This is a genomic window from Dapis purpurea BLCC-M126 (genome assembly GCF_050015975.1).
Taxonomy (GTDB): domain Bacteria; phylum Cyanobacteriota; class Cyanobacteriia; order Cyanobacteriales; family Microcoleaceae; genus Trichodesmium.
In genome coordinates this window covers 1-57,671 of record NZ_JBNHER010000163.1, presented here as the reverse complement: position 1 = coordinate 57,671, position 57,671 = coordinate 1, and the positions used below count along the sequence as shown (strand labels likewise).

32 protein-coding genes and 2 pseudogenes (1 of these 34 running past the window's edge) are annotated in these 57,671 nt (G+C 36.2%); 16 read left to right on the top strand and 18 right to left on the bottom strand.

The window, feature by feature from the left end:
* The 3 genes from ACP6PL_RS14790 to ACP6PL_RS14780 all read right to left on the bottom strand — a co-directional run.
* Positions 1-3,113, bottom strand: the 5' portion of a protein-coding gene (locus ACP6PL_RS14790; RefSeq protein ID WP_426546026.1) for a two-partner secretion domain-containing protein. Its footprint begins 1,162 nt before the window's first position; 3,113 of the gene's 4,275 nt are visible here — the first part of the coding sequence; its start codon is at positions 3,111-3,113; the stop codon falls past the left edge of the window.
* A 133-nt stretch (positions 3,114-3,246) separates the two neighbouring features.
* Complete coding sequence (locus tag ACP6PL_RS14785) at positions 3,247-7,509, bottom strand: two-partner secretion domain-containing protein (RefSeq protein WP_426546025.1); 4,263 nt, start codon at positions 7,507-7,509, stop codon at positions 3,247-3,249.
* 186 nt (positions 7,510-7,695) lie between these two features.
* The gene (locus tag ACP6PL_RS14780; protein ID WP_426546024.1) at positions 7,696-10,740 is read right to left on the bottom strand and encodes a two-partner secretion domain-containing protein; all 3,045 of its coding nucleotides are present in this window, start codon (positions 10,738-10,740) and stop codon (positions 7,696-7,698) included.
* A gap of 1,125 nt (positions 10,741-11,865) precedes the next feature.
* On the opposite strand from ACP6PL_RS14780, the gene ACP6PL_RS14775 reads away from it, so the two are divergent.
* On the top strand, positions 11,866-12,042 hold the full coding sequence (locus ACP6PL_RS14775) for a hypothetical protein (protein WP_426546023.1): 177 nt from the start codon (positions 11,866-11,868) through the stop codon (positions 12,040-12,042).
* A gap of 224 nt (positions 12,043-12,266) precedes the next feature.
* On the opposite strand, the gene ACP6PL_RS14770 is transcribed toward ACP6PL_RS14775, so the two are convergent.
* The 4 genes from ACP6PL_RS14770 to ACP6PL_RS14755 all read right to left on the bottom strand — a co-directional run bounded on the left by ACP6PL_RS14770 (position 12,267) and on the right by ACP6PL_RS14755 (position 22,199).
* Entirely contained in the window at positions 12,267-14,540 is a 2,274-nt protein-coding gene (locus ACP6PL_RS14770; RefSeq protein WP_426546022.1) for a CHASE2 domain-containing protein, read from the bottom strand.
* Positions 14,541-14,922: 382 nt separating this feature from the next.
* Positions 14,923-15,600, bottom strand: coding sequence for a DUF928 domain-containing protein (locus tag ACP6PL_RS14765; RefSeq protein WP_426546021.1), 678 nt, complete (start codon positions 15,598-15,600; stop codon positions 14,923-14,925).
* A 663-nt stretch (positions 15,601-16,263) separates the two neighbouring features.
* Entirely contained in the window at positions 16,264-17,133 is an 870-nt protein-coding gene (locus tag ACP6PL_RS14760) for an SWIM zinc finger family protein (protein WP_426546020.1), read from the bottom strand.
* Between the two features lie 446 nt (positions 17,134-17,579).
* Positions 17,580-22,199 carry an SNF2-related protein gene (locus ACP6PL_RS14755; protein WP_426546019.1) on the bottom strand — a complete coding sequence of 1,540 codons (4,620 nt, stop codon included), beginning with the start codon at positions 22,197-22,199 and terminating at the stop codon, positions 17,580-17,582.
* 930 nt (positions 22,200-23,129) lie between these two features.
* Here ACP6PL_RS14755 and ACP6PL_RS14750 point away from each other — a divergent pair.
* The 10 genes from ACP6PL_RS14750 (at position 23,130) to ACP6PL_RS14705 (ending at position 38,224) form a co-directional block, all read left to right on the top strand.
* A complete protein-coding gene (locus ACP6PL_RS14750; protein ID WP_426546045.1) occupies positions 23,130-25,283 on the top strand; it encodes a polyribonucleotide nucleotidyltransferase in 2,154 nt (717 codons plus the stop codon).
* 708 nt (positions 25,284-25,991) lie between these two features.
* On the top strand, positions 25,992-27,512 hold the full coding sequence (locus ACP6PL_RS14745) for a TAXI family TRAP transporter solute-binding subunit (RefSeq protein WP_426546018.1): 1,521 nt from the start codon (positions 25,992-25,994) through the stop codon (positions 27,510-27,512).
* A gap of 1,270 nt (positions 27,513-28,782) precedes the next feature.
* Entirely contained in the window at positions 28,783-31,845 is a 3,063-nt protein-coding gene (locus tag ACP6PL_RS14740) for an ABC transporter transmembrane domain-containing protein (protein ID WP_426546017.1), read from the top strand.
* 531 nt (positions 31,846-32,376) lie between these two features.
* Complete coding sequence (locus tag ACP6PL_RS14735; protein ID WP_426546016.1) at positions 32,377-34,371, top strand: beta-barrel domain-containing protein; 1,995 nt, start codon at positions 32,377-32,379, stop codon at positions 34,369-34,371.
* 52 nt (positions 34,372-34,423) lie between these two features.
* Entirely contained in the window at positions 34,424-34,789 is a 366-nt protein-coding gene (locus ACP6PL_RS14730; protein WP_426546015.1) for a HetP family heterocyst commitment protein, read from the top strand.
* A gap of 328 nt (positions 34,790-35,117) precedes the next feature.
* Entirely contained in the window at positions 35,118-35,327 is a 210-nt protein-coding gene (locus ACP6PL_RS14725) for a hypothetical protein (protein WP_426546014.1), read from the top strand.
* A 307-nt stretch (positions 35,328-35,634) separates the two neighbouring features.
* A complete protein-coding gene (locus tag ACP6PL_RS14720; protein WP_426546013.1) occupies positions 35,635-35,910 on the top strand; it encodes a hypothetical protein in 276 nt (91 codons plus the stop codon).
* A gap of 163 nt (positions 35,911-36,073) precedes the next feature.
* Positions 36,074-36,844, top strand: a complete 771-nt coding sequence (locus ACP6PL_RS14715) for a peptidylprolyl isomerase (protein ID WP_426546012.1) — start codon at positions 36,074-36,076, stop codon at positions 36,842-36,844.
* Between the two features lie 355 nt (positions 36,845-37,199).
* The gene (locus ACP6PL_RS14710; protein WP_426546011.1) at positions 37,200-37,460 is read left to right on the top strand and encodes a hypothetical protein; all 261 of its coding nucleotides are present in this window, start codon (positions 37,200-37,202) and stop codon (positions 37,458-37,460) included.
* A gap of 470 nt (positions 37,461-37,930) precedes the next feature.
* Positions 37,931-38,224: a hypothetical protein gene (locus tag ACP6PL_RS14705; protein ID WP_426546010.1), complete on the top strand. Its 294-nt coding sequence runs from the start codon at positions 37,931-37,933 to the stop codon at positions 38,222-38,224.
* Between the two features lie 284 nt (positions 38,225-38,508).
* Here the strand turns inward: ACP6PL_RS14705 and ACP6PL_RS14700 are convergent, their stop codons facing one another.
* Together ACP6PL_RS14700 and ACP6PL_RS14695 are read right to left on the bottom strand one after the other, a co-directional pair.
* On the bottom strand, positions 38,509-39,363 hold the full coding sequence (locus tag ACP6PL_RS14700; protein WP_426546009.1) for a hypothetical protein: 855 nt from the start codon (positions 39,361-39,363) through the stop codon (positions 38,509-38,511).
* A 1,007-nt stretch (positions 39,364-40,370) separates the two neighbouring features.
* A pseudogene (locus ACP6PL_RS14695) lies at positions 40,371-40,481 on the bottom strand (IS1 family transposase); the annotation flags it as partial.
* 1,031 nt (positions 40,482-41,512) lie between these two features.
* Here ACP6PL_RS14695 and ACP6PL_RS14690 point away from each other — a divergent pair.
* Positions 41,513-42,514, top strand: a complete 1,002-nt coding sequence (locus ACP6PL_RS14690) for a cyclic di-GMP-binding domain-containing protein, MshE-related (RefSeq protein WP_426546008.1) — start codon at positions 41,513-41,515, stop codon at positions 42,512-42,514.
* Positions 42,515-42,583: 69 nt separating this feature from the next.
* Here the strand turns inward: ACP6PL_RS14690 and ACP6PL_RS14685 are convergent, their stop codons facing one another.
* The 3 genes from ACP6PL_RS14685 to ACP6PL_RS14675 all read right to left on the bottom strand — a co-directional run bounded on the left by ACP6PL_RS14685 (position 42,584) and on the right by ACP6PL_RS14675 (position 46,000).
* Complete coding sequence (locus ACP6PL_RS14685; RefSeq protein WP_426546007.1) at positions 42,584-42,844, bottom strand: hypothetical protein; 261 nt, start codon at positions 42,842-42,844, stop codon at positions 42,584-42,586.
* 85 nt (positions 42,845-42,929) lie between these two features.
* A complete protein-coding gene (locus tag ACP6PL_RS14680) occupies positions 42,930-43,661 on the bottom strand; it encodes a PEP-CTERM sorting domain-containing protein (protein WP_426546006.1) in 732 nt (243 codons plus the stop codon).
* Positions 43,662-44,365: 704 nt separating this feature from the next.
* On the bottom strand, positions 44,366-46,000 hold the full coding sequence (locus ACP6PL_RS14675) for a Ppx/GppA phosphatase family protein (protein ID WP_426546005.1): 1,635 nt from the start codon (positions 45,998-46,000) through the stop codon (positions 44,366-44,368).
* 255 nt (positions 46,001-46,255) lie between these two features.
* Between ACP6PL_RS14675 and ACP6PL_RS14670 the strand changes: the two genes are divergently transcribed.
* Positions 46,256-47,479: an AAA family ATPase gene (locus ACP6PL_RS14670; RefSeq protein ID WP_426546004.1), complete on the top strand. Its 1,224-nt coding sequence runs from the start codon at positions 46,256-46,258 to the stop codon at positions 47,477-47,479.
* A gap of 23 nt (positions 47,480-47,502) precedes the next feature.
* Complete coding sequence (locus tag ACP6PL_RS14665) at positions 47,503-47,838, top strand: hypothetical protein (RefSeq protein WP_426546003.1); 336 nt, start codon at positions 47,503-47,505, stop codon at positions 47,836-47,838.
* A 423-nt stretch (positions 47,839-48,261) separates the two neighbouring features.
* Here ACP6PL_RS14665 and ACP6PL_RS14660 read toward each other — a convergent pair whose 3' ends face one another.
* Complete coding sequence (locus ACP6PL_RS14660) at positions 48,262-48,972, bottom strand: DUF4336 domain-containing protein (RefSeq protein WP_426546002.1); 711 nt, start codon at positions 48,970-48,972, stop codon at positions 48,262-48,264.
* Between the two features lie 290 nt (positions 48,973-49,262).
* Here ACP6PL_RS14660 and ACP6PL_RS14655 point away from each other — a divergent pair, with 290 nt between their 5' ends.
* Positions 49,263-50,144, top strand: coding sequence for a 4-hydroxybenzoate solanesyltransferase (locus tag ACP6PL_RS14655; protein ID WP_426546001.1), 882 nt, complete (start codon positions 49,263-49,265; stop codon positions 50,142-50,144).
* A 392-nt stretch (positions 50,145-50,536) separates the two neighbouring features.
* Here ACP6PL_RS14655 and ACP6PL_RS14650 read toward each other — a convergent pair whose 3' ends face one another.
* From ACP6PL_RS14650 to ACP6PL_RS14635, 4 genes are all read right to left on the bottom strand, one after another.
* Positions 50,537-51,127 (bottom strand): hypothetical protein, encoded by a 591-nt coding sequence (locus ACP6PL_RS14650; protein WP_426546000.1) that lies wholly within the window; start codon positions 51,125-51,127, stop codon positions 50,537-50,539.
* 678 nt (positions 51,128-51,805) lie between these two features.
* On the bottom strand, positions 51,806-52,522 hold the full coding sequence (locus tag ACP6PL_RS14645) for a PHP domain-containing protein (protein ID WP_426545999.1): 717 nt from the start codon (positions 52,520-52,522) through the stop codon (positions 51,806-51,808).
* 734 nt (positions 52,523-53,256) lie between these two features.
* Complete coding sequence (locus ACP6PL_RS14640; RefSeq protein ID WP_426545998.1) at positions 53,257-54,498, bottom strand: HetZ-related protein; 1,242 nt, start codon at positions 54,496-54,498, stop codon at positions 53,257-53,259.
* A gap of 468 nt (positions 54,499-54,966) precedes the next feature.
* Complete coding sequence (locus tag ACP6PL_RS14635) at positions 54,967-55,623, bottom strand: L-threonylcarbamoyladenylate synthase (protein WP_426545997.1); 657 nt, start codon at positions 55,621-55,623, stop codon at positions 54,967-54,969.
* Between the two features lie 455 nt (positions 55,624-56,078).
* On the opposite strand from ACP6PL_RS14635, the gene larC reads away from it, so the two are divergent.
* Positions 56,079-57,386 (top strand): nickel pincer cofactor biosynthesis protein LarC, encoded by a 1,308-nt coding sequence (larC, locus tag ACP6PL_RS14630; RefSeq protein ID WP_426545996.1) that lies wholly within the window; start codon positions 56,079-56,081, stop codon positions 57,384-57,386.
* 29 nt (positions 57,387-57,415) lie between these two features.
* On the opposite strand, the pseudogene ACP6PL_RS14625 reads toward larC, so the two are convergent.
* Positions 57,416-57,611, bottom strand: a pseudogene (locus ACP6PL_RS14625) (hypothetical protein); the annotation flags it as partial.
* Positions 57,612-57,671 lie beyond the last annotated feature (60 nt).

Below are 57,671 nucleotides of genomic sequence, written 5' to 3'. Positions count from 1 at the left end.
TTGAGAGTGGGGGTAGTAATATTAAGATTTCCCCCTGGTTGTGTTGCGCCTGACTCGCTGCCAGCCGTGATAGCGCTAGAGTTACCAGTAATGGAACTGACTCCAGAGAGGGTAATATTGTCAGTAGCATTAATGGTGAGGTTTCCTGCTTGACCATCACCTTCTGTGATGACACTAACTTCAGCTCCGTCTAAAATTGTTAAGCGTTCTGTTTGAATAAATGCGTTCCCCCCATCTCCTTTACCTTGACCTAAAGAGAATTGTGTGAAATCTTCTACACTAGCAAGTATACTACTAGGAAATATACCATTCTCAGTACGACCAGTGAGTTCAATATCTTTGGCTCGTATAGTCAAATCTCCACTTTGACCATTACCCGCTGTACCCGCTCTGACTTGGGCGCCGTTTCTGAGGGTAAGACGGTCAGTTTCAATGGTTAAGTTGCCACCATTCCCTGCCGCTCCCAAGAAAACTGAAGTAAACAAACTACTAGGAACTTGATTATTAGGAGTGAAGCCACTCATTTCAATTTCTCTTGCTCTTACTGTTAAATTTCCACTCTGACCAGCACCAAATGTTCCTGTACCTAATATTGCTCCATCTTTAATTTGTAGACTTTGGGTATTGACTGTCAAGTTTCCAGCATTTCCTGTGGCACCAGGCAAAATAGTTGTTAACAAACCAGTGGGAATTTCACCGTTTATGCTTTGAACCAGGGGTGATACTTCAGGAAATACATTCTCACTTGTACCATTACCAGATAATTCAATCTCTGTAGCATTGACTGTAATGTTACCTCCTTCGCCAGAGCTGAAAACTGCCGCTTGAATTGTTGCTCCATCCCTTTGTATTAGACGTTGGGTATTTATGGTTAAGTTTCCACCGTTTCCTGTGGAGCCTGATGTGACTTGAGTGCTGATACCACTGGGAAATACACTATCTGATGCAATACCCACTGCTTCTATTTCTGTAGCATTGACTGTAATATTTCCTCCTTGACCTGCACTAGATGTAGATGCTAAGATTAAGCCTCCATTTTTCAAATTGAGACGTTGAGTATTAACTGTTAAATTTCCTCCATTTCCAGTCGTAATTCTAGCAATAGTATTATTATCATTAGTACCATTGGTCTCAACAGTAATAAAACTGTTATTAACCTCAACATCAACAGCATTAATTTCAATACTTCCACCTTGTCCTTCCCCAAAAGTGCTAGCACTAACTTCGGCTCCGTTTTCCATAGATAGGCGATCGGTTTCTATCAATACTTTACCTCCATCTCCACTACCCAATGCTCCAGGAACTAGGTCTGATAAATCTTCCACTGATGCTTGAATTGTACTGGCAAACCGACTATTGCCAGAACGACCTCGTAAGTTAATTTCTTTGGCTATTATACTCACATCTCCACTGTTTCCTACTCCAGATGTCCCCGCTCTTACTTGTCCCCCATCTTCTAGAGTTAGAGTTTGTGTCTCAATATTGATATTTCCACCTTTACCTGTTGCTCCAAATAAGACGGAGGTAAAAAAGCTAGTTGGCAATAACCCATCTGCTGAGTTTCCTACTGCTTCTATCTCTTTGGCTTTAATTGCTAGTTCTCCACTATTCCCTGAACCAAATGTTCCTGTTCCTATTTGGGCTCCATTTTCTAACAGGATGCGATCGCTATTTATGGTTAGTTTTCCACTATTTCCTTCTGCTTGTGGTTTCACTATCGCTAAAATTCCACTGGGAAATTGTCCATTAAGCGCTTGCAGTAGTACTTGTTGTTGTGGTAGGGGTGAGTCTACTGGTATTGTGCCTCTTGCTTCTATTTCTTTGGCATTTACTGTTAAGTTTCCTCCAACTCCTTCTCCAAATACGTTCGCTCCTAGCTCCCCTCCATTAAATAGTTGCAGCTTTTGAGTGTTGATTGTGAGGTCTCCACCTCTGCCTGTTGCTCCTGGTAATACCTCTGTAAATAAACCACTTAGGTTTTCTCCGTCTGATGATACTCCTATTGCTACTATCTCTTCAGCATTTACTTTTAGTTCTCCACTTTCTCCTGCTCCAAATGTTGCTGTACTTATCTGTCCCCCACTTGTGAGTATTAAACCTGGACTATTCGTTGTGATACTTGCTCCTTTCCCTGTTGCACCTTGTCCTACATCGGCATCTACTAGACTGTCATTTACTTCTATTGATTCACTCGCCCTTAATGATATGCTCCCTCCTGCTTCAGTTCCTAATGTGTTGGCTACAATTCTTGATTTTTCTTTTATTTCTATCTTTTTTCCTTGTATTTGTATTTCTCCACTTCCTTCTCCACTTACCTCTACTACTCCTTGATTTTTTACTTCTATGTTGTTGAAGTTTTCTACTTGTGAATAATTTAATACATAATTATTTTCTCTGTTTTCTATTTCAATTACACTCTGCTCTCCAACACTGCCTATTTCTACTCTTCCTTGTTCTGTTGTTAGTTTTCCACCGTCAATTATCACATTGTTTCCTATTAATCCTAGGGTTTCTCCTCTGGGGACTTGTAATCCTATTTCTCCTGCTGTTGAAGTGTTGATAATGTTTCCTGTACTCGTTGCTATTTGATTGAAAAATAGGGCTGATGGTGCTACGGATAATAGATTACTATTTTGGGAGTTTGTGGCACTGAATCTTCCATTTTCTCCTAGTCTGATTTCATCGGCTGTTGTGGCGATAAATGAACCGCGAATGTCTAGGCTGGAATTGGGTCCGAAAAATATACCGTTGGGATTGATTAAAAATAGGTTGGCTGCTCCTTCTACTCCTAGTTTTCCTAAGATATTACTTGCATTTTTACCTGTGATTCTGGTTAATATATTTTCGATTCCGGTTGGGTTGGTGAAGTAGACGCTTTGATTTTCTCCAACGTTAAATTCTTGCAGACTATGGAATAAGTTTGACCCTCTAATTGCCCCTCCTTCTATGTGTTTTTTCAGTTGGTCTATACTTCTGATGCTTGTGCTTTCTTTTCCTAATGTTTGGTCTGGTATGATTTGACCATTGACTGCATTTTGCTCACATAAGGTAGCTAAAATTAGGATAATAACAGAGGTAATATTTATCCGTTCCAGAAAATATTTTAAGTTCATCTTAATTATTGAATCATATATGTAGGACTTACGCGCTACAAGCACGAAACGGGGTTTTTGATCCTGATTATTAGCTTCTCATACAGGAACTTTCATCAAGAAACCGAATTTCTACGTAAGCCCTGATATGACATTATTCATCAGAAGAAGTTTCCAACACTGATGGTGTAAATACGTAACAACTAGGATGAATTAACTGTAAACCACCCGTATTAGTACTGGATGTAGCAGTCGTAAGTATTATTTTACCAGATTCAGTCATAGCCCAACCCATTGCTTGACGAATTTCTGGCAAATTCTGAATTTCTGGCCGACGATAAACGACTACTGGTTGTTGAGACTCAGACATCACAACTTTTGTGTTCTCTTGTCTATTACTTTCCCATCCCACAGTTCCCCTCAATACTGTTAATGGTTGAGTGGGGTCTGGGGGTAGGCCACCTTTGCCTGTAATCACAAAAGAACTTCCTTGTTTTTCCTCACTTGTTGCTGCACATAAATTTTGTGCTACTAATGACTCAGCACCTATGAACGTAGCAGATACTTTCACCACCCCTTGAGTCGGATCTACCTGAGTATTCAGTTCTACCGAACCATCAATACCTAAAGCTGAAGTGGCAGTAATTTGACTACTATTGTCGAGAAACACTCCTTCTGCAGTAATCGCAATATTACCTCCCTGACCTTCCACAGCATTAGCAGTAATATTGCTTTTGTCTGAACCAATTAAAAATTTAGTTTCAATATTAATATCTCCACCTGTAGCTGAATTGGTAGCATTTGTAGTAATTTGACTCTGATTTTGTAGGTTAATTTCTGAAGCTTGTATGGTAATATTGCCTTGGTCTCCAGCAGCAGTTTCTGCACTGAGAGTTCCATTATTGAGTTGAAGAGATGGAGCATTAATAAAAAGGGAACCTGCTACCCCACTACCAGAACTACCCACAGTAATAATACTCTGGTTTTCTACTTTCAAATTCGGTGTATTAATTGTAACAGAGCCAGCATTACCATTACCACGGGAACGAGAAGTAATGGCTGTTTCTGCTCCATCAGTATCAATGTTTTCTTCTCCAAAGTTAGCCAACCGCTGATTAAAATTCACATCGCTACCAGAAAGAGTAATAGCACTATCAGAATTAATACTAATAGTTCCCGCATTACCGTCATTGAAACTGGAGGTGAGAATTTGAGCGCCACTGGTAAGGTTGAGATTATTAACATTTAACATGATATTACCACCATCAGAATTACTGCGACTTCTGGCAGTAACAACAGCACCATTACTGAGGTTGAGAGTGGGGGTAGTAATATTAAGATTTCCCCCTGGTTGTGTTGCGCCTGACTCGCTGCCAGCCGTGATAGCGCTAGAGTTACCAGTAATGGAACTGACTCCAGAGAGGGTAATATTGTCAGTAGCATTAATGGTGAGGTTTCCTGCTTGACCATCACCTTCTGTGATGACACTAACTTCAGCTCCGTCTAAAATTGTTAAGCCTTCTGTTTGAATGAATGCGTTACCTCCATCTCCTTTACCTTGTCCCAGAGACAAGTTTCTTAAGTCTTCCACACTCGCAAGTATACTACTAGGAAGTATGCCATCGTCAGCACGACCGGTGAGTTCAATATCTTTGGCTCGTATCGTCAAATCTCCACTTTGACCATTACCAGATGTACCCGCTCTGATTTGGCCACCGTTTCTGAGGATAAGGCTGTCAGTTTCAATAGTTAAGTTGCCACCATTCCCTGTCGCCCCAGACAAAACTGTAGTAAACAAACTACTAGGAAGTTGATCGGTAGGGTTAGTACCTATTAAGTTAATGTCTGTTGCTCTTATTGTTAAATCTCCACTTTCACCTGAACTGAATGTTCCAGTACCAATTAATGCTCCATCTCGCAATGTCAGACTTTGGGTATTGACTGTTAAGTTACCACCTTTTCCTGTTGCGCCAGGTAAAACAGTTGTCAATAAAGAACTGGGAACTTCGCCCCTCACGCTTTGGATCAGAGGTGATATTTCTGGAAATAAGTTTGTACTTGTACTATTACCAGATAATTCAATCTCTTTAGCATTGACTGTAATGTTGCCTCCTTGACCGGAACTAAAAACCCCTGCTTGAATTACTGCTCCCTCCCTTTGTATTAGACGTTGGGTATTTATCGTTAAGTTGCCGCCGTTTCCTGTGGATCCAAATTGAACTCGAGTATCTATACCACTGGGAAACACACCATCTGGTGAAATACCCACTGCTTCTATTTCCGTGGCATTGATAGTAATATTTCCCCCTTGACCTTCAGTGGACGTAGCTGCTAACAGTCTGCCACCATTTTTCAAGCTTAGGTTTTGAGTATTAACTGTTAAATTTCCTCCATTTCCAGTCGTAATTCTATCGACACTATTATTATTGTTGCTGTCAGCACTAATAAAACTGTTATTAACCTCAACATCAGCAGCATTGATTTCAATACTTCCACCTTGTCCTTCCCCAAATGTGCTAGCACTCACTGTGGCTCCATTTTCCAGACTCAACCGTTCACTTTCAATAAATACTTTACCTCCATCTCCACTACCCAATGCCCCAGGAACTAGGTCTGATAAATCTTCCACTGATGCTTGAATCGTACTGGCAAACCGACCATTACCAGAACTACCTTGTAAGTTAATTTCTCTGGCTATTACACTCACATCCCCACTGTTTCCTACTCCAGATGTTCCCGCTCTTACTTGTCCCCCATCTTCTAGAGTTAGAGTTTGCGTCTCAATATTGATATTTCCACCTTCACCTGTTGCTCCAAATAAGACTGAACTAAAAAAGCTAGTTGGCAATAACCCATCTTCTGAAGTTCCTACTACTCGTATCTCTTTGGCTTTGACTGCTAGTTCTCCACTGTTACCTGACCCAAATGTTCCTGTTCCTATTTGCGCTCCATTTTCTAAGAGGATGCGATCGCTATTTATTGTTAGTTTCCCACTATTTCCTTCTGCTTGTGTTATGACTATGGCTAAAATTGCAGCGGGAAGTTGACCATTTAAGGCTTGCACTTGTAGTTGTTGTTGTGGATCTGTTAAGTTTACTGGTATTGTCCCACTTGCTTCTATTTCTTTGGCGTTTACTGTTAAGTTTCCTCCAACGCCTTCTCCTAATACGTTGGCTCCTAGTTGTCCTCCAGTGAATAGTTTTAAGCTTTGAGTGTTGATTGTGAGGTCTCCACCTCTGCCTGTTGCTCCTGGTAATACATCTGTAAATAAACCACTCAGACTTTGACCGTCTGATGATGCTCCTATTACTGCTATCTCTTGGGCGTTTACTTTTAGTTCTCCACTTTCTCCTGCTCCAAATGTTGCTGTACTTATCTGTCCCCCACTTGTGAGTATTAAACCTGGACTATTCGTTGTGATACTTGCTCCTTTCCCTGTTGCACCTTGTCCTACATCGGCATCTACTAGACTGTCATTTACTTCTATTGATTCACTCGCCCTTAATGATATGCTCCCTCCTGCTTCAGTTCCTAATGTGTTGGCTACAATTCTTGATTTTTCTTTTATTTCTATCTTTTTTCCTTGTATTTGTATTTCTCCACTTCCTTCTCCACTTACCTCTACTACTCCTTGATTTTTTACTTCTATGTTGTTGAAGTTTTCTACTTGTGAATAATTTAATACATAATTATTTTCTCTGTTTTCTATTTCAATTACACTCTGCTCTCCAACACTGCCTATTTCTACTCTTCCTTGTTCTGTTGTTAGTTTTCCACCGTCAATTATCACATTGTTTCCTATTAATCCTAGGGTTTCTCCTCTGGGGACTTGTAATCCTATTTCTCCTGCTGTTGAAGTGTTGATAATGTTTCCTGTACTCGTTGCTATTTGATTGAAAAATAGGGCTGATGGTGCTACGGATAATAGATTACTATTTTGGGAGTTTGTGGCACTGAATCTTCCATTTTCTCCTAGTCTGATTTCATCGGCTGTTGTGGCGATAAATGAACCGCGAATGTCTAGGCTGGAATTGGGTCCGAAAAATATACCGTTGGGATTGATTAAAAATAGGTTGGCTGCTCCTTCTACTCCTAGTTTTCCTAAGATATTACTTGCATTTTTACCTGTGATTCTGGTTAATATATTTTCGATTCCGGTTGGGTTGGTGAAGTAGACGCTTTGATTTTCTCCAACGTTAAATTCTTGCAGACTATGGAATAAGTTTGACCCTCTAATTGCCCCTCCTTCTATGTGTTTTTTCAGTTGGTCTATACTTCTGATTGTTGTGCTTTCTTTTCCTAATGTTTGGTCTGGTATTATTTGACCATTGACTGCATTTTGCTCACATAAGGTAGCTGAAATTAGGCATATTCCAGATGTGAAACTTATGTAAGTAAGCAGAGATTTTAGTTTCATAGTTATCTAATTAATATCGTTAGTTAAAGTGATAAACCAACAATTATTAATAATTATCAAATATTGTTGGTAAAAATAGATAACAACCTGGATGAATTAATTGTAAACTACCCGTTTTAAAAGTCGGTGAAGTAGATGTAATTTCAGTTACCAGTTATCAGTTTTATAATATGTCTATAACTACTTTTAGTGGTAATTAGTAGTAAAAAGATAACAACTAGGATGAATTAATTGTAGACTAGCTGAATTAACTCTATTTGCAGTAGATATCAGCTTAATATTACTATCTTCAGTCATTACCCAACCAGTAGCTCGACGAATTTCTGGTAACTTTTGAGTTTCTTGCCTTTGGTAGACTACTACAGTCGGTTGTTTGCTGCCCGATATAATTTTCTTATCCCCTGTTTCCCAGTCAACAACTCCCCTTAACACTGTTAATGCTTGATTAGGGTTTGGAGGTAAACCACCCCGGCCTGTAACCACAAAATTACTATTTGGTATTCTGCCTTGACTTGGTAAGCATAAATTTTGTGCTACAATAGAAGCTGCATCAATTAACTCAGGAGATAATGCCACAACACCTTGAGTAGGGTCTACTTGAGTGTTGATTTCAACTGTGCCATCAATACCTAATGCTGAACTGGCAGTAATTTGACTAGAATTGTCAAAAAACACACCTTCTGCACTAATGGTAATGTTACCACCTTGACCTTCCACAGCATTAGCAGTAATTTGGCTATTGTCTCTGGCGATAATAAACTGATTATCAATGGCAATATTGCCTCCTGTGGCATCTCCTCTAGCACTGGTCGTAATTTGACTGTTATTTTCTAAACTAATGTTTGAGGAGTTGAGCGTAATATTACCTTCATTTCCAGCATTAGTTTCTGCACTCAAAGTACCATTATTCACTTCAATGGATGGGGCATTAACACCTAATGAACCTGCTACACCTTCACCAAAACTACTAACAGTAACTATTCCCTGGTCTTCTAGTTTGAGAAGAGGAGAGTTGAGCATAACTGAACCCGCATCACTATTATCTCTAGCACGAGATGCGATCGCACTTTCAGGACTATCAGTATCTAATTCTCCTCCTACTATTTCTTGTCTATTGTTAAAGTTGGAGTCAATGCCGGAGATAAAGACCCGATCGCTGGCATTTACCTCTATTGTACCTGCATTACCACTGCTGGAACTAGAAGTCAAAACTTGGCCACCTGTTGTTAGATTTAAGGTATTAACATTCAGAGTAATATTACCTCCATCAAAATCACTGGTACTTCTAGCAGTAATTACTGCACCATTATCAATATTCAGGATAGGAGTAGTAATTTCTATATTACCTCCATTTCCAGTTGCACCTAATTCTGTAGTAGCAGTAATGGCACTAGAAAAACCTGAGATCGAACTAAAGCCAGAGATAGTAATATTATCATTGGCTTGAATCGAAATTTGTCCAGCTTGCCCATCTCCCTCAGTGACAGCATCAATTGTCGCCCCATCCTGAATTATTAAACTATCAGTTTCAATGAATATGTCTCCACCATTACCAGTAGCTCTACCTTCAAATGGTCTTACTACACTAGCGGAGATATTGCTAGGGAAAATACCATCACCAGAATCACCAATCAATTCAATTTCTTTGGCCTTAATATTCAGTTCTCCAGCATTGCCTGCACCACGGGTTAAAACACCTACGAAGCCTCCATTCTGTATACTCAAATGTTGAGTTTCAATAGAGAGGTTCCCTCCTTCGCCAGTAGCTCCATCTTGGACAGTAGCAAACAAACCACTATTAAACCCATCTTCACTAATACCAATAAGTTTAATTTCTTCTGCTTTTACAATCAAGTTTCCCGCTTTGCCTTCCCCAAGAGTAGATGTAGATATTTGAGATCCATCTTGTAAACTGAGCCGTTGAGTCTCAATAGCTAAAGTTCCTCCTTCTCCAGTACCCTGCCCTTGAACACCACTAGATATAAAATTTCTGAATATGCGACCTTCTTGATCTACTTGATTATCTCTAGCTTCAATCTCAATTGCTGTTACTGTTAAATTTCCCGCGTCACCCTCACCAAAAGTTTCTGCAGCAATAACTGAAAAGTCCCTAAAAATCAAACCTTGAGTTTGAATATCAATATTACCTCCATTTCCTGTCGCCCCTAAGTTTACATTACTAAAAATTGCACTATTAACCAGTTCTACTACCTCCGAACCGATAACTTCTATATTACCTCCATTTCCTGTCGCCCCTGGGTTTACATCACTAAAAATTGCACTATTAACCAGTTCTACTACCTCCGAACCGATAACTTCTATATTACCTCCTCGTTGCGCTCCATTTGTACTTCCCGTAATTTCAGAACCCTCTGTGATACCAATATTTCTACCATGAATTGAGATATCACCACCACCCTCCGCCCCTTGAGTATTAATGAAGGCAAAGTTGATATTGACATCCTGAAAATTCTCAACCTCTGAATAATCTAAATCATAGCCTTTATCTATGGAATTCAACCTAACAATAGAGTTATTTCCTATACTCCCTAACTCTACCCTGCCTTCTGGTACTGTGATTAGACCCCCATCTATAACTACATCTCCTCCTACCAATGCGAGGGTTTGACCCCTCAGTAATTCCAAGCCTACTCCTTGTTGTGTTGATTGATTAGTAATTGTTCCCCTAACTTGAGTCTCCAGTTGATTTGAGAATAGGGCTGAGGGTGCTACTGATAATAAACTACTTGTCTGAGGCGCTGTAGCACTAAATAGTCCATTGTCTCCCAGTCGAATTTCATCAGCAGTTGTGGCGATAAATGACCCCCGAATATCTAAACTAGCATTAGGTCCAAAGAAAATTCCCTGGGGATTCACCAAAAATAAATTTGCTGCGCCATCTACTCCTAATCTACCTAAAATATTACTGGGATTATTACCTGTAATTCTTGTCAAGATATTTTCTACTCCGTTAGGGTTGATAAAATAAACACTTCTACCTTCTCCGACATTAAATTCCTGAAAACTATGGAATAAATTTGAGCCACGAATAGCACCCCCTTCAATTTGATCTTTAAGTTCATCAATTGATTTAATAACAGAACCTTCTTGGCCTAGAGTTTTGTCAGGAACTATCTGGGCATTTGCGTAGTTTTTCCGATTGTCATAAGTGAACAAATTACAGAGGAAAAATGTTAGGAATATTACAGATAAGAATGAATTAGATTTCATTATGAATTAATTAAGTAGAGCTTGTTGAATAGAAATAAATCAGGTTTATTTGTTTCCATCAAATTCAAATATTTATGGTTAATCCTCCTCAACCCAACTTCTTCAAATTGAATATCAAAAGGGGTTGAAATTTCACTATGTCGGAAATGGCTGGAATGGAGTGGAAGGAAAAAATATCAAAAGTTTTGCTAATTTATATTGTTTTACATAATTTTGTGCCTACCTACTTACTTAAGGGTTGCTGAATAGAGAGAAGTCAAGTTTATTTGTTTCTATCAAATAAATATTGATGGTTTGTCCTGCTCAAACCTGCTTCTTCAGGTTGGCTATCAAAATAATTGTGCCTATCTACTTAACCTGACCATCAAATATAGAATAAATTTTACTTGACTAACATCATCTTGGATCAAACACTTAATAATTAGGCTTGTAGTTGGGCTTTAGCCCTGGAATCAATATTTAAGCAGTAAAACTACAAACAAAGACTTTTTTCTCACTAAATTGCTAGCGCGAACATTCTCTCTCCTCTGAAATTTAGTCCATGCTGCGAATTTAACTTCTGACTTCGTTAAAGTTTGTCCTGATCAACCTAACTTCTTCAAGTATTTAGTTGTAACTGCAAATCTATTGAGAACCTTCCCTCAACCGAATGCTTTGATATTGGTTTATTAAGCGATAATATGCAATTGTTGTGTAAAAAATAACACAATTTTTACGGATATATTAAAATGTAAAATTAATGTTACAATTAGTCTGATCTAACTATAAATAGCCTTTTAGCTAGTTAAAGATTTAAAATATTAGAATTTAACTAGACAAATACCGAAGTATAGTTTATTGTTTTTAGAGAGATACTAAGAGATACTAAATTTTTCTTACAGTTTATGGACAATCTGTTCATTAACATCCTAAATTCAAGTTTTTTCTAAGTACACCTTATCCTTTGGCCAAAACTTTGATGGGATTCTGAATCTAAAAAATGCGGTTGGCTAGATTCTTTCTTCCCTATTAACTAACGTTTATGCCTCGGCTCTTGCCAAAAGTTTGAAATAAAAAAAAAGTAAATATCAAACAGTTACAAAGTGATAATTAGTGCAAATTTTATGGAGGATTAGAAAGTTAATAATGAATACACAAAATAAACAACAAAAACTGATGCAAGACCATAGATGGAAAAAAAATACTTCTGAAGACCAGCTAATATTTCAGGAACTAACTGACGAGGAGCTAGACTTAGTAGCTGCTGGACATTGGTTTAGGTCATTGTGGAAACAAATAATACATTGTTGGCGAAGGAATTGATGAAAATGGTAACCTATAGCATTATAGATAGCGATATATCGCTATATAAACTAATTAGATAAGTAATAAAAGTAGTAGTGCCACTTATCTAATAACTTTAGTACGAACTGCAAAAATACTATATAGAATAACATTGATATTTCATATCATCTACCCAAATTTTCTGGCAAAGATAGCTATTCAGCTCTAGGACACCTATACTGTCTCTAATAGCTATCCTTAATTTACTTTTTTAAGGAAGACTGATATAAACTATCAAGTTGTTGAATAACAGACTGAGGCTTGAAAGTAAAACGAATATAAAAAGTCTTTGATGCTTCTTCTACTTTTAATATTTTTCCATAAATATGTTCGCTCATAAATGATTTATTGTCAGGCTTCAATAAATTAAGTTGAATATTACTGTAAGGTAATGGTACTGAATCTGTTAAAGCCAATTTATTCATCTCTATCTCTGCACCTCTCTGAGAAAGCCTAATTAAATTTCCTTTAAACACAGTATTACTAATCTGTTTACCTTCTACAATCAAATAAAAGATGGGAATTGGTTTTTCTAAGAGTAATAATATTTCCTCTTCTCTTGGTAAAAACAGATTATATTTATCACCAATACCTCCTACTTCATAAATATTGATTGGATGACTCATCCCTTTAGGCTTAATTTCATTGATACTATCTATTCTTAATTTTGAAATACTGATAGCTTCTTTAGTAGATTGAGAAATCAAGATTTGATTCCCGATGGCATAAGTTTCTATTCTAAAAGCTAAGTTAACTTCCCAGCCAATAGCTGTATATTCTGTGTGTTCTTCAGAGCCAATATTTCCGACTACAGCATCTCCTGTATTAATACCAATACCCATCTCTAAAGCTGGTAATCCTAATACTTTAATTTTCTTATTAATAGACTCCATTTCTAACTGCATTGCTAAAGCACAAGCAACTGCTCTTTCCGCATCATCTTCCCTAATTATTGGAGCACCAAAAAGAACCATTATTCCATCACCAAGCAACTTGTCGATAGTACCGCCATAGTCTGTGATTATTTTTAATATATCTTGCAAATAAATATTAATAATTTCTACTACATCTTCTGAAGATAGTTGCTCGGAAAGAGCTGTGAATCCTCTTAAATCAGAAGCTAATACAGTAATAGTTTGTCTTTTACCGCCTATTTTTAAACCTTCTTTACTTTCCAATAAATTACTGACTATTTCCTTGGAAAGATAACGGCCAAAAGTTTTTCTAATCCCACTTGCAGTACCAGCAACATAACCTGTAATGACAAAGAAAGCACCTACTACTGCTAATATAGGTGGTACAACAGGAACCCACCAACCACAAATTAAACCAATATAAGTGCTACCAAATAAAATAAAGATTTCTAGAGCTAGGTGTTTAAATAAAGCTAATGATAAAAATTGTTTTGTTTGATTTCGCCAGTGCCATGCAACTGTAGCTCCAACTCCAGACCACATAAAAATCCATAACCATTCCTGGGGTTCAGACCAAGTTCTAATTAAGGAACGTTCATTTAAGGCAGAACTAATAATTTGACTAATAAAATTTGCTTGAACCTCTACTCCCGTCATTGGTTTTGGCAAATTTAACCAACTACTACTATATGGCGTATAAAATAGATCGTTAAAACTTTCTCCTACCTTTCCAATGAGAATGATGCGATCGCGTCCCCAGTCTCGAGGTACTTGGTCTTCAAGAATATCTGTGAGACTAACAATTTCAAAATAACCACTAGGTCCTCGATAGTTAATTAATAACTGATAGCCACCTGCATCAGTTTTCACATAGCCACCATCATTTTTTTCAAAGGAAATAAAGACTTGATTGCCTATACGCCAGTTATTAGTTCCTTCTGCTCTCTCTGCTTGAATATTTTCCTTTTCTAAATAATGCAATGCTAAATGCAGGGCAAAACTATGAATTGTTTCCCCATCTTGATTATCTAAGTAAAATAAACCTCTTCTGACTCGGCCATCTGCATCGACAACCATATCATTGGCCCCTACCTGTCCTTTTTCTTTTAAAGCTGGTGGTGGTGCTACTCCTTCTCGTTTGTTATCCCCTACTACTTTCTGGATACCAACTAAATTGGGAGTGTTTTGAAAGACTCTGACTAATTCTGGATGACCAGGTGGTACTGGTAAATCTCGGTAAATATCTAAACCAATAGCTCTGGGTTCCATGGCTTTGAGTTTTTCTAGTAGCTTGGCGTATGTAGCATCGGGAAGAATGGGTTGACCTATTCTGTGGATGTCTGCTTCATCAATGCCAATTATCGCAATACGCCGATCCTGTGTAGGTAAAGGTCTGTTTCGGATATAAAAATCGTATGTACTCCACTCCCATAACTGTAATATTCCTGTGAGGCGTAGTAGAATAACAAAGGCAGTTATGCAGGGAGTAGTTATCCACACCCCGCGCCACTGCCAGATGAATAATTTGACTTTTGCTCTTAGAAAATCATAACGAGATTTCACTCAGGGTTAACTACTGAAGCTAAATAATTGGACAAAGTTAAACATATCTACATAAATTTTGAAAACGTTTGAAGGTTGTACTTAAATAACAGAAAACTAAAACCAAGCTTATTCATATTGTACTCAAGGTTATTAACCCTATACAAAACTTTTAAGAGGTTGTTCCCTGTCCAAAGATATTGAATAAATCCATTAACCTTAAATATCCTGAAAATAGTATCCAAGAGTAGCAAAGTTTTCAAATTTTCATTGTAGATATTAACTAGATATTAGCAGCATGAAAACATCACAATTCATTATCTAACTACCGGTTTATATTGGCCAGCTAACTTGATCCAGTTATTTTTTCCTGTATATTTTCAAGATAATTGAACAATATTCATTATCTTTGATCGGATTGTATTTCTTGAGAAAAATCAAAGATTTGACTATCGGAAATTTTTCCTAGTCCTACTGACTCTAACAATTCTTTCCAGGCATTAGGATAAGCTGCACGAGATTTTTCTAAAGTTGTGATAGTTTCACTCCACACAGATGATTCAGCGTAGAGTTTAGCTTGTTCTAATGGTTTTTCCTCCAGTTGTTTCAATTTAGCTTCTACTTGTGGAGTTAGAGAGGTACGTTGTAACCATCCGTTAATATAATAATCTAAACTACGCTGGTCTGAATCGCAAATTATACCAAAATGCCAAACATAAGTATTATTAGGTTGTAATTCAACTGTTTTTGGCAAATTTACTTTGACAATTCCACCAGACTTGGGCAGAGATATATTGGTTATATACATTGGTTCTCTGACTCTATTTGTCCAATCATACAGAGCAAATTCTGCCTTTTGTTTACTGCTTTTTGGAACATATAGATAGACAGTTGGGTTAGGACTAACTGTTGTACCTATATTATTTTCTGGCATTACAGCAGTTAGATTGACTCCTGATTTTTCTTTTATTATTGGATTACATGGACCACGAGACCCAGCTCCTCTAGTTCTAGATGGCGCACCTTTTGAATCTGATTCAGGAAAATTTATTGCCAGCAATTGTGATGGCTCTGATTCCATATGAGTTGTCAATTTAGGTTGCGGGTGATTAACTGGAGGAGCTGAAACTAAAAGACTTACTAAGGAAAGTCCTAAAAAGTTTCGTATAAACATGGTAAAAAATCACTACCGTATAAATTAAAGTTATATAGCTATTAGTATTTTTAGCTAGCTAATCTTAATTATAACATATACCTCTTTTTTTTAATTGCTATTAACTTATACAAATCATCAAGCTTTCTAAAATAATTAAAATTAGGTCAAATAGATTTTATTGGCAAAGATAATTAGGAGAGAATTATTAAATATATCTTAACTATAAATTCCGTAATTTAACAGGTGAAAATAAATGAGAGTTTTAGGATTGAGCTGCGGAAAGTAGGGAAGGAAACAAAGAAAGTAGGGAAGTTAGTTGAGCATTTTACGGAAGTCAAAAGTAAAAAGTATTTTCTCTAAATAATCTTACAAAATTTTAGTTATTGGGAATAGGCAAAAGGAATTTGTAGCCAATATTATCCAAATTGTATCCATTGTGTAAAAATAATATTACGAATACTGTAGGTAATACTGTTTCATAGAAGTTAAAAGTAAAAATTCAAAATTAAGGTTTTATAGGCTCGGAAGTTTAAGGAAAAGGGAAAAACTAAGAAAAATTGTAAATTTTATAGCTTTTAACTTTTGACTTTAGCTATCATACTCATCTTGTCCTTGGTTTAATGCTGTTATCACTGCCTGCTGACTAACATTCTGATAAATTTTCTGAAAATAATTCATAACAATATCAGCAGATGTACCTAAAGGAATATCACCTAAGACATCTAAAACTGTCTCATTACTGGGAGATGGCGTAATGACTACTAAGGAAGAATCTAACTGTTGATTATATTCCCAGAATTGCTCAATTTTGAGAGTTTCTTGAGTAGCTGAAGTTACAGGTAATAGGTTAGTCGATAATTCTTTACTTTGTGTTTTTTCAGATTTTATTTTTTCCGCTTCTGTAACTTTTTCATCTTCACTTTGACCACGTTTTTGACGTAGCTCTTCTAAGATTTTTTCTTTTGTACGACCGCGTAATTGAAATAATAGAAATGGGTCGTCACTGAAGCGATCGCCTAATAAATAATAAACTGCTGCAATATGTTTACAAACTCTTGCTTTATCTGGACAGTCACATTTAGCATGGATATCGTCTAATGTAAAAGGAAATAATCTTAAACCATTAGCAGCAAAAACTTCTTCTATATTTTGAGGCATTTCTCCGGCTAATAATTTGGCGGTAAATATTGCTCTTTGCGACATGGTTTGAATGATATAACCCCAGTCTTCTTCACTAAAAGTATCTAACCATAAAGATTGTTTGTATGGTTCGGGTGCTGTTCCTTGAACTTGGGCAATAATTTTTTGTTCTTTAAATTCTATACTCAGAACATTGCCTTGTCTGGCATAATTTCTTGCCCGTTCTAATCGTTTTTTAAACCGATAAGAATTTAACAAGTCTATCCATTGTTGAGTCCACCATTCTTTATCGCTTTGTAAGTTGTTGTAGTTAGTCATTTCAGTTATCAGTTATTAGTTATAAACTGGGTTGATGGCAGACAGATATCGGAATTTATTTCTAGTTTTTGAATTGTTACAACCTATTCAGGATTGGTATATTAAGTGTAACTTCATGGAGAAATGGTATGATTAACTTATATTAAGGGCAGCTTTATAGAGAATTGGTATTACAACCTATTCAGGATTGGTATATTAAGTGCAACTTCATGAAGAAATGGTATAAGTTTTTTCTCTCAACTAGAAAATTTATTTTACACAGCTACTTAAACAGGTTCTAATATTTTATCCTTTTATAGTAATTATATAGCAGTTTTCATTAATATAGAGTATAGAGATTTTGGTTTAAAGGAAGAAGGAATAAGTTTTGTAGTCTACCTTTGTGAAAACCGCTATACCCTGGATAACTTCGCACATTCTAAATTATAAACTCTAAATTCTCTACCCTACTCTTCTTCAATTACTTTATTTCTGTCAAGTATTAATAAATTTCTCAATTGGTCTGTATCCAGTTCAGTTAGCCATTGTTCACCTGCACCTACTACTTGCTCTGCTAATTCTTTTTTACTTTCAATTAGATCGTGTATTTTCTCTTCTAAAGTTCCGGTACAGACAAATTTATGCACCTGAACATTCCTAGTTTGACCAATTCTAAATACCCGATCCGTAGCCTGATTTTCTACTGCGGGATTCCACCATCTATCAAAGTGAAAAACATGATTAGCGCGAGTCAGATTTAAACCTGTACCTCCAGCTTTTAATGATAGAATCATTATTGGTGGACCTTGAGGATCTAATTGGAATTGGTCTACCATTTCTTCTCTTTTATTTTTCCGGGTAGCTCCATATAAAAATGAGACTTCTCTACCTAAAATTTTCTCTAAATAAGGTTGTAAAACTTTTCCCCATTCAGCAAATTGGGTAAAGATAATTGCTCGTTCTCCTTCAGAAATTATTTCTTCTAGCATTGCTTCTAGACGTTGCAATTTTCCAGAGTTTTTTTCGTTGATTTCTACTTTTTTCTTACTGCCTTTTTTGATTTGTAAAAGTGCGGGATGATTACACAGTTGTTTCAATTTAACCAATAAGGCTAAAATTTTCCCTTTTCGCTGAATACCATCAGCAGCTTCAATTTCTTCTAAAGAATTTTCCACTATACTTTGATAGAGTTTTGCTTGTTCATTTGCTAAAGGGCAAAAAATAGTATTTTCTTGTTTTTCTGGTAAATCTTGAATAATATTTTTGTCAGTTTTGAGGCGACGGAGAATAAATGGTTGAACGAGAGAGCGTAAAGTTTGCAATGAATTTGTATCGCCATATTTTTCGATTGGAATGGCAAACCGACGCTGGAAAAATTGCTTTTTCCCTAAATATCCAGGATTCAAAAAATCTAAAATTGACCATAATTCCGAAAGGCGATTTTCTACGGGAGTTCCTGTCAAGGCAATTCTAAAAGATGCGTCTAATTTTCTGACTGCCTGAGATTGTTTTGCCTCTGGGTTTTTGATATTTTGTGCTTCATCAACTATTATTGACTGCCATTTTATTGTCTGTAATGTTTTCTCATCTCGATGCAATAAAGCGTAACTTGTTATTACTAAATGTTTGTCTTTTACTGCTTTGGCAAATTCTTTACCTTTGGCACGTTTATCCCCGTGATGTACTATTACTTTTAAACTGGGTCCGAATTTTTTTACTTCTCTTTCCCAGTTACCTAATACGGAGGTAGGGCAAACTAATAATGTGGGTGCTTCGAGTGCTTCTTTTTCTTGTTGATGAAGCAAAAATGCTATGGTTTGAATTGTGTTGTGACAAAGAATATTATTGGCAACAAAGTTATGATATTTGCTTACTTCAAAGTCATAAACCCATCCGTCATATTCGATATCTTCGATAGATTCTATCTGACAATAATAGACTTCTTGGTTGAGTAATTTTTGCAGGCGAGTTTTCTGAATTTCTAGTTCTAAAATGTTTAATAAAGAATAAGCTTCTAAAGTTTGAGTCGTTCCTTGAGAAAGTTTCTGTTCCACCACCCCACTCATAATATTTTCCATACTATTAATTAATTTTTCTAAGATAGTAGGAGAAAATGTTTTTGGAGCCTTGCTTAAATCCTCATTATTAGAAAAACTTCTGACTTCTGACTTCTGACTTCTGACTTCATTAAGCATTCCTAAATGTCCCACTGGTAGTTTGGTTTTCTCTACTAATTCGGCGACTATATCGGAAGCAGGAATTCCTTCAACATTTGAGTTAGCAATTTTTTCACAAATTGACTTAAGTTTTTCTTGTTTTCCTAAGTCATTAAATCCTATTTCCTGTAAAAAACGGCGTGCCGAGTTACCGCTAAATGTTCCAATATAATAGGTACGAAAAATTCCAGTACCATTAGTAGCTCGTTTTTCTTTAGGAGATATTGTCATCCAAATTCCAAAGCGTCTGAGTAGAACAGATAATTGTTGAATAAGTTGGGATGATGCTGTAGAAATTTCGATATTTCTCATAGTTTTGCTGACCGAACCTTCCGCATCAAAATAGTTGCTGAGAAAAATTCTAATGCTATCTAAGTCAGCTTGCATAATAAATGGTGGGATAGTTTTGTCAGGCGATCGCTTCCCCCACTTATATCCTTTCTCTTCTAAAAATTTCCGATATTCTACACTGCTTATAACAAGTTGGTAACAATCTTTTCTATCAGTATAGGGACGAATAGCAGGACGATTTATCTTAATACCATACATTTTACCTAAATTCTGAAGAATCTTTAGTAATTCTGCCAAAAGTGGTTTATTTTTTTGAGATATACTTACTCTTGCTATATCAGGTCGTTCGTGTCCTTCAGATATTTGCCAAGCAATAAATTTAACCAAATCTGGATCTTCTGATTTCCCATCCCAAACCAGTTTTGCAGGTACACAAACATAATCTCCCACCTGAAAATCATTTTTCCAACTATCGCGAATAAATAATTTATGACTCTGAGTAATCGTAATACTACTATTATCTTTTAATCTCACCCTTCGTAACTTTTCTCGTACCTGCTGCCTATATAACCGTCGGATCGGAGCAAGGACAATTTTACCTGTTGTCTCATCTAGAGAATTTACCAATAATTCCTTATTAGGTTTTGCCCAAAAGCCTTCCCCATCAAATTCCGCCTCGCCTGCATAAGCTTGCCAAATTTCCTCTGCTTGCATTACCATACTATTAATAAATAATTCAGTATGAGGTCCACTGCATTTACCAAGGCCCATATCGTCCGCCAAACAAGCACCTAAACCCCAACGTTCCAGAAAAGTCAACCAACTAACACCCCGTGCTTGATAATTCCGCAATTCTCCCCGAAAATTCTCAGGTGTAGGAATTTCCTCTAACGAACGATTATTAGTCAAAGTATCTAAAAGTTCCTGTAGTTGACCCCCAGATTCAAAATTAACAACAGGCAATTTTTCCAGGGTTTGAGTATCCCCAGTCGCTAACCGTAAAGCATCTTCCAAAGATAAAGCCATTTGGTCTTGACGAGTGGCAAAGAAATTTTTTGCTGCTCGGACATCTTGAGGTTGCAGTTCCACCCATTCCCCATTAATTTCTACTAAAGGACTATCTTTAGCTACTAATTTGTCAAATTCAGCTTTAGTTAATTTCTGACCTCCAATAGATAATTCCCACTGGAAATTGAGAAGACTATTTAATCCAAGTCTTTCAGTTTTTTTCGTTTTTGGAGCAGTGGCTTGAATACTTAAGCCCAAACGAGAAGCCCATCCTTCTCGGTTAGCTAAACTAGGTGGTAAAATCACCCCTAACCCACTATCAGTAAAGCGCCAACTTCCACTTTTAATAAATTCATAAGCTTGTTGTGGATTTAATTCGCAATATTGGGGAGTTGCTTCTTGTAAACTAGGTTCAATAATTGGATAAATTCTTGATGCTAAACCTAAGCCCTTGAGCAGAGTTTCTTGAGGGAGTTTAATTGTTTGTCCTTGATAATTGAAACTTGTTACAGGATTTTCCCAAATTGTCTTGGCATCAACAAAAAATTCTGGATTATCTACTGCTTGAAGACAATATTCGAGTTTCCATTGTTTAGAATTATTTGATGGTGAATGGAGACGGAAACAGGTAATAAATTTCTTTTCTGTGGTTTTATCTTCCTGTAAGGGTGATTTCCAATTCTCAAGTATTTTTCTAATTTGCTGTGTTTCTTTTGCACCAGGCAATTTTAAGTTTAATTTTCCTAATAAGGATTTCAACCATTGTCTAATTGAGGGATTTAATGAGCTAATTTCTGTTGGAGATATTTCCGCTGATGTCTGTCTAATTTGTGTATCTATTATATTTTTTAAGAAATCTTGGATAATTTCTTGACTTGCTTGAAGTTTGGGGAATTTTGAGGAATTATTTTCGGGAATTATCTGTATATTTTCTAAGGAAATAGGTAACTGCCAATCAAGGTTATATGTGCGACAAACAAGAGGCATTTGTAGGGAAAAATTTTTCAATCTAGTTTGGTCTGTGGAACTATCAAGTAAGGGTTGCCAAATCCCAATAAATTCTGCACTTGATATTTGTTCAATAGAGGGTAGAAATTTACATCTTGCTAATAAGTCAAGACTCCATCGAGCAACATGAGACCAAAACCTTAAATCTGCTCCGATCAAAGATTCAGTAATTTTTCCCAGAGGAATAGATTGTAGAAATTTGATTGCTTCTAAAGGTTCTAGACAAATTCCTTCTATTTGCCAGGGATAAAGATATAGTTTTTCTGTGGTTTCTGATAAATTTGTGGCAGAGTGAATAGGGTATAGTTTTTGGCTAGATTCTGATTTTTGTGTGGGGATAGCTAAGGTTTGAGTTGTGGATTTTTTGTACTTTTCTAAAGATAAATTAGTATTTAACTTAGATGAAATTTTAAATTCATCTAAAGTTATTGAATAAGGATTATTAGTAATTTTTCCTATTTCACCAGCATCATCTTCTGTAATTCTTTGCCAAGTTTCTCCCCAAATAAATAAAGAACTAGGTTGTTGATGTTCGGTCAGCCAAAAACTATGTAAAATTGCCATCTTAAATATCTATCGAAAAGGTTATATTTTGAATACTAATTTTTTTTTACTGTAAATCTTTCAATAATGAAATTTAACAATTAAAAACGGCATCCGAGTTAAAATAACTGGATGCAAACTTCATCATTTGCGATGAAAGGTAAGTCTGATTATTATAGCGGTTTATCTTCAGTAAAACTCCAGAAATATGAAGAGTAGGTAGGTAGGTCTAAATTAAGTGTTGAAAAAATTGTAGGGGCAGGTTTAACCAAAAGCCTTGACATAAAGCACAATATAGTTTAATAAAGCCGCCCTAAACTTATTACGTTTACTACTTTTGAGTTGACTAGCGTAGGTTGGATTGACGTAGGAAATCCAACAAACCCTTATTTTTGTTTGGTTTATCGAGGAAATAAGCTGCCCTAAGCACTTTATTCTAGAAGGGGCTGCATTTTTTTGCGTGTCACGCTACTACTAAACAGACATATCCAAAAAATTCCATAACATCATTGAGGGTTAGTTATTGCAAGATTTTATAAGGGGCGAGTTTAAGTAGGTAGGTGAAAAAAATTACAAGTATGTCATTGCGACTGAAGCGGAGCGGAAGGAAGCAATCTCAAGGGTTTCAACTGCTTTAACATTTCGTTACATAGTGACGTTTATTCGCGCATAACTTATATAAATCTAATGTTGGAGCTTATTAATTTCAGGTTGAACCTGCCCCTACTATTAAAATTAAAATATTTAACCTGTGAATTCTCGCTTTTGAATTAAAACGTTGAAGGTTATTAATTTCAGATGGAACTCGCCCCTACTATACAAAATTAAAATATTTAACTTCTAAATTATCACTTCTGACTTCTGAATTCTGACTTCTGACTTCAAAATGCCCCATTAACAATGCTACGATTTCCTAAAGAAGCGAAAGAATATAGAAGGAAAAAAAACTGGATGGAAGAGATAGATAAATCCATATCCTTTGACGGACGGGACATTCGACTGAAGGTTGGTTTATTTGCGCCTCAAGCTGGTGGTGCTGTGATGATAGAGTCAGGAGATACAGCAGTTTTAGTCACAGCTACTACAGCTAAGGGTAGAGAAGGAATAGACTTTCTACCTCTGTTGGTGGACTACGAAGAAAGACTCTACGCGGGAGGAAAAATCCCTGGTGGTTTTTTGCGTCGGGAAGGTCGCCCTCCAGAAAAGGTGACACTTACAGGTCGTTTAATTGACAGACCCTTACGCCCACTATTTCCTGGTTGGTTGCGGGATGATATTCAAATTGTGGCCACAACACTGTCCATGGATGAGGAAGTACCACCAGACGTGCTAGCTGTAACAGGTAGTTCAGTAGCAGTATTACTGGCCAAGCTCCCTTTTTATGGCCCAATGGCTGCAGTACGGGTAGGGTTAGTAGGAGACGACTTTATTATTAACCCGACTTACCGTGAAGTTAAAAATGGCGATTTAGATTTGGTGGTCGCTGGGTCTCCACAGGGAGTAATAATGGTAGAAGCTGGAGCAAATCAATTGCCTGAACAAGATATTATTGAGGCAATTGATTTTGGTTATGAAGCAGTTTGTGACCTAATTGAAGCTCAACGAGAAATTATTGCGGAAATGGGTATTGAACTTGTGGAGTTGGAACCTCCCGAAGTAGACTCTACCTTAGAAAACTATATACAGGAAAAAGCTACAGAATCTATTAAACAGATCCTTTCTGAATATGATTTAGATAAAAATCAGCGGGATGAAAAACTGGATAAAATTAAAGATTCTTTAGCACTAGCGATCGCCGAACTTCCTGAAGAAGAAGCAGTAAGGGTAATGGTTGAATCTGACAACATGACTCTAGGGAATGTCTTTAAGGGCGTCACCAAAAAGCTGATGCGCAAACAAATTATTGACGAAGGTATCCGGGTTGATGGTCGGAAGTTAGATGAAGTACGCCCTGTTTCTTGTCGGGTAGGAGTTTTACCAGCACGAGTCCACGGTAGTTCTCTATTTAATCGAGGTTTGACTCAGGTAATGTCTGCTGTTACTCTCGGAACACCTGGTGATGCTCAAGAATTGGCAGATGATTTACATCCCCAAGATGAAAAACGTTATTTGCATCATTATAACTTCCCTCCTTTTTCCGTAGGAGAAACTAAACCAATGCGATCGCCAGGCCGTCGTGAAATTGGTCATGGTGCTTTAGCAGAACGCGCATTGAACCCAGTCATACCACTAAGCGATACTTTTCCTTATGTTATTCGAGTGGTTTCAGAAGTTCTGTCTTCTAATGGTTCAACTTCTATGGGTTCGGTTTGTGCTTCTACTTTAGGTTTAATGGATGCTGGAGTTCCTATTACTAAACCTGTGAGTGGAGCAGCTATGGGTTTAATCAAAGAAGGTGAGGAAGTTCGTATTCTGACAGATATTCAGGGTATAGAAGACTTTTTGGGTGATATGGACTTCAAAGTTGCTGGTACCGATAGTGGTATTACAGCTTTACAGATGGATATGAAAATTACAGGTTTGTCTCTAGAGGTTATTGCTGATGCTATTCATCAAGCCAAACCAGCACGGATACATATTTTGGAAAAGATGTTGAATGTCATTGATGAACCTCGTGGAGATATGTCACCTTATGCACCCCGACTGTTAACCTTCAGGATAGATCCAGAAATGATCGGTTTAGTCATCGGACCTGGTGGTAAGACTATTAAAGGTATTACTGAGGAAACCGGTGTCAAAATTGATATTGATGATGATGGTACTGTAACTATTGCAGCAGCGGATGGTGAAAAGGCTAAACAAGCTTGCAATATTATCCAAGGGATGACTAAGAAACTGAATCCTGGGGATGTTTATGTTGGTCGAGTGACTCGAATTATTCCTATTGGTGCTTTTGTAGAAGTATTTGCTGGCAAAGAAGGAATGGTTCATATCTCCCAAATTGCAGATTATCGTGTGGGTAAGGTAGAAGATGAGCTAGCAATTGGAGATGAAGTCATTGTTAAAGTACGAGAAATTGATTCTAAGGGTCGGATCAATTTAACTCGCTTGAATATTCATCCAGATGAAGCTGCCGCCGCTCGTGCTACGGCAATGAATTCTTAAATGTAGTTACAAGTCAAAAGTCAGACGTCAGAAATGGGAAGTAATAATTCTGTTTCTATGGGATAGAAACATTGAGAAAAGTTAATTTTTAGGTGTGTGGAAGTATCCCATTAACTGGCAAACTTTTGACTTGGTATTTTTCACTGGGGTAGGAAGATAGGAAAATGTATAATAGAAAAGAGGAAAAACAACTGTACCTCAATGATTAATTGCTGATAGCTGACTGCTAATATAGAATCCAGGTAATTAGTTATCGCATCGCGCTTGGAGTCAGGATTAGAAGAAATATTGGATTTGATATAGATGAATTTTTCAATTCGTATTCGATAGAACATCTGTATTCAGAGGAAGTAATTTTACAATTACTGTATAATCGGATTTTATATAAGAGCTAAATCTTTACAAAATAACTAATTATATCAAATCCGGTTAATTGCATATAGAATCTGGTCATAGGATATGTGTTGATAATTTTTTCAATTACTTTAATCGATATCTCGCTAAATTTCCCACCGGAGAGTGCTTAGGGGTTAGTCTCCATCTCCCCATCTCCCCATCCTCCCAACCATATAATAAGTATTCAACCGGATTTGATATTACCTGGATTTGGTATTAGCTATCATATTTCACATTAGAAACACCATTATGTTTAATAATAATATAAAATTGTAGGTTAAGTCAGTATCCCTGCAATCCCAAAAACATTATATGAAACACCAAAGAAAACGACCTAGTAAAATAATAGGAATAGGAGGAATCTTATTATGGGCGATCGCCTTAACTAGCTGTAGTCCTCAAAGTCGTACCCTTACCCTCTCTAGTGGTGCAAATGGTGGAGCTTACGAACGCATCGGCAGACAAATAGCAAATTCGGCTCGTGAAGTTGGGAAAATGTCTATACATGACAACTATAATTCCGAAGGTTCACAGGAAAACCTAGAACGTCTGCTCAATAAAGAAACAGATCTTGCTCTAGTTCAATTAGACGTCGCTAATGAAGCACTGAAAGCCGGTCAAGTACAAGCAATAGCTGTTCTTGCCCATGAATATTTACACCTCATTACACCATCTGACTCAGAAATCAAAACTTTTAGCGATCTTGAAGGAAAAAGAGTCACCTTTGGTACCCCTGGCAGTGGCATTTACTTCACTGCCAAACGACTATTCAGTGCTACCAATTTAAAAATTATTGAACAAGACCTTGATTTCAAACAAGGATTTAGCAAACTTAAACGAAAAGAAATAGACGCTTTAGTTTATGTAGGTCCATTAGGAGGTAGTAAAAAAGTGAAAGCCACACTAACAGCTCCTCCCACTCTGAAGTTAGTTCCAATGGCAACTTCTTTTATTAACTATTTAACCATTCAATTTCCCGAATCATACCAAAGTGCAACCTTTCCCAAGGGTAGTTATATGCCTCTATCACCAATACCCGAAAAAGATTTACCCACCATTTCTACTGCTGCCGCTTTACTAACTCGCCCCGATGTCAGCAAAAAAAAAATTGCTCTTTTAACTTGGTCGATCATCTCATCCTCTCGTCAATACTCATTATTTTACCCAGAGCTTGCTAACGGGAATGCCCGCTCTTTATTACGCAGTGGGTTGCTATATCTCCATCCTGGTTCTCTGAAGGCGTTTAACGAAGGAGACCCCAGAGAAATTTGGATGCGCTACGTTGAGGAAAATCAAGACTTACAAGCTGGTGTTATTATTGTGATCTTTACAGGTATCATCGGCTTTTTACTGCGAATGTGGCGTCAGAAACGATGTAGAAAGTTGATTAAAAATAGCAGTTTGGCTATGAGTGAAATTAGTTGTTGTGTAGAAACAAATCCTGTTCAAGCTCTGAAAGAAGTGGAAGAATTAAGGCAGCAACATCGGTTAATGTTGATTGAAGGAAGTTTGCCTAAAGAAGCTTATGAAAAGCTAGAAGATATGACACAGGTGATTGCTGAACAATGCCGAACTTTGCAGAAAAAACAACGTCAACAAGATATTCAAGATACAATAGAATTGATTGATGCATTGCAAAATATGTCAGAAGTATGCCAAGAAAAAATCAAGGATAAGCTGAAACAATCAGAGAGTAAATATCGAGAAATGTTATTATCAAATCAAATTGATCTTCAAACTTACATTCACCTCACCCAACTTATTAGTTATTATGTCAACTTAAATAATAATAATCCTCATTACCAGATTAACAATCATAATCTTCCTGTGTAAGCTATTAGCTATTAACTGATTCTTTTTAAAGAAAGAATCATATAGAACCCCGGTAATTAGTTATTGCATGACAAAGAAAGTCAAAAGTAAGAATAATCAGAATATACCAATTCAGGTCTGTCTTGATGACAACTAGCAAATGCGATAACTGTATAACCGGATTTCATATCACAGAAAATACATCTATTAATTACCAAGGGTTTTAACCATTTTGAGTGATGTTATAAATGCAATTCCCTTGTATAGAACCCATTTGGGATCTATTTATGTACTCAAATATAGGGAGATGGGAACATAGTGAAGATGGGGGCTTTTTTCTACCTTTTTCCCCTATTCTATTTCTCGATCTCCTGACTTCTGACTCCTTTGCCAAACACCTAAACCTTTGTTAATCTTCCAAATAGGTTCTATAGAGTAATACCAAATCCCAAAAATAATGCAAGACCTTCCTCAAAACTTCAGTGATTAAGTAATAAATAACTAAGAGCAATGTTTTTAAGGATTTGTTTAAAAAGAGTGAAAATATCTTATATATTTGAACCCTACTCCTGACTGTTGAATGCAAAATCCCTACCTTATCTTAAGAAAAGAGAGCAAGATTGCGTGAGATTTGGTATTACTTTAGAATTACCAAAATATTGTGGTTTAAAGCCTCCCTTTTTAAGGGGATAATAAATAAAAATTTTCCTGTTCGTCAATCCTGTTCTTTTCAAGGAGAGGTAATTCTAAATTCTAAATTCTAAATTCTAAATTCTTGAACAAATCTTTGGCGTCGAGCTTCCCTCCTAACTCCTTCTTCAATTAGACCTCAATTTCTCAATACTAACTTGGACTATCAAGGCAATGAAACTCATGCTTAAAAGCTGAATGCTCTCGAATTTTAATATCAACAATTTCAATTATCATCAAATATAACACTACCCATTATTTGGGTTTGTTCCAGATGTATCATTATCAATACGGTAAATCAAATTAATTGGAGTTTTTTTCCTCAAAACTTCACAACAATTTGATTCAAAATGTTACAAAAAGCTGTTTTTTGGCAACAATTTATAGAGAACAGGCAACAAAAACTAGTAGCAAAAATTCACGCAAATTAGTATAACACTATTTATTTTTTAAAGATATGTATCAAAACTTTTGATGTTTGATATAAAAGAGATAAATATGTTAATCTAAGCCACAGAGTCACCATAAAAATCGTTCCAAATCCTGATAATAAATTTTTTTTTGGCCACAAGTTAATTAATATATAACAATCAAAATAACAATGAAAAAAATATCAACATACGATAGTTCAGCTCCACCTACGCAGGAAAACTCAGCAATTATAGTAACTATTTTACAAAAATTAATAAATCTGCAAATAGATACTAGTATAGCTTCTGAGTTGATCAAAAATTATCAGACCAAGAAATTTCACCTTGGTGATGAATTAATTCAAAATGAATTTGAAATTAATAATTTTATTTATCTAGTATGCCAAGGTCGAGTAAGAATTTTAGCCTTTGACTCAGAACAACAAGAAGAAATACCAGTAGATGTTTTAGAAACAGGAGAAATATTTGGCGGAGATAACTTATTCACAGACAAGATCAAACTTTATCGGGCAATCGCTGCCAGTCAAGGCCAAATAGCAAAAATTGACCTGACCCAACTACAACTATTACTAGAAAAACTACCCCAACTAGAACAACACCTACAGGAACAAACACAACAACGACAATGCCAAATTTTTCTCAAAACCTGTACAGAATGGCGATCGCTCCCTAGTCATCAACTACGGCCCATATTACCCCACTTTCAGCAAATACAAGTACCCGCAGGAGAACAACTCACAACAGCAACTCCAGGGGAAACCGCACATTATTGGCTAAATAGTGGTCAAATTTCTACAACCCAAACTGAAATACCCACCTTTCCTAGTTGGGGTTATCCTGACAAAACGCCTACAGACTGGCAAGCAGAAACACAACTATCACTTTATAAACTACCCAAACAAAAATGGAATGAACTGATATCCTTACTAACAAACCCAAATAAAGCCCCTCTGAAGAAATCAGTCACCATCCATTCTCCACAAGTCACTGCCGATACCCCACCGCCAACCTCAGAAAATTCTCAGTCCCCACCCACAGAAAACAAAGTTCCTTTCCCAAAACCAATTAACCGCCGACTGCTGGATATTTTTGCTCACTATCCAATAGTTTTACAGCAATCATCTTCAGATTGTGGTGCGGCTTGTTTAGGCATGATTAGCCAATATTGGGGTAAACGCTTCAGCATTAACCAACTACGAAACTTGGCTAATGTGGGACGCTCTGGAGCGTCCCTCAAAAATCTCGCTAAAGCAGCAGAAAGTCTAGGATTTCAATCTCGACCTGTCCGAGCATCTCTAAGTCGTCTAGAAGAACAAACTGACCCTTGGGTTGCTCATTGGGAAGGAATACACTATCTGGTTGTCTACAAAATTAAAAGTAAAAGGATTTTAATTGCAGACCCAGCGATCGGCAAAAAATGGTTAAGTCGTTCAGAATTTCTAGCAAGTTGGAGTGGTTACGCCCTGCTATTGCAGCCTACTCAAGAGTTTCGCAATGCGAAACCAGCTAAGACATCTCTAGGTAATTTTGCCAATGTTTTGTGGCCTTATCGCAATACAGCCCTACAAATTATTCTGGCGTCTATATTGATTCAAGTATTTGGAATTGTTTCGCCCCTATTCACCCAAATTATTATTGACCAAGTAGTTGTTAACAAAAGTCTCAGTGCCCTCAATGTTTTTGTTTTGGGGGGGTTAATATTTGGATTAGGTGGTCTGGCGCTGGGAACAACCAGACAATATTTACTTGACTACTTTTCTAATCGAGTCGATCTGACTCTGATTTCTGGTTTTATCAGTCATGCTTTGAGATTACCTCTGAAATTTTTTGAATCTCGGAGGGTAGGTGACATTATTACCAGGGTTCAAGAAAATCAGAAAATCCAGCGTTTTCTGATTCGTCAAGTGGTGATGACTTGGTTAGATTTTCTCACGGGGATGGTTTATTTGGGGTTGATGCTTTATTACAACTATAAGTTAACTTTGTTGGTATTGGCCTTGATTCCACCAATAGCAATTTTAACTTTGGTTGCTACTCCTTTTTTGCGCCAGGTGTCGCGGGAAGTTTTTAATGCTGCAGCAGATCAAAATTCATCTTTGGTAGAAATGATGACTGGAATATCTACAGTCAAAGCTACGGCAACTGAAAAGGAGTTGCGCTGGCGGTGGGAAGAGGATTTAACTAAGTCTCTGAATGCTAGGTTTAAGGCCCAGAAGTTGGGAAATACTTTACAGTTTAGTAGTGGGGTGGTTAATAGTCTTGGTAGTACGGCGTTGCTGTGGTTTGGAGCATTTTCAGTCATTCAGGGGGAACTGAGTATTGGTCAGTTTATGGCTTTTAATATGATGATTGGTAAAGTGATTACTCCGTTTATGACATTGGTGAATCTGTGGGATGAGTTGCAGGAGGTTTGGATTTCTGTAGAAAGGTTAAATGATGTATTGTCAGCAGAACCGGAAGAAACACCAGGGCAGGAAATGTTGGTTTTACCTCGGTTACGGGGAGAGGTGCGGTTTGATAATGTGACGTTTCGTTATGATGAAGACCAGGAAAAGAATACACTTCAGAATATTTCTTTTGATGTTAGACCAGGACAGACTATTGCTATTGTAGGGCGGAGTGGTTCTGGGAAGAGTACCTTAGTCAGTTTGTTGCAGGGTTTATATTATCCCAACAATGGCCGGATTTTGATTGATGGCCATGATATCCGTCATATTTCCCCCCAGTCTTTGCGATCGCAACTTGGTGTTGTGCCCCAAGAGTGTTTTTTGTTTTCGGGGACTATTTTGGAAAATATTAGTATGTATGCTGATGATGTGGCTTTGCCAGAGGTGATAGAGGTGGCAAAACTGGCAGAAGCTCATAGCTTTATTCAGGATTTGCCTCTGGGATATAACACTAAGGTTGGTGAGCGTGGGTCGTCTCTATCTGGGGGTCAACGCCAACGAGTGGCGATCGCCCGTGCTTTATTGGGTGAGCCTCGGATTGTGATTTTGGATGAGGCAACTAGCTCTTTGGATACAGAGTCAGAGCGCAGGTTTCAGGAGAATTTGGCTAGGATTAGTCGGGAGCGGACTACTTTTATTATTGCTCATCGTCTATCTACAGTCAGAAATGCCGACCAAATTTTAGTTATAGATAAAGGAATTTTGTTGGAGCAAGGTACTCATGAGGAATTGATAGTCCTTGGTGGGTTGTATTATCACTTAGCCCAACAACAGCTTGACCTTTAATTTAAAAAATGGTAACCACACACTAAGTAAATACTGAATTTATGTAAATATTTGTTACATTTATTCCTCAAAGTCAATCGACTTTTATCTATTTACTTTACTAATTATTCAAAGAGAAATATCTCTTTTGAGATTAAATTCTCACTGTCAATCTCTTTTTTACTTTTTTAAATCCGAAAATATTAAGAATTGTAGATATACAATCCTGAATAATTTGTTAAAAATTTCTACATAGATAAAAAACTCAAATTATTACCTATATTGGTATATAGACTATTATTTTTGACATTTTTCAGGATATTTATAGACAATTCAAATAGGACTTCTATATCTTTAATAAAAGATAATCGTTAATAGAAAATCAAATAACTTAATTAGGTAACACAACTTCAAACAATTGTAAAAACTGCCAATTTGGCAAACATAATCAGAATATTAAGTTAGTATGATTACGGAGGGAAAAATAAGAAATAATACAATTTTAAAAAAAGTTTAATAACTTGAAAAAATATCATAAAATAAGGTGAGACCATGGATTCTCAGACTAAATCAGAAGCAGAATGCGATCGAAAAAAATCATCTGCTGAAAGCTGGATTTTACAGGATCTAAATACAGAGTACGATCGCCTAGATGAAGTAGCAGCCTCTATCTATGGAGGAATAGCAACATCAGTTAGGGGACCACAGTTACCTACACCTGCTCAAAATCATGACAGACCCACACCAACTCAAAGTGTTAATGCTTCTAATTGGTCACCATTTGTCCAAAATTTGCTCGATAAACCAACAGCAGCATTTCCCCGGCAACTGCTATTAGGGGGTATCGCTTTCTGTATGGCTTTTGGTACTTGGGCATGGTTTGGCCAAGTTAATGAAGTAGGCCAAGCACGGGGGGAGTTAGTACCACAGGGAGAAGCTTACAAAGTGCATCCGGTGGATATGGGCAAAGTAGCTAACATTCCGGTGAAAGAGGGAGATACAGTAAAAGCAGGTCAAGTTTTGCTGGAACTAGAGACGAAACTGGCAGGAATAGAAGTAAAGCGACTAAAGCAACAGCAAGTCGCTTATGAAAAAGAGTTAGTTCAGAAACAAGCCTTGCTCGACAGACTGAGGATGGAAGCAAGAAGTAGAGATGCTGTGGCCAAGGCAGATATGAGAACCCAGTCAGTAGCGATCGCTCAAGCAGAAACAAATGTGGAAACTACCCGGACGATGCTGAGTCAGTTACAGTCAGATGCAGCAGAATTAGAGCAACGATATATAACTCTCAAACCTTTGGCAGATAAAAGTCAGCAGTTATTGGCACAACTGCAAGCTGACGTGGATGCTTCTAGGAAAAGACGACAACAGCTAAGACCCATTGAAAGTAAAACAAATAAGTTACTTGAACAATTAAAAACTGATGTAGATGCTTCCAGAAAAAGAAGGCAACAACTTGCTCCACTGTCAGACAAAACCAAACAGTTGATTAAGCAACTCAAAGCAGATGTAGTAGAACATCAGGAACGGGTGGAAGCATTACAGCCGCTGGTTGAGGAGGGGGCAATGTCGAAGGAACGTTTATTTCAAGCCCAACAAGCATTACGCGATCGCCAACACGCTTTAGTTCGAGCGCAGTTATCTGAGCAAACTCAGGCTCAGGAGCAATTATTTGCAGCGGAACAAGCATTGCGCGACCGGGAAAATGCCATTATTCGGGCGCAGTTATCCGACCAAACTCAGGCTCAGGAACAGTTGTTTGCAGCCGAACAAACTTTGCGCGACCGGGAAAATGCCATTATTCGGGCGCAGTTATCTGAGGAAACTCAGGCTAGGGAACGGTTGTTTACAGTGGAACAGAATTTGCGAGATAGACAAACCCAAATAACTGAAACTGAAGGCAAGTTAGAGCAAGCATTGGCAGAAGCACAGAGACTCAAAGCCCAATTTTCCCAAAAACAAGCAGAAGCACAAACAACTCAGTTAGAAATGCAGCAACGTATTCAGCAGTTAGAAGTTGAGTTAACTCAACTGCAAGCAAAAATTAGTGAAAATAAAAATTTACTTGCTACTGCTGAGACTAAGTTGAAGGAACGATTTGTTTATGCTCCTGTAAGTGGGGTATTACTTTCTTTGAATATTACTAATAGTGGGGAGGTTGTGCAACCAGGGCAAACTATTGCAGAAATAGGCCCTGAAGGTGCACCACTGGTTTTGTCTGCTAAGTTACCTAATCCCGAAGCTGGATTTATCAGAGCGGGGATGCCAGTCCAACTTAAGTTTGATGCTTATCCTTATCAAGATTATGGACTAATATCTGGCAAAGTTTCCTCTGTTTCTCCTGACACACAGCAGGATGAACAAATGGGGGATGTTTATCAGGTTGAAATCACGTTGGAGCGTAACTATGTAACTGAAAATAGTCAAAAGATTAGTTTTAAGCCTGGTCAAACTGCGAGCGCGGACATTATTATTCGTCGCCGTCGTATTGCAGATATTTTATTAGACCCAATTAGACAAATGAAGGCAGAAGGCATCAATTTTTAATAGCATTTTCAAATTTTTTTAAATTCATTAGAAAAGATCAGGAGATAAAATCATGAGTTCTGAATTCCTTTATCGTCAAAGCAAATTAGATAAAATTATGACTCGCGAACAGTTTGATTTAATTATTGAAGCCATACTTGCTGGCAAGTATTCTTGGGCTTGTGTTTTAATCTTACGTTTTGGCGGTCAGAATCCCCTAGACTACATTCCCTATCGTACATTTAATCGGTTAATCAAAGAAAATTGTAAAGGTTGTAAACCCAGTAAACACAGAAACCGAGGTGAAGATGAAATTGAATTTGTCGGTAAAAATAATGATTCAAAAGTTATGAGTATTGCTGATCAACAGGCAAAATACAGTCACAAGAAACAGGCATCAAGCGATCGTAAAAATCAGCAAGATGCCCTAGCGATCTAATTTAATTTATCAGCAGGTAAATAAATCTTGAATATGGATGTGAATACCCTCGGTAGCAACTTGATTAAAATGCTATCAGAGGGTTTATTTATTCACAAATATTCTCTGATTTATTGCTGTATAAATCTGTGGTTTCCCACAAATAAATCATATCTCTGATCTAGAATATATGTCAATATTTTTATCTATTAATTATGCCAAAATGGCAATAAATAATTAAAGTTATAAACTTGCCAAAATGGCAACAAAGCTCTAGTTGAATTATCTATTATTAAAACAGTTCCAATGTAAATGATGAACTAATTATACAAAAATCAGGAGAAAATTTATGAATATTTCTGAACTAAATCATCTAGAAAATGTTAACCAATCCAGTCTAGTTAAGGGTGGTCATATGAAGATGATAGATTATATGATGAAAAAGCCTAGTGAACCATTCATCTGCTACACGCCTCCTAAGCCTTACTATCCTAAGCCTTACTATCCTATGCCTAAGCCTAAGCCTATGCCTATGCCTATACCTATGCCCTACCACTAAGATAGGTATACATTGAAAAGGAATTGGTACTAGTGATTCTGAATATGGATTTAATCATAATCCATAATAATCGCTTCAATCAAACCAAACAAAATCATACATATTTGAGTTCCATTAGTTAGAGGCATATTCAATATTTCACCTCTAATCAATAGTTAGATTAATTCTCAAAATCTAGGTCAAATAAGTAGTAGATATCCAAGATTTTTCTGCCAAAATGGCAAGACAAATCTAGTTAAATTATTTACTATCAAAACAGTTGAAATACAATTGATAAAATTATCAAATAAAAATTAGGAGAAAAACCATGAAAATTGCTGAACTAAATCATCTAGAAAATGTTAACGAATCCAGTCTAGTTAACGGTGGTTTATCTATTATTTATCCTCCTTACTATGGTTATGGTAACATTGATGTTAGTGCATCTGGGCATGGTTGGGCAGATGGTATTCTACCACAAGTTTGGATTGAATCTCATGTTTCTGTTGGTCAATACTATGGCTCTGCAAGTAATTATGTAAGTGCTTCTTCTATGTATGGAAGTGCTTCTGCATCAAGTCATGTTAGTGGTTCTAGCAATTAGTGAGTAGTGGAACAAAATTAAACCAAAAACCTCCTATTCTCAATAGAAGAATATAACTTGGTTATTTTAGCAAGTATTGATTAGAGGTAAGATCTTGATGATACCTCTAATTAATAGCTTGATTAATTAAAAAAATTCAAGTCAAATAAGTAGTAGAATGGTGATGATTAATAACCAATCTGTAGCAGATATAGATATTATCAATGCCCTCAAACAAGATGTTCAATACAAGCAAATTTGGCAACGAATCTTAAATCAAAAAGTCATAGAGAAAGCTACTCAGGCAAGAGGAATAACTGTATCTCCAGAAGAAATACAGGCAGAAGGCGATCGCCTGAGAATGGAAAAAAAATTATATAAAGTATCTGATACCATTGCCTGGCTTGCAGAACAAATGATTACAGTAGAAGATTTAGAAGCAGGAATTGCAGATCGCCTACTTTCTCAGAAACTAGCAGAGCATTTGTTTAAAGAGGAAGTCGAGAAATCATTTACTCAAAATCGCATTAATTTTGACCAGGTATTATTATATCAAATCATTATTAGCGAACCTCGACTTGCCCAAGAAATATATTATCAAATCAAAGAGCAAGAAATCAGCTTTTATGATGCTGCTCACTGTTATGATATAGATGAAAAACGACGTCAAGTTGGTGGTTGTGAAGGTAAACTTCACCGCTGGAGTTTAAAGCCAGAAATAGCAGCAGCAGTATTTAGTGCTAAAGCAGGAGTGGTAATTTCTCCAATTCAAACAGGTCAAGGATATCATATTTTGATGGTAGAAAAATTTATCCAGGCTGAGTTGACACAGGAAAAATACCAAGAAATTTTGAATAATATGTTTAAGCAGTGGTTAGCTAACGAAGTTAACTATATGTTATATAATCAAATTGAGCCGGAAGAAATTAACGAGGTGAAGCAGCAAATGGCTTAAGGATGCATAAATTGGTAATACATGACTGACGCACCTTAACCAATAAAACCTGTTTATGCCTATGTCCCGATACATTTACCCATCAGAGATATTAACTATCTCTGATGAAATCTATAGCAGTTTTCATTAATATAGAGTACAGAGATTTGGGTTGAAAGGAAGAAGGAAGAAGGAAGAAATTTTGTAGTCTACCTTTGTGAAAACCGCTATAATTTCCAATAGTTATTAGTACACTAGGCTATAAATTGTGATAATTATCACCTATATTTTTCAGCCAAAATGGCAACTAAATTATAACTAATAGAATTATATTCAAACAGAAATCGTAATACTAACAAAAAGGAACATTAAGCAAATGATTATTTCCAACTTAAATCACTTAGAAGACTTATCTAACAAAAATGACGATCTTAAAGGTGGCAGTATTACCGATGCTTTTCTCTATACTTACGGACAAGCAATGGGTGATCTAGCTTTAGTTAAAAGTAAAACTGAACTTTTGACATTTTCTTATTCAGGACCTTATGGTGGTAGCGTTAGCTTCAATGGTGCTGTAGGTTTTGTAGGTGCGATCGCAATTGATTGGCCTGAAATGCCTAATCTTCCAACATACTAGCTACAAATATCATTGGAATGATGAACTGACTTTGATTAATTGATAATGGATAATTGATAATTACTTCTGGTTAGTAGTAGTGTGTCTAGGCTAAAAGTGTGGTTCATTAATGGATAATGAATAATAGATAATTACCTCTGCACAAAACCAATAGAATTGAATTATAGGAAATCACCTGTTCTTTTTTTATCCTTAAAAGGAGAGACTTTAAACCGAATTGATTAATTATCAATTATCCATTGGTAAAAAAAGACCTAACCCTGGAACGAACTTCCAAAGCAAGAAGGGAGAGAACACTTCCTCCCTCTCGGAGTAACAGAGGAGTTGGGAACTGAGGTATCTATTTGTGTGATTGGAAGATTTGATCGCACTATATCTTTGAGATTTTACTGCCAAAATGGCAACCAGACTATAACTATTAGATTTATTATTTAGAATAGTCAAACTCATAAATAAGGAGCATTAAGCAAATGATTATTTCCAACTTGAACTACTTGGAAAACTTATCTGAAGAAATTAATAATCTTGAAGGAGCTGGTCTCACTGCAGGTGTATGGGTATCGGCTACCAAAGATAATGGCATGGCTATGGCTATGAGTGACAGTCAAATTTCGATCTCAAATGATACTAACAAATTGATCGGTTACGCTAACTTCAGTGCTAATCTGGCTGAAACCAAGAACCCATCAAACCCAATAATGGTTCAACCTATTGAACTTATGAAACCTGTGATATCTATTTCTTGGTATCCAATGTCATATTAATAAATACCCAACAGTTAATTAATTATCATTAGACATCTCCAGAAATTATATAAGTCTTATCCAAAACACTGTAGAGAGCTTGCATATAAAGTTTCTACATGAGCTGAATAAAGCAAAAGTAAACCTAAAAATCTTTTGGATGCAATTATGTGAACATCTACCGCCTCTTGCATGAGTACCTACTTTTACAAAAAGCTTTCTTTTTTGGAGATGTCAATTAAGGAAATAGGAACAGAGTTTAATAGCAGGTAAGATTTATACCTCGTACTCATTATATACTAGAGTCATCTTAGATGAGTGCGATTAATTCTTGATTTGAACCTCGTGCTAACACCCACAGCACTAAATAAAATAAAAGCTATAGTAGCTGATGGTTCAGGAGTAGATTGTACTTGAGCAGAATTTGCTTTGATCTCTACTAGACGTATATTTCTTATTTGGTTACCATCAAAAGTTCTCTGATATGAACCATCAAAAAATGCGGAAATAGATTCCTTATTACCACCAAAAGATTCATTCACTGAAGAAGAAGGACTAATGCTGAAATTGCTGGGGACAATATTTTGGGTGGAACCAAAAAAGTCATTATCTCCTGGAGTTTCCAAATTACCAGATACTCCAAAAAAATCTAACAAAATAGGTGTATCCTCAGCTGTTGTATCAAAGATAAAAAAGCTGACATTGCCCTCAGCATTAGCACTTTCATCTGAACTATTGTCAATAGAGGTTTTTAGGTCAAAATATACCTCAAAATCGAACTCAAATGTTTCCCCTGGTAGTATCGAAAAATCACCAATAACTCTAGCAGTGCTTTCTCCTAGTGCAAAAAAGTTGCTACCTGTACCACCTGCTTCAGAGCTAGAGGTATTATCAGCACCACTAGGATCTGCTACAAAATTTGCTTCAGCAAAAGCATCTACATAAGCTTGATCCCCATCTCCAAATACAAAAAATTCTTCAGCATTTGTCTCAACTCCTACTTGATAAGGATTTTTACTGAACCCATCAATTATTACCTCACCTTTAGAGGATGCAAAACTCGCTGCTAAACTAGGAGAACTTACTAAAACAGTTCCAATTAGTATGGGAGCAGTCTTAAATATCAATATATTAGTCAGAATATTTGTAAATTTCATCATTTATATTTATACTTTTTAGGAACTTCAACACTTAGCAATAACTTAGGCTGCCCTTGATATTAGGTTGGTCAGGTGTTTGACTTCACTACTCGGAGGGTTTCATGTCAGCAACAGGGGAAAGCAACGAGTCTGTGACAACTCCATTAACTATCAAGTTAATAGGGTTCCTGACTACCTTAATTTAAGCTTTATCTATATTTTAAACTGACGTCACGGTGCTTTTTATAAAAAATTGGTAAAGATATTAGTAATTTATATAAAGTTTGTGTAAACTTGTAAGAATAACTATTCTGAAAAGATAGGTTATCAAGGAGTCATTTTACACCAATTTCCAAAAATAATATTACACCGACTGAGTTGATAGGTAGTAGCCAAAAGGCAAGAAGGAAGAGTTTTTGTAACAGGTATTTATTCTGTATGGTAGTAGTTATAATTAAGGTTGGTTATTTGTAGCAAACATTTATGAAACTCTTATTATACGGTTTTACGAAAGTCAAAAATCAGATGTATGAGCTTCAAAGTTTTCAGCTATAGTAAATTTAGGCCATTATTTCACAATCTGGGGCGTTGCATATTTCCGGGATGAATTAGTGCGGGGAATTATATAGAATCCGGTTATATAGTATATGTTCATAATTTTATCTACACTTTAATCTCCCCATCTCCCCATCTCCCCATCCCAACTATATAACAAGTATTCAACCGGATTTGATATTACATCCTTTGCCTTCTAGAATTATTTTTTTAGAGAAAGAGGGAGTAAAAGATAGGTGTGAAAGTATTTGTGAATTATGGAAAGTGAATGAGTAATTTTTTTAAAGATTCTCGGCACTAAATCAAGGGTAGTTCTGATCCCGTAATGATCAAGTACAAATTGTAGCATTATAGTGATATCAAATCCGCTTGCTTTGGAGTAACAAGAAACCGGGTTTGTGTGAGGTCAATGTTAGTATTGTAGGGCATTTGATACAAACCCGGTTTCTCTGCTTTTTTATACCGATATTACCGGAGTTGATATGATGTATGAAGTTCCAGATTGCTCCAATGTGATTACTTAATTTTTTGGAAAACGATAAGGTTTTTCGCACCAATTTTCGGACACGTTGTTCCATTGTGTTATACCAATTTTATAAAATATTGCTATAGTGGCTTTGTTCTTAGGAGTCAGGAGTTAGGAGCTAATAATTTATAATATTTATTTTTGCCCAGAGTAAAAAAGTTTCATTTTTGACTAAAAATAGTCTATTAACCATAAGAAATTGTTTTTTATCTCAAAGAATAATTTGATTTATCCCCCCTACATCGTCAGCAAATTTAATAACAGTTTTGTCATCATTTTACTGTAACTATCTATGCATGAATTTGGTATTATTAAATCTTTGCTATGTAACTGGTAAAACCAGTTTCCTTGCCTACTACTTGATGTCACATTGAAGATAACACGATCTCATAAGCTTCCCAAAAATCACTATAGCAGGTTGTACATTGACGATATACGTCAGGTAAAGATTGCCAGAGACTTTGAGCTGATTTTCTATAGCGATGTAGCTGCCACACTTATTCCGCCTTCGATGTCGTGCAGCGAAAAGCCAATATATACTCCTACTATTTCGCGAGTCCTAGCATCCATCGCCAGCGAAATCAATTGTTTGTTGTTTTTATAACCAACAAATGACCAGATTTCATCAAGTTGAATTATTTGTGAGTAATATTCCTATTCAAAGTTATTGTCCCATATTCCGCACTTCAAATTGAAGTATAAAAGGTTATACAAAGTATATAATTTTTGTTAAGTATAATTACTCATTAAATTAAACAAAAAAATGCCTACATTTTGAAATACGAAATATAGTTTTGTACATAGCTAGTCAAAAGTCAGGATTCAATAGACACTAAAATGATTTTTTGAGTATAAACACTTATTGAAATACAGGCATTTATACTACTTTTAGTGTTTGAAAATAAAAAATATATATAACTATAAATAAATCTGTATTTATTTATACTTTTAATTAAATCTTTAATATATTTTTATATTTTCTTATATTTGATATACAATTATTTATATTTAGTAAACATTTATATATTTTTTGTATATATTTGTGTGAGTAAAACTACGGAAAATTTTTTTAGTATGAAAAAGGTTAGTATGAAAGAGATCTTGAATTTGATTGAACACAAGCAGGTAGAGTTCGGTCAGCATCCCCTATATAAATTCCTCAGAAACGAGGCTGTTGCTCCTCAAAAAAGACTAGCTTTTGCACCTTGCTTTGCATTTTTTGTTATGGGTTTTGGAGAACTCAATACCTGTGTTTTTCGAGACATCCTCACAGATGATCCTATTCAAGATTTAATTAATCAGCATACTTATGAAGATGACAAACATTGGATGTTGTTTTTAGAGGATTTAGAAAAACTCGGAATAGAATACTCACTTAGATTTAGTAAGACTCTCAGATACCTTTGGAGTAAAAAAACTAATTTCTCTCGCTGGACTACTTATAAACTGTATCGACTTGCCTATAAAGCACATCCTATTCAAAAATTGGTTATGATCAAAGCAATTGAAGCGATCGCCAATATTTTTCTCAGTTCAACAGCAAAGGCAGCAATTGATTTACAAGATATGTCTCAACAGAATTACTATTATTGTGGTCAGCATAACTGCTTAGTTGATTCTAACCATCAGATGCACTCTGAAGAGCAAGAAGAATTCATTAAAAATATCCAAATTTCTGTTAAATCTCATAAGAATGTTTATAAAATTGTTAAGCAAGTCTTTGACATTTTCACAGAATTTTCCAGCGCTATTTTGGAGTATACCCAAACTCATTGCATTGATGAAGCTTGGAAAGATATGGCAATACTTGATGAGCAAACAAACTTGAACCCAAAATTCCCAATTGATAAAAAGTATGATTTTAATCCTGTTTCTCCAACAACGAAACCTTTAGGTACTTATCTGATCGAGGCAGGTTTACTGACTCCAGAGCAATTGACCAAAGCACTACAGGATCAGCAGAAAAATTCCCTACGCCTGGGTGAAATTATTGTTCAACAAGGTTGGATAAATCAGCAAACTATCGAATATGTCATGGAAAAACTGATTATCCCTGAACGAAAAATGGTTGCTGTAAACTTGGAGCAATGAATAAACATCTCCCATAATTAATCTTAAATTATTGTACTTTCTAAGCTAAAACTTAATTTATGAAGATATCTAAATATCATCCCCCATAACTATAGGTAAATAAGTGGTAGTTCTGTATAGTAACCAGATGTAAAATTCTTTTTTATTTTTGTTTAACCAACAGGTGATACTAGCGATCGCTCCTTTTTGTCGCTTATCTAAAGCTATCGCTAACCACAACAATGCACTCAACTCAGACACCACCTGTTGATAGGTAAGTTTTGATAATGCTTTCGAGATACACCTTAAGGTAGTATTCTTATTTTTAACATAATAAAAAGAGCCTCTCATAACCAAGAGGCTCTGTCATAATAGAATTTTGAATAAGTGGGAAATTCTCAGGATTTCAATTTACTAATTGATCTGAATTTTAACCTTATTGTGCTGATTTCTTTTTGGATAAAATACCAGCACCAGCAAATAAACCTAAACCAAGTATAGTAGCAGGTTCAGGTGTACTTGCAGGAGGTGTCACTGGAACTTCATCTAAATATGCGTATGTTACTGAAACGTTTGCTCCAGACTGTGTAGAAATAATAGAAGCAATATTAGCTGCACCTGTTACTTGTGAATTAGTGAAAGTAGAGAATAAAAAATCCACGGTTCCACCAGCACCAGTGAAGAAATCTAATACAGCTTGGTCATCATAGATGTTCTCTCCATCTAATGTAGCTGTTAGTCCTTGAAAGCTTTTACCAGAAGTACCTCCAAAATTTATATTACCATCAAAAGCAGTTGCATCAAATGAATCTGATGCACCTACTACTTCTTCAAATGTAGGGTTATCGAGAGTATCACTAGACTCAACTAACTCCAATGTACCACCAAGACTAAAAGTTATAGTTTGAGCTTGCGCATCCAAACTTTCTACTTGGGCATCCCCAATAATTTGTCCACCAAAGCCGACTGTTACACTTTGAAGTTCACCAAGACTACCATCGAATTTTTGAAGTGATAACAGGGCATCTGTAATATCTGTTGGTGATAGATCAACATTGTCTGTAAATGTTTGTGTTTTAATCAGGGCATTAGCAACACCAGCATTAGCCATGACACCAGTAAATGCAACCGTAGCTGTTAAGCCAGCAAAAAATTTAGAGCGAATCATATTATCAATTATGTCTTGGATTTTTGTTTGTTTGATTACTTAAGTTTATAACAATTCCTTTTAAAAAAAGCAAGTACTTTTACTTAATCTTCATTAAAACTTCATCAAAACTTCATAAAAACCAAGTATTTTTACTTGATCTTCATCAAAACTTCATAAAAGGGTTGTTATGTATATATGGTAATCAAATTAAAATGAGGCATTCAAGGAAAAAAAGTACATCAAAACTATTGTTGGATCAGGATTTCAAGGATTAAACTTCTGTATACAATATTGATTTTTCGTAAATGATAATAGTCCCTATAATACTCTTATATAGAATCAGACTAATTAGTTATAGTATTGCTGAGGAGTGAGGAGTTATAAATTAGGATTCAGGAGAAAGAAAGGATTTGAATTCTTGAATTATATAATTTGTATTGAATAGAATATGTGTGTTAGGAGGAAGTAATTTTTCGATTACTATATAACCGGATTTGATATTATATATAATTCAACTGAAAAGTCGTCATTGCGACGATAGGAAGTAACCTCCTAAACCCTTGAGATTGCTTCTTTCCACTCCGTTCCAGTAGCAATGACTTAGATATAGTAATTATCCGGATTTGAGATTACACTCAAATATAACAGGATTAACTAAATTGATTTTTGGGTGAGGTTTCAGAAACCCCGCACCTCTAAATGGCGGGGTAGTTCATCCTTCTTCAAACAGATACCATTGCAGTTTCCAACTTTACTATTAATTTTAAACCAAACTCTTCCTCAAACGCCTGTTTCTTATATCCCAGACTCCACAACTCTAATGCACAATCATCTTCAGGATCACTAGGTCGTAACCAGATATGAAATTCCTGTTGATTTTTGTTTAACCAACAGGTGATACTAGCGATCGCTCCTTTTTGTCGCCTATCTAAAGCTATCGCTAACCGCAACAATGCACTCAGCTCAGACACCACTTGTTGATATTTTTTTGGTAAGTTTTGATAATGTTCGTGTTTTTTCTTAGGTAAACTCTTACGATGATAACGAGCTAAATTAGCAATAACTTCAATTTCAATCTGACTATATCCCAATAACTCCCCATTCCTAATCAAATAATAAGAATGTTTATGGTGTTCTGAATGACTTACATATAAACCACAGTTATGCAAAATTCCTGCTGACCATAATAATTCTCGTTCATCACATCCCCACTTATGCAGCATTCCCTGAGTTTGGTCAAATAAATACAAAGCCCAAGAAGCAACCCTTTCACTACACTCCAAATTTACCTGATATTTTTGCGCAATTTTTAGGGTGTTACGTTGGCGAATTGAACTTTGAAAACGGAGACGGTTGTCTATCAAACCATGATTCAACATCCAGTCAACTATTACCCCCTCCCGCAAACTTCTTTCACAGACAGTTAGCGACTCCATCTCCAACAAACTCATTGCTTCCTTTAATACCAAAGCACCCGCCAAAATAATTTCTGCTCGCTTTTCCGACATTCCTGGAAGCTCTAGTCTTTCAGAAATAGATAGCTTCCTCAACTTATTCACCAACTCCTCCAGCTCGGCAAAACTAAACTGATAACCCCCCAGGGGAGTTGGTACATTCCCCAATTTTTCATAAGCATGAATAGTTGCTAAAGCTTCAATAGTACCGGCAGTTCCAACTAAACGAGGTTTTTCACCTTTTTCGATATTAGCTAATAATTCTTCTGTCGGACGCTCTAATAAACCCCTAGTGTAAGCTTGCAAATAGGCAAACTCACTCTTACTAATGGGGTCGGTGGTAACAAATTCTTTAGTCAGACGTACTGCACCTACTTTTGTACTACTCAAGGTTCTCGGTGTATCACTATCACCTAATATCAACTCTGTGGAACCTCCTCCAATATCAATAATAATATGGGGTTGGTTATTAAATTCCATTGCTGAAAGCACCCCTAGATAAATTCGTCGTGCTTCTTCTTGACCAGAGATTAAGTTAACATACAAGTCTAACTCATCAGCTATTCTTTTGAGAAATTCTTGACCGTTGGGTGCTTCCCGTACAGCACTGGTAGCAACTGTAATAGTTTGTTCAGCATTAGCACTTTTAGCAATTTTTTGGAAACGCTCCAAAGTGGCGATCGCTCTATCCATGACTTCCGGTTTTAAATTACCTTTTGTTCCGCAGTCTCCTAGTCTTACTGTTTCTTTGTCTCGATCAATAATAGTAAAAGCGGGTAACCTGGGGTCGATTTTTACTACCACCAAATGTAAGGAGTTTGTACCCATATCTATTGCTGCCAAGATACGGTCTTTGTTTCCTAGTGGAGTAGGAATTCTAACTAGAGGAACAGATGTAACCATATAAATGTGTCCTAATTTACAAGTTTGTTAAATTTTAGATTAAATAATGTCATCTGTTTTATTATGACAAAAAATAACTAAAATGGACTTTGAATATTGACAAATTATACTTATTAAGGTATTAAAAATATTTTGTAGCACAGGCATCTTGGCTGTAACGTTATTCCAGGCTTCAGAATGTAGTATGAAATCAGGAGTCGTAGGGGTAAATGGCCATTCGCCCCTATTCTGGTCTACCGAAATAAAACTAAAATAATGCCCAAAAAATCTATTCCCAGAATTGAATATCTACGAGTGCAAAACTATCGCGCTCTGCACGATTTAGAACTAAAAAAAATCACTCCACTAACTGTATTTTTAGGTCCTAATGGTAGTGGTAAATCAACAATATTTGATGTCTTTGCATTTTTATCAGAATGTTTTACAGATGGTCTGCGAAAAGCTTGGGAAAAAAGGGGTAGATTTCGAGAATTAAGAACTAGAGATACTGAAGGAAATATAGTATTTGAACTTAAATATCGAGAAACAAAAAAATCGCCTTTAATTACATATCATCTTGCAATTGCTGAAAGAAAAAAAGGTCCTTATGTTGCTGAAGAATGGTTGCAATGGAGAAGAGCAGAAAGAGGAAAACCTTTTAGGTTTTTAGACTTTAAAGAAGGGGAAGGAAAAGTAACTACTGGAGAAATGCCTGATGCAGAAGACGAAAGAGTATCTGAAAAACTAGAATCTGCTGAATTTTTAGCAGTAAGTACCCTTGGACAATTTGCTAAACATCCTCGGGTTAGTGCCTTGAGAAAATTTATTACAGGTTGGCATCTTTCCTATTTAACTGCGGACAATACTCGCAGTATTCCTGAAGCTGGTGCCCAAGAAAGATTATCGCCAACTGGTAATAATTTACCTAATGTTATTCAATATCTTAGTGAACAGCATCCGGAACGACTCGAAAAAATTCTTGATATTCTTTCTCGTCGAGTTCCCCGTTTAGAAAAAGTTGAACCTACAATTATGCAAGATGGGAGACTCTTACTACAGATAAAAGATGCTCCTTTTGCCACACCAATTTTAGCCAAATTTGCCTCTGATGGTACTTTAAAAATGTTAGCTTATCTTACTGTTTTACATGACCCAGATCCACCACAACTTATTGGTATTGAAGAACCAGAAAATCATTTACATCCTCGTTTATTACCAGAACTTGCTGAAGAATGTCGTGCAGCTTCAGCTAATACTCAACTGATGGTAACAACTCACTCTCCATTTTTTATTGATGGGATAAGACCTCAAGAGTTATGGGTACTTTATCGAAATGAAGATGGTTATACTCAAGCGAAACGTACTGACGAAATGCTAGGTATTCAAGAATTTATTGAAGAAGGAGCATCTTTAGGTAATTTATGGATGGAAGACTATTTTGAATTTGGAAATCCTTTAAAAAATCAAGGCGCACCACGCAAAAATCAACCTAGAAATTAGTAATTATTAGGAGTAGCTAACGAGTGCATATTGAATTTCTAGTAGAGGATCGGTCAACAGAGGAAACTCTCTGTCATTTATTACCAAAAATTCTGGGTGAATCAATAACTTTTGAAACTCACTTTTTTCAGGGTAAAGAAGATTTATTTTCTAAACTACCCGGACGATTAAAAGGGTATAAAAAATGGATACCTGATGATTGGAGAATTATAATTTTAGTAGATAGAGATAATGAAAATTGTAAAGAATTAAAGAAAGAGTTAGAAGAAACTGCTATCGAAGCTGGATTTATGACAAAATCTCTGGCAAAGAGTAAAAATAAAAATAAATACCAATTAATTAATAGAATTATGATTTAAGAATTAGAAGCTTGGTTTTTTGGAGATATTCCAGCTTTAACTTAACCTTATCCTAGAGTATCTAAAAATCTTAGTAAAAAATCTGGATATCGTGACCCAGATGATATAAAAGGTGTTATTTGGGAAGCTTTACAAGAGGTGCTTCTAATAAAAGGTTATCATCAAGGAGGATTAGAAAAATTGAGAGCTGCTAGAGATATTTCACAATACATTAACCCTACGGAAAATACCTCAACGAGTTTTCAAGTTTTTTATGATTGTTTATTGGAAATAATGGAATATGAAAACAATTAATTTGATAAAGCTGAACAAGTGAGCGCCTCGAAAAAAATGTGGTACTTGGGAAACTTTAGAAAAGGTTCTCAAAGACGCAGGTTATCATTAAAGAGGATTAGAAAAGCTGAAAAAATTAACCCTTAACTTTCAAAGATATTCTCCTAAAAACCATTCGTACCCTTCTTTAAATTGTTGCTTGCCATCATCTTCTACAATGCTGCCATGAGCCATAATAACTCTTCTAAAATCCCATGCCAATACTTTTTCAACCGATTGTTTTACCTTTTCTTTTTCTTTAGTACCTAACTGTTCTAAAAACGATGGTCTTAGCTTTTTATATCCTCCTGTTATTTTAGAGAGCAACTTTATTGTTAAAGGAAAACTTTCATCAAAATAAAATGCTATATCTGTCACAATTAAAGTTTTACTTTCGGGGTGAAAAAAAACGTATTCATTTAGAGGTGATGCTCCACTAGGAAGAAAAGTATTTAATCCGGTAAATGATAAGTATTCTAACTGGTTATAAAAATTACTTTTATTCTTATCTAATTCAAAATCAATATCAATTTCAGGTCTTTTGCTCTTTAAACCTGAGACGGCATAGATTTTTGCTTCATGATAGAAGTTTTTAAATTCAGATAAAAATAGATGGTGAAAAAGATTTGGAGCAATAATATGTTTGACATTTCCTATCTGTTTAAGTTGTTCGATAATTTCACTATCAATTTTGATAGGAGAAATAACAGCTAACTCGCCATTTTTAAAACTAATTACTGTCATTCTTGTACCAACGCTCAATCCAAAAAATCTTAAAGGTTGTTCGGCAACCCAAATATTTTTACCGACTTTTCTCAGCATCCCTAATTAGATTAATTTATTTTGCTAACTTTACCAATTTTAGTGTAGCAAAAATACTAAAATTTCCGATATAAAATTAATCATAAAAAAAATTAGGTAGTAAGAAGCAAGAAAATAGAGGAAATTGAAAAATATTCTTACTTCAACAGTTAATATAATTTTTATTGTACCTAATTAATGAGACTTGATATAATTAAATTAACTTTAAAAAGTTTCACCAAAAAAAGGTCTTAAGCTTCCAATTTTAACAGGAGGCACTGATAACTGATAATTAATAACTGATAACTAAAATGACTCAATCTACTCTACCTGAATCAGAATCAACCTTGACGAAAATAATCAGACTTCTGAGATGGGATAAACCTGCCGGACGTTTTATTTTAATGATTCCTGCCTTGTGGGCTGTATTTTTAGCGACCCATGCCATGCCACCCATACCATTAGTAGGAGTAATAGTAGTAGGAACATTTGCTACTAGTGCCGCAGGTTGTGTAATTAACGATTTGTGGGACCGGGATATTGACCCAGCAGTAGAGAGAACTCGCGATCGCCCCCTTGCTTCTCGCGCTCTGACTATTCAAACAGGTATTGTTATTGCCATTATTGCCTTTGCTTGTGCTGGAATTATTGCCTTATATCTAAACCCCTTGAGTTTTTGGTTATCTGTAGCAGCAGTTCCGGTAATTATCTGTTATCCATTAGCAAAGCGGTTTTTTCCGGTACCCCAGTTAGTGTTATCTATTGCTTGGGGTTTTGCCGTGTTAATTAGTTGGAGTGCTGCTGTTGCTAAGTTGGATAGTGCAACTTGGATATTGTGGGGTGCAACTATTGTTTGGACAATGGGTTTTGATACTGTTTATGCCATGAGCGATCGCGAGGACGATCGACTTTTAGGTGTTAATTCTAGCGCTCTATTTTTTGGTGAATATGCTACTAATGCTGTAGGTACATTCTTCTTTTTAACTTCTGTTTTATTAGGGTTATTAGGAAGAGAAATGGAGTTACATATTGGCTTTTGGATAGCTCTGGGAATTGCTACAATTTTTTGGTTTATTCAATATGGAAAATTACGCCAAGAAGATATTTTGAAACCTTACGGTCAGATATTTAGACAAAATGTTTGGATTGGTTTTATCTTATTAGCTGGCATGATTACAGGTTTCATATTTTGATGTGGAAGGTAAGCGTTCAGCATTTCCTCAAGACTTCGGAACATCAGTTAATAATTGATAATTGATAATTAATCCATTTTAAAATAATTATCCATTGTCAATTAATAAGTAGGAAACTATATATTTGTAAGTTTGACAAAGCCCGACTGCTAGAGCACTAAGATGTTATTTGTAGTTAGCAATTTCTGAAAAGAGATAAGATGATAAATATACATTGCATTGGTCTGAACTTAGGGTTTAATGCTCGGCTTCCAACCGAGCATTTTTTTACCTTAAACTGCTGATTTGATGCGCGAGTTTTCCTAGAAATTGGATGAAAATGAATAGATATTGGTCACCAAGCAATATGTGTAAACTGAGCGCATTCAAACCAGGTGAAAGTAAAAACAAAATCAGACTAAATAAATCTCTACAAACGGAGTTAATACTTGACCAGTCCACAATCCTTCTATTACTTGAGTTTTTTTGACAATGGAATCATATAGCTGTTTAGTTTCTTTTTGATTTTCATATCTAAATCGAAGCTGATACCACCCTAAATCAAGAGGTGCAAAAACAAACTGACCACCACTTATAACCATGCTAATTCCATAATTGTTGCCACAAAGCCAACAGATTTTGGCATCAAGAAAAAAGCTGGTACTTTCTCCAGGCATAGTTAAAGCTAAATCTGGTTCCTTTACTCCAGCAAGACTTATCCAACCCCCACTTATTTCTACAATTTCACCAGTTTCAGCTCTAATAAGTTCTGGAAATAAGACAAAATTGAAAGTAAAGTAAAGATGGCGATCGCTATTATTAGTAATCCTAATTCCTATCTCCACCGGATATCCTGGGGACGGATGTAAAGGTGGTGTTAATATATGTTTTCCTATATACGAAAGTTTTTGAATTACGTCTTTTTTGGGCAGATTTAATACTCGTTTGGGTACAATGGTTTCAAAGTGAATACCATTGACTTCGATAAAATTGCTGTCATTCATATTTCCTAGATATTATATCATGTCCGCTGGTATCATTTGTGTAAAAGTTAACCTCAATATCTACAATATCTACAGGAAATTTAAGTTTTTTTTCTTGCTCTTAAGCCTTCCTCCCTTGTCCCTATTCCTTCTTGCTTCTTCCTTCTTCCTTACCTTTACCTGACAATACCGATGCTACCGGACATGATATTACCTGTATTCTTATAAAGAAGAAAGAAGCTAAAATCAAGTGATAGAAATACTTTCCAACTTTTTGGAGATGTCTAATAGTTTAACTATTGATATTTTTCCTCGTAATAACCTTATTTTTATTTAGTTAATATCCAATTTCTTGCAAGTTATACATGGGTGAGGTTAATTTTAAAGAAAATATAAGTTTAATCACAAAATATTAAAATTTTCCACAAAATCTTAAAAACTTGTTATTTTAAGGAAACATTTAAAAAACTTTTAAAAACAAACTATGAAAGTATCAAATTCTCCAGTACATCTAGGTCAGTCAATATCTCTAGGAATTGTTTTTTTACTAACCAGTCTTGGGATTATGCTTCTGACAACTATAATGATAGCAAATGGTAGTTAAAAAAATAATAGACCTCTTGGGCGAGAGGTCTAGTTAGTCAAATTTTTAGATAGTTTTAGTTTTGATGAATGGGGTGGGATAGTGGCATTCCCACCCTATAAACGTACTAAAAGATTTTTACCATGAGTATCAGTACCACAGGTATTAAGTAAACGATATGTAGTAGTAAGTTTTTTCACTTGCTCTGTTTGTTTTGGGCTAGGATGCCAAGGTTTAGTATGAGTGTAACCATAGTAAGTCTCCACGCCATCAATACCCAACTTCGCTACTGCTTTAATTAAGTCAGTAGCAGAACGCTTATAACGACAGGGATGAGCTAGTACCGCCAAACCACCCGCTTGTTGAATAGCAGTAATCACATTAGCAGCTTGATATTCTTGACCTTTAGTCGCCTTTCCTGTCAAATAAGGCTGTAAACTTGGGTATTCAGGGTCAAAGCTATATCCGAGAATATGTACCTCAATATTAAGTAAGTTGGCATTAATTTCTACTCCACTCCAGAGAGTAGGTGCTAAATGCTCTCGATCTGGATTAATACATTTCCAGTTTTCTAACCAACTTTTAGCTATTTGATAACCACCAATACTATGATGGTCAGTAATGGCCAAACCTTTGAGACCGATCGCAATTGCTTGCTCTATTAAACTCTCAGGTCTTAACTGTCCATCGGAGCAGATTGTATGCAGATGAAAGTTATAAGAATTTGGACAGCTATAGGCATCAACAGTTTCAAAGATTTGCTTAATTTTAGAGTGATTATTAACCAGTCTTTTCTGAGTGAAATTAGGAGCCAAAGTTATGTTGATAGACATATATCTTCATAAATTGTTACTTTCTCCAATATATCTAAATTTGGCTGACAAGTTACAAGTTTGTCCCAGTTAACTAATATGAAAGTCCTCAGTGCAGTTGTTGAGAAAATATGCACAGAATTAGACAACAGCTCTAGAAAGTAATAGCAATAATAGTTTCAGAGTTTTTATCATTTTTTGGACTTTTGATAACTCACATCCCGCGGGTCACTTTATCATCTAATTAAGTAGACAAAATTGCTAAATAACCTGGTATTTATACTGTATTAAATTATCCTTATTTCCCTTCTTCAGAGTAAAATTAGAAGGTTGAATTAAGTATAAATACTTAATTAATTTCTCTGATTGGAGATTATCTACAGGACTTTATGTGGATGCTATTCCCTGTTATAAACCACCAAATTTATCGCTCCCTTACCTGACTTATTATCTTTTCTACTACATTTTAAAGTTCATAATATAGGTTATAAATCATTGAAGAATTCTATATATTCAAACTTTTTGATGAATTAGTCTAACAGTATTAATTTTATTATAAAAATTTTCTACCAGAAAAATTAAATATATTGATAATTATTGTGGCAATTTATATGTATTTGAAATTACAAAAAAATCATAAATGGACTAAATGTAAATAGGGTGGGCATTGCCCACCCTAGAAAGAAGTAGGATGACCCATGTAGTAAACTTTCATTGGATAAGTAAAAATAATTTGTTTCATTTTTAATACCATACTAACTTTGGTCATTATTGCGAAAGACCCAAGCCATATCCAACAATTTTGCCCAACGCTTCTGTAACTGTTTAGGAGTACATTTAATTGCACCAGCGATCGCTTTTTCATCTTCACCACCTCGTTTGAGTTGTAAAATTTGCTGTTGCTCAGGAGAAAGTGTGACTAAGAAAGCTTCCCATTGCTCAGAAGTCATACCTAGTTTTTGATCGAGGTCGGCACCTAACCATTGATGAACTAGCTTCCAATTTTGAGAACGAGCAAACTTTTCTACATGATACTTAAAACGCTGCTGTAAATAATCCCGTTGACGAGAAGTTAAACCCAACTTTTTATCAATATCAGATGCTTGATAATCTTGTAGTTTTAACCGTAGATAATCAATACATTGGTCTTGACCAGCCGCTTCCAAGTAACTGACTAACTCAGAAATCACGCGATCGCGCAATACAGCTTCAGCAGGATCAACAGCTTCAGAAACCATTTGCTCCCGAACTTGTTGTACAGCAGAAGAGCGACTAAAAGCTTCTGCATCTTCACCTTTAGGAGACTCAACCGCCATTTCAATATCAATAGCAGTTTCAGGAGGTTGACCTTTAGCAAAACCTTGAGCGCGTAGCACAATTAACCTTTGACGATTCCGACCTGGTAAACCAATTTGACGTTTAGCATACTGTTCGGTGAATGCCATATATTCTGCTAATTCCAACTTCATTTTAGGACTATAGTCTTGCTCCAAACCATGTTCCCGACGGAAAGCTCGCAGACACTCAATATAAAACCCTTGCATAAAATCCTCGATTAAGTTATAGCGACCTTGGAAATTTAACTGAGTTCCAAAAGAAGCAATATGACGATAAACCATAGAAGCTAGCAGAGAGTGTAATTCTACCCGACCTTGCTTAGAACCGAGTTTGTAATATTGTAAGCACTTTTGCCAGCGATGACGCGCTAAACTTAGTTGCCAAGAACAAACTTCACCAGAATTTTGAATCCGATTACTTTTTAAGCAAATCCTTTCTACTTCTTTAGCTATACGCAGAGCTACAGTTTGAGCTTTGGCAGGCTTAGTTTTTGCACCATCTTGCAATTCTTTTAGAACTACAGCAGCTAAAGCTTCAGTATCCATTCCTATTACAGTATTCGCTGTAGTTTGATTTTCAACTTGGCTATTATTAAGTTCTGGAGCAGTAGTAGAGTTGTTAGTTAGGGAGTTGGGGGAGCAAGGAGTCTTAACAGTCATTGAATTTTACCTCTGGATAATGCACGCTAGGTGTACGAAACAACAATGTAGAGTATTTGGTGTTGGTTGAATCTGTGTGATTTGTTCCTTCCCTCTACACTTATAACTATAGGAAAGTTGCCTAACCTAATAGGAAAGAAGAGTTACACTTTTCTAATGTGGTTTTCTTGCTAATAGCCAATTCTTGAAATTAGTATCTAAAGATAGATTGTCCTGATTCTTACCAAAAACCTGCGAAAGCCTAATATATATAGAAAATCTAGACTTTCCTCACAAAACCATCTCAGCTAGAGGGACTGTGACAATCATTAAATTGACAGTGCCACCTGTGTAACAAATACACAGGTGGCACATATAGCAATATACGCAAGTCAGAAGTAATCTCTAAAATCGGGGTGTTCAAGAAAATTTTGTGATTTGAAACACAATAATCAGGTCAATGAACTATATTTCTTCTTTAGATGTGTATTAGCTAATCAAAGCTGTTACTGTCTCAACTCCAAGACCTTGGCGAATCAGATTGGGGTCTTGGCCAGTTAAGTCAAGGATAGTGGATACTTGATATCCTGGATCAGAACCATCATCGACAATGATATCTACTAGATTTTCTAGACAATCAAACAATTCTGCTTTACCTGTAACTGCTTCTGTCTTTATCGGGGCCATTCCTTCCGCATCACTGGTAATATGAGCTGATGTAGAAATTATGGGATTGCCCAAAGCCTCTAACAAGGCCAAGCATACTTGATTGTCTGGAACCCGAATACCTGTTGTTTTACGTTTTGGACTCATCACCAGTCGTGGCACTAACTTTGTGGCAGGTAGCACAAATGTGTAGGGGCCAGGAATTAAACGTTTGATAATCCGGTAGCCTGAGTCACTTACAACAGCGTAACTTGCAATGTTAGAGAGGGAAGAACAAAGGAATGTCAAGGGCTTATCATTAGATAGTTGTTTGATTTGCCTAACTTTTTCCACAGCAGATTTAACATTAAGGTCACAACCTATTGCGTAAACAGTATCCGTTGGATAAAGCATCACTGCCCCATCTTTAAGAGCTTTGATAATCTGTTCTACACGCCTTTGTTGGGGTGTATCAGGATGAAGTTCGTAAAAAATTGCCATATTTTTATTTTAGATTTTAGATAAAATGCGAAACTATTGATTTATCAACTTTAGGCACAAGTTTCCTCATATATTCCGCCATAATCATATAATTGTTACTAAATTTTGAATTGACCCTCTTTTGAAAATTCTGTAGGGATTTCTAGACCAAAGGGTTTGGAGAGCAAACCCCTACGGATTTTTTTTACAAAAATTTTTAGGACGGTGGTGAGGTACAATTTATAGTATTTCTCACAAATATTGCTATATTTAATTTCGTGGGGAAGTGTGGAGAGTTTGGGAGGTGGGGGGAGAGAAAAAGTAGTGGTAATAATTACTAAATAACTAATAATTGTCAAAAACAGACTTTGAATCTTGGTAATTAGTTGACTGTTGAAGTATAGCCGAAGTATAGGATTACTTTTGGTAATTGGTATAATACTAATTTCTATTCCCTACTCCCTATTCCCTAGTTTATGAACAAAATAGCTTACCTTGAATGTCCCACTGGTATTGCAGGCGATATGTGTCTGGGTGCTTTAGTCCATGTTGGTGTTCCTCTAGACTATCTAATAGAAAAACTAAATCTTTTGGGTATTTCCCAGGAATATCAGTTAAGTACAGAAAAAGTCCATCGTAACGGTCTAGTAGCTACGAAATTTCATGTTAAGCTAACTCATGCAAATCCTGAAGATGGGGAACCCGTAACTTTTGACCATCACCATCATCATCATCACGATGGAGAAAATGACCATACTAGAAAAAAACACCATCATACTCATAACCGTCATTTGCCAGAAATTGAAGAATTAATCAAAAAAGCTGGATTGCCTCAACGTGCTGAAGCTTGGAGTTTAGCAGTGTTTCGCCAGTTGGCAGAAGCAGAAGGAGCTGTACATGGTGTTGCTCCAGAGCAAGTACATTTTCATGAAGTGGGGGCAACTGATGCCATTATTGATATTGTGGGGACTTGTTTGGGATTAGATTGGTTGAATATTGACGAATTGTATTGTTCGCCTTTGCCTACTGGTGGGGGTACTGTGAGAACTGCTCATGGTAGATTACCTGTACCTGTACCAGCAGTGCTAAAACTTTGGGAGTTGCATAATGTTCCGATTTATAGTAATGGTATTGAAAAAGAATTGTGTACTCCTACAGGTAGCGCGATCGCCTGTACTATTGCTAGTGGTTTTTGTTCGCCACCATCAATGTCTTTGCAGTGTATTGGTTTGGGGGCGGGTTCCCAGAATTTAGCTATTCCTAATATTCTGCGTTTGTGGATCGGAGAAGGGAAAGTTCAGACTCAACATTCTCAAGTTAAAAAGTCTGATGTTCCCACTGCCCAACATTCGCACCTAGAAACTGTCTCAGTTTTAGAAACTCAAATAGATGATTGTTCTCCTCAAGCGATCGCCTATACTTTTGATGCTCTTTTTGCTACAGGAGCATTGGATGTTTTTACTCAACCTGTGACGATGAAAAAATCCCGCTTGGGAGTCTTACTGACTGTTATTTGTACACCAGAAAAGTTATCTGCTTGTCAAGAAGTAATATTTCGGGAGACTACGACTTTGGGTATTCGTCAGTCTATTCAACAACGAGCCATTTTGGAGCGAGAAATTCATCAGCTAGAAACAAAGTATGGAATAGTGAGGTTAAAGGTGGCAAAGATGGGTGATAAAATTGTTAATGTGCAACCTGAATATGAAGATTGTGCTACATTAGCTAGACAGGAAAATATGTCTTTGATAGAAGTGCAGAAAATGGTATTGCAGAGTTGGTAAATAGACATTTCCAGAAAAGAGGGAGCAGGAAGTTCCACTGCCTCATTATCAAATTTTCGTCGTCGCAACTTACCTCCAAATATCACGAAGAAGTCTAAACATCGTGGTCTTCCTTCGGAATGCTTCGCAAACAGATAGGGAGCGTCGATGGTAGCCACTTTCAGGCTTCCATTTCTTTCGCCCCGTCAAGCGAATGCGCCTCAAGTTTTCATCTCTAGGATGGGGAGTTCCTTTACCGAATTATTAATTATTAATTGTTAATTAAATAATTGTGGTTTAAAGCCT

What these genes read in the sequence shown, in the direction of transcription:
- ACP6PL_RS14785 (WP_426546025.1), bottom strand. Translation starts at nt 7,509, where the DNA reads ATGAAACTAAAATCTCTGCTTACTTACATAAGTTTCACATCTGGAATA.
- ACP6PL_RS14780 (WP_426546024.1), bottom strand. Translation starts at nt 10,740, where the DNA reads ATGAAATCTAATTCATTCTTATCTGTAATATTCCTAACATTTTTCCTC.
- ACP6PL_RS14775 (WP_426546023.1), top strand. Translation starts at nt 11,866, where the DNA reads ATGAATACACAAAATAAACAACAAAAACTGATGCAAGACCATAGATGG.
- ACP6PL_RS14765 (WP_426546021.1), bottom strand. Translation starts at nt 15,600, where the DNA reads ATGGAATCAGAGCCATCACAATTGCTGGCAATAAATTTTCCTGAATCA.
- ACP6PL_RS14760 (WP_426546020.1), bottom strand. Translation starts at nt 17,133, where the DNA reads ATGACTAACTACAACAACTTACAAAGCGATAAAGAATGGTGGACTCAA.
- ACP6PL_RS14755 (WP_426546019.1), bottom strand. Translation starts at nt 22,199, where the DNA reads ATGGCAATTTTACATAGTTTTTGGCTGACCGAACATCAACAACCTAGT.
- ACP6PL_RS14750 (WP_426546045.1), top strand. Translation starts at nt 23,130, where the DNA reads ATGGAAGAGATAGATAAATCCATATCCTTTGACGGACGGGACATTCGA.
- ACP6PL_RS14745 (WP_426546018.1), top strand. Translation starts at nt 25,992, where the DNA reads ATGAAACACCAAAGAAAACGACCTAGTAAAATAATAGGAATAGGAGGA.
- ACP6PL_RS14740 (WP_426546017.1), top strand. Translation starts at nt 28,783, where the DNA reads ATGAAAAAAATATCAACATACGATAGTTCAGCTCCACCTACGCAGGAA.
- ACP6PL_RS14735 (WP_426546016.1), top strand. Translation starts at nt 32,377, where the DNA reads ATGGATTCTCAGACTAAATCAGAAGCAGAATGCGATCGAAAAAAATCA.
- ACP6PL_RS14730 (WP_426546015.1), top strand. Translation starts at nt 34,424, where the DNA reads ATGAGTTCTGAATTCCTTTATCGTCAAAGCAAATTAGATAAAATTATG.
- ACP6PL_RS14725 (WP_426546014.1), top strand. Translation starts at nt 35,118, where the DNA reads ATGAATATTTCTGAACTAAATCATCTAGAAAATGTTAACCAATCCAGT.
- ACP6PL_RS14720 (WP_426546013.1), top strand. Translation starts at nt 35,635, where the DNA reads ATGAAAATTGCTGAACTAAATCATCTAGAAAATGTTAACGAATCCAGT.
- ACP6PL_RS14715 (WP_426546012.1), top strand. Translation starts at nt 36,074, where the DNA reads ATGATTAATAACCAATCTGTAGCAGATATAGATATTATCAATGCCCTC.
- ACP6PL_RS14710 (WP_426546011.1), top strand. Translation starts at nt 37,200, where the DNA reads ATGATTATTTCCAACTTAAATCACTTAGAAGACTTATCTAACAAAAAT.
- ACP6PL_RS14705 (WP_426546010.1), top strand. Translation starts at nt 37,931, where the DNA reads ATGATTATTTCCAACTTGAACTACTTGGAAAACTTATCTGAAGAAATT.
- ACP6PL_RS14700 (WP_426546009.1), bottom strand. Translation starts at nt 39,363, where the DNA reads ATGATGAAATTTACAAATATTCTGACTAATATATTGATATTTAAGACT.
- ACP6PL_RS14690 (WP_426546008.1), top strand. Translation starts at nt 41,513, where the DNA reads ATGAAAGAGATCTTGAATTTGATTGAACACAAGCAGGTAGAGTTCGGT.
- ACP6PL_RS14685 (WP_426546007.1), bottom strand. Translation starts at nt 42,844, where the DNA reads ATGAGAGGCTCTTTTTATTATGTTAAAAATAAGAATACTACCTTAAGG.
- ACP6PL_RS14680 (WP_426546006.1), bottom strand. Translation starts at nt 43,661, where the DNA reads ATGATTCGCTCTAAATTTTTTGCTGGCTTAACAGCTACGGTTGCATTT.
- ACP6PL_RS14675 (WP_426546005.1), bottom strand. Translation starts at nt 46,000, where the DNA reads ATGGTTACATCTGTTCCTCTAGTTAGAATTCCTACTCCACTAGGAAAC.
- ACP6PL_RS14670 (WP_426546004.1), top strand. Translation starts at nt 46,256, where the DNA reads ATGCCCAAAAAATCTATTCCCAGAATTGAATATCTACGAGTGCAAAAC.
- ACP6PL_RS14660 (WP_426546002.1), bottom strand. Translation starts at nt 48,972, where the DNA reads ATGCTGAGAAAAGTCGGTAAAAATATTTGGGTTGCCGAACAACCTTTA.
- ACP6PL_RS14655 (WP_426546001.1), top strand. Translation starts at nt 49,263, where the DNA reads ATGACTCAATCTACTCTACCTGAATCAGAATCAACCTTGACGAAAATA.
- ACP6PL_RS14650 (WP_426546000.1), bottom strand. Translation starts at nt 51,127, where the DNA reads ATGAATGACAGCAATTTTATCGAAGTCAATGGTATTCACTTTGAAACC.
- ACP6PL_RS14645 (WP_426545999.1), bottom strand. Translation starts at nt 52,522, where the DNA reads ATGTCTATCAACATAACTTTGGCTCCTAATTTCACTCAGAAAAGACTG.
- ACP6PL_RS14640 (WP_426545998.1), bottom strand. Translation starts at nt 54,498, where the DNA reads ATGACTGTTAAGACTCCTTGCTCCCCCAACTCCCTAACTAACAACTCT.
- ACP6PL_RS14635 (WP_426545997.1), bottom strand. Translation starts at nt 55,623, where the DNA reads ATGGCAATTTTTTACGAACTTCATCCTGATACACCCCAACAAAGGCGT.
- larC (WP_426545996.1), top strand. Translation starts at nt 56,079, where the DNA reads ATGAACAAAATAGCTTACCTTGAATGTCCCACTGGTATTGCAGGCGAT.